The organism is Gilliamella sp. B2969 (assembly GCF_026536195.1).
Taxonomy (GTDB): Bacteria; Pseudomonadota; Gammaproteobacteria; order Enterobacterales; family Orbaceae; genus Gilliamella.
Genome location: NZ_JAFNOP010000005.1, coordinates 115,343 through 173,013, shown reverse-complemented (window position 1 = coordinate 173,013; position 57,671 = coordinate 115,343). Strand labels below are relative to the sequence as shown.

Here is a 57,671-nt window from a genome sequence, read left to right as displayed (position 1 = left end):
CGATAACGAAGTTTTCACCTTACAACAATTCCACTTTCATGCGCCAAGTGAAAATGAAATTAAGGGCAAACAGTTCCCAATGGAAGCACATTTTGTCTATAAAAATAAGAATGGTGAGTTAGCTGTGGTTGCACTGATGTTTAATAAAGGAAAAACGAATCCAGAATTAGCAAAAGCCTGGCAACAAATACCAACCGAAGTTGAAGCGACGGCAACGCTTACTCAGCCTGTTGATATAAAAGCTCTATTACCAAATAGGTTAGATTTTTATCGCTTTAGTGGTTCATTGACAACTCCTCCATGTACAGAAGGGGTAAGATGGATTGTGTTAGAACAAGAAAGCAGTGCATCGGCTGAGCAAATCGAAAAGTTCCACTCAATTATGCATCATGATAACAATCGACCAGTCCAACCATTAAATGGAAGGGTAATTGTTGATTAATGTCCAAATGGCTCTATCAAATGTATTTAGATAGAGCCTATTTTAACAAATTTTTTTCGATTCTATTATAAATAAACTTGTTAATTTTTTTCATAATCGAAATTAAAAAACCAGAAATTACTTATAAATGCTTTGCAACCTCTCGGGCAACATCTAAAGCAATCTGATCCCAAGCATATTCTACCACAGAAGTCATATTTGCATCTTTTACACCACTATCATTTTGCTTGGTTGAAAACTCTTTAGTCCACGTTTTACCTGATAATTCAAATGTGAGATTTAAATATACACTAGCATTATCAATATTCGTCATGCCATAAGTAAATTTAGTTTTGGCATGATTAACAATTATTGTCAGTTTCTTCCCTCCAGAATTTATGTCAGCGTATGTACTAATTGCCTCTTCAATTCTAGTAGAAAGCCCTATACCGGTTGGGATTCGGGTACGACTACCACCACCAATAAATCCTGAAGAACCTTGTATGTCAATACGTGTAGTAAAACTATCAGGAACCCATACAATATTTAAGTTTTGTTTTTGAGGTAAATGGATTTCTGATTTTATTTGTTTTAATGATTGATAAGACAAACGATCATTAAATTGGAGATGAACACTACAACCAGATAAAATAAATCCAAGACAAGTTAATAAAATTATTTTTTTCATACCATTATCCTTAATAAAATTTTCAGTAATATTATGTAATTAGAACAATTAAATTAATAATTACTTACAATTCATAATTAGATAATTTTTCGGTTTATAAACTCGAAGGTAACAAGGATACTTCGATTTGAAATTAAATAAACCAAACATTTTAATTGTGTGAATTAATAGTCAATGGTATTCAGTTAATCGTTGATTATTAATAATAAAATCTAATCTAATCTATGGCTTTATTGGATAACAATAGTGTTTTTTCTATTTAAATGTTTGAATAAGGGTAAAAGGTAGTATTTTCTCCAAATAAAACCATATTAATAACATAGATCTTTATCTCACAGAGGTATTTATAATGAATACTAAGCGCGTCAGCGAGTGATATATGCGGATAAATTTCTAATCCAAGAATAGTTCTTTTTCAAGAATAGGAACATTGATTCTGAATACGTTATAATTTTTATCCGAGGGTTTAATTAAAAGATTAATAATCATTATGATAGATTTATTATTTTTCATTATTAGCTTGAGTTTTCTTAATTAAGTATTTAGCAACAACGTTGCTGTTCTCCTTGAATATCTCTTTATGGCATACCTAACAATTCTTATACAAAAATACAATTTATATCAGATATGATGATTTGGTTAAACTTCTTTGGATTAATTTAGAAAAATTAGAAACAAAAAATAAATAATTCATTAATTTTTTCAATAAATTACGAACTTTAATAAGCTGGAGGGAGTTAAATTATTTTATAATAAATTGATTAATTGAATAAAAATAGTTTAATTTTTTGTAGACCAATTTAAGTGCTGATTAGGTTAATATTCGTAATATCTTTATTTTTATACACAATGAAAAAAAACACGAAATCGTTTATTCTATAAAAAATGATGAGATTGATTAGGAAATAATGATGCAAATTTTTACAAATAAAAGTCAAAAATTGACTATCTTAAAAGAAAAACCATTCAAACTAGAAAAAGAGATCCAGTCATTATTTGAACATAATTTAGATATTATTGGTAATTTAACCTTTGTAAAATCTGAATTCAAAATTAAAGATTACCGCATTGATACTTTAGCTTATGATACTGAAGCGAATGCATTTGTTATTATTGAATATAAACGTGAACGTAATTTTAGTGTTATTGATCAGGGCGTGACCTACTTAAATCTTATGCTGGATTATCAGGCTGATTTTATTGTCGAGTATAATGAATCTTGCCAAGCGAATTTAAAACGTCATCAAATTGATTGGTCGCAAAGTAAAATTATTTTTGTTTCCCCTGCGTTTACTGACTATCAAAAACAATCGACTAACTTCAAAGATTTAGCCATAGAACTATGGGAAATTAAACGGTTTGATAATGACTTAATTTCGATTAACCCTATCAAACGTTCTAAGTCGGCACCAAGTATTAAACAAGTACAACATACGAAAGATTCGGCATTAGATAAAGTAACCAAAGAGTTAGTTGTATATGATGAAGACTACCATTTAGAGGATAAATCAGATGACGTTCTAGAGCTTTATGAAAGCTTTAAGAATGCTATTTTAGCGTTATCGACAGATCTAGAAATTTCACCTAAAAAATTTTATATTGCTTTTAAACAGGGTAAAAATAATATTGTTGATATTCATATTCAAAGTAAATCGTTGAAGATATGGATTAACGCCAAAAAAGATGAACTGGATGATCCAAAAAAACTCACTAAAAACGTTTCGAATGTTGGTCATTGGGGAAATGGGGATTATGAGTTGACGGTAACTGATACTAAGAATTTAGAATATATTATGAGTTTGGTAAAGCAGGTGTTGTAAGAAGCTACGCTCTTTATGAGGAATAATAAATAGTATGTGGAACAAAATGAGTGATTATTTAAATAGAAATGGGTTTTTGAACATGTCACTAAACCTATTTTGGTGTTTTGTAATACTTTATCTAATAGCAAATCAATATTATGTTATTGCTGGAATCATCTTTTATATTCCCACTATTATTTATATTGTTACTCATTATCAACAATTATTATCTCGCCTAAAAAAATGGTGGAAACTTCTACTTAGTTTTGGTTTTTTATTCTTTTTTGCTCGCATTTATGCCGAAAAGTCATTAAGCTATATTTATGATATCAACCCTGAGTATTTAAATTACTCGGTTAGTATATATGCCACGTTAGTAGCATTGTGCATTGGTGTCATCTTAATTTTTCTATTTTATTTTATTCGTTATCAAATAAAATCTTCATGGTGGGGATTTCTTAATTTTTTGACTACAAAGCATAGAGAAAAGACACAATCAATTGAGTTTTGCTTGGCACCATTTGTGATGATAGGAATGTTTAGTATAATTTTTCCATTATCTTATGTTGCCGATGAATTGAGGGATTATTATATTATCGCTGATGCTTATCCTATTTCTGACTGTGGTGAGAAACATAAAGATATTGTTTATATCAGAAAAAACAATGCTGAATGTTATTCAATTAAGTTAACGATTCCACCTGTATTTAATACCATAGAAATAAAGAAATAAACTTAACTATAAATAATATTCTTTATTGATATTTATGGGTTGTAAGTGGAATCTTCATTATCAATTACATAATTTTTATTAATTTTTTAAATTTTAATCCTGTTTTCTAAATCTATTTTATGCCATGTTCCAGGTGAGGGATAGACAGGTTTTCACGTAATTAGTTATGGACATAATTTATTTGCTAATCAATAAACTTAGAATGTTTTATCCTTGTATCTAACTATCTCTTGTATCGACTTTCAATTTTCTGAAATGTATTTTCAAACGCAGCTTCCCGTTCTCTTTGATAAGTTTCTACTTGATCTGATTTTATATGTAAAAATTCTCTTTATCAGCATATTCGATCAATTTATCTTTAAAATTGTCTATAATTGATAAAATAATATCTCTAATTTTTTTATTTCTTCTAGTTCCGAAAAGGAATCTTCATCTTCCTTTTCTAAATACTTACCGCCATGCAATTGAATTTCTATTTTTTAAAAAGTGAACATTAATATAGTTTTCATTCAATTTTAACGGTGGTTTATATTTTAGACTGATGATAGTGTGAATATTCTTTAATTTTTTAGGTGTGAGATTTCCAGCTGTATCAATAATGGAAGAACCATGGTCATTATCAACATCAATATCAACGTTAAAGTTAACGTTTTCTAATTTATTGATAATACTTATTTCATTTTGGATAGTCAGGTACTCAGTATTTTCATTACACTACGCAACAATTTTTTTAATGAAACAGCTTTGAAGTTTTGAGTTAATTCGTTAATTCTTTTTTTTGATTCAGTAATATATGTGATATAAATTTTACTGCTTTGGTGTTAACTCTTTACTAGTTAGTCCTTCTACTTTCGGTGATTTCCAATCTGTAAGCATGCCGTAAACCGTGCATTTTATTGAACCTGACTTTTTAGTATTGTCTGTAATAGATTTTAGATGGTTCTATTCACATTTTTTAATTCGCAATACCCGAATTTTCTTTCTATAACGAGAGGGCCAAATTCGTTTAGCCTCTATACCCAATGCATTGGCAATAATCAGTTCGCCTTTTGTCCATGGGCGAAGAAGTGCGTTAGAAAGCGTTGAAGGTGCATAGCCAGATTGTCTAGATAACGCAGATAGCGTTGTTCCTTTCTTTTTCAATGCTCCAATAATATCGGCAGGATGCCAGTCTTTTTTGCTATTCATAACACCTCCTAAAATCATCAATTACATGAATTATTAATGTAAAACTTTAATTATGATTAAATTAAAATCAAAATTCAAGTTATACATGATTTATTAAGGCATTCCATTACGAAATTCAAATCGAAGAAGTGGATAATTATTAATCAAAACTATATAAGATGAGTAGCAATAATCATGATTGGTAAGCGATTAAAAATAGCTAGAATTAATGCAGATCTGACACAAACTGAACTTGGAGTGAAAGCAGGATTAGACGAAGAATCAGCAAGTTCCCGCATTAGTTCTTATGAAAATGAAGTTCATTCACCTGATTTTACTCTTGTAAAACGTCTCGCAAAAGTTCTTGATGTACCTAGCGCTTATTTTTATGCTGAAGATGATGAATTAGCCGATTTTATTCTTCAATATAACAAGCTAAAAAAACAAAAGCCTAATGCGTTTGTGAGTTTAACGGCTTCATAATTGTGATGACATCCGTTTATTTAGAACAAATAGTCGCCACAACTGAATGGCATAGAATTGTCTATGATTCTTATCATGAATTAAAGGAAATTGAGTTTCAATCAACTACCATCTATAATCGGTAGTTATTGTCAAATAAGACAAAATGCTGATATGTTAATTAAAATAGAAAGTTTTTATGGTGATTCATTGCTTTCTGGTAAAGTGTCTTCTATTGGTCAATTAAAATATCGAGTGATGACAGTAGTAGCCGATTGCGATATACAAGATTTTATATCTGTTTTTTGTGCTCGTTATAGCTATGATATTTATCCATATGATGAAAGTATTCAGGTAGATTATGTGGTGGATCTCGATATTTATAAGGTATATAAACCAATTTATTAAAATATGAGAGGTTTATATTATTTTTCTTATTGTTAGACCGAACGCCCCTAATAGATATTTGCGCCAGTTCGTTAGGGTTCGAATGTTCGGGGGATCAGCCTAGACGCAAATAATACTTTAACATACAATTATGTACATTATAGTACTGTTTTTTTATACTTTTAATTATTTTATACTTAGCAAGTACTTTTTTTGATTGTTAATGACTCTTTTAAAATTATTTTGAAATCCAAACATTATTTGAGATAAGGAGTGATTAAAAAATAGAACATCATTTTTTGAGAAATCATTACTTTTTTTATAATAAGAAACAACATCAGGAGCATCTGAATATAATAACATTGCCTCATAATGAAGAACGCTATGCTTAATTGAATTAAAAAGGTTGTTAATGGTTTTTAAAAACTCAGTATTATCTTCATAATAATCAATACCATTACCAATAATAATTTGTTTACAAAGCGGGTAAATGCTATCTTTTTTAGTTGAAAATAGGTCTCCTATACAATCCACTTCAATTTTGTTTCTTGCCTTGAAAAGACTTTTATAACAAGTAACATATGTCAATTGAACCAGCTCATCAAATAAGCTTCTAATGGAAAGTATTAATCCTTCTGTTTTTAACCTATAAAGAATAAATGGATTTTGTTCTTGTTGAATTAGTTGATATGGATTTTGTAAATTTTTCATATTTTCTTCATGAAATTTTACAATATCTATAAATTCGTGCTGAATTAATAAATGCTTATTAACAATCATTAAAGACTGCAATTCTGGATTGGTAAATCTCTCTATTTCTTCATATTTTGGCATTTGAAGAAAACTATATGATTCAATTTGAAATTGTTTTATCGAACATTCCTTATCGTAAATATAATTTTCTTCAATCAAATTAGTTCTGGGGAATATATCCTCTTTTACAATCCATTGATGATTTTCAAAAACATATATCTGTCCTTTTGGTAATTCTTGGCTTGGTAATTCTATATCAGTTGAGTTTGCAGGAAGTCCAATTCCTTTTTGTTGATAGTAATTATCTTCTTTATGTGTAAAAAATTTATCCCATTTATTATAGTGAAAAATGGTTACATATCGATCATACTCATAAAATTCTTTGCGCATAAGTATAGCTCCAATAAAGTATAACAATTTATTTCTTAACCAATTTCAGGATAGTAATATACTTATTACATAATCATACACTTTCAATATACATTAATTTATCTTGATATTTGTCAGTAAAAATAATTTTAGTTTGCTACACGGATAAATGTATAGTTATCTTCATTATGAAGATAACTGACTTTTATAATCAAGGAATGATTTACTTAAGCAATGACTTCCACTAGTATCCATTATTTTAAAGCCTTTTTACTCGATACTTGAGTGGATACCTATTTTTATTGTGAATAGTAGTTTTGAAAAACAAACCCCATGCAATCAAAGTAATAATATTGTTTCTAACGTGTCGAAAAACTCTTCAAGCCAAGTAGTGAGCGGGTGGTAAATTTCAGCAACTCTAATCTTTCTATACCTCTCACCCTCATTTTTATGTAAAACCGCGAATTGAAATAATTTTTTTAGATTTTATTTATTCATTATCACTATATTAATAGGTGTTTAATAATATTGATATAAATCAGATTGATAACCATAGGTTCAAGATTATATTGAAATGTGAATACCAGTGAACACTTTTAATAAAAACTTTAAAATATTGGAAGGTAAGTATAAAAAAACAGTTTAATAACTGGTATATGTTAAAGGTGATATTTGAAAAAGCACCCCTCACATCTGAGGAGTGGATCTGATTAATAATTGAAAGCGTAACCCAAATATGGAGCACGATATAGTTAATGATTAACTAACTTTAAATTGCGGTTACCTGATAGAGAGACATTTCCTTGGCTTGCTTGCTCTACAAAGTTACCCCACCAATCAAGCATAATGCGCCGTTGTTCTAGATAAGTAGCGCGGTTATAGGCTCGTCTGACGCTATTAGTATCGACGTCGGCAAGTGCCGCTCCAATAATATTAGGGTCAAAGCCTTGTTCATTTAATGCTGTACTTGCTAAAGCCCTTAATCCATGTGCGACTAACTTGTCTTTGTATCCCATTCGTTTTATTACCATGTTAGCGGTTTGGCTATTCATTGGGGTGCTATAGGTGGTTTCATACTTGGGAATATATTCTCTCTATACCCACTTATAGGCTTCATAATTGATAATATCGCCATAGCTTGTTTATTGAGCGTGATAGTATGTTCTCGTCTCATTTTCATTTTTTCAGCAGGAATAATCCATAAGCAATTATCAAAATCAATTTCCTGCCATTTAGCCCCTATTGCTTCATTTGGACGCGTCATAGTTAATAATTGCCATTCAATAACACAGCGCGTCTGTAATTCGATTCTAGCCATAGCAAGAGATTGCATAAATTCGGGTAAATCCTGTGCGTTAATTGTTGGCATCTGCCCTTTTATGGCATTTTCAAAGGCATCTTTTATTTTTACTGCTGGGTTAGCATCAATTAAGCCTATATTTACTGCATAAAATATAATTTCATTAATACGCTGACAAAGTCTTTTGATTGTTTCTAACTTACCGTTAGCTCACAATGGCTCTATTGCTTTGATAAAGTCTTTTGCTTTTAATTTAAAAATGGATTTATCACCAATATAAGGAAATAAATGTAACTCTAATGAGTTCCAAGTTCCTTTTAAAGTTTTTTCACTTAGACCTTTACCACTTTTGACCTTAAACCACTCCGAAGCAATCTTCTTAAATGTACTGGTGATTTCTTCATGCTTACGCTGTTCTTCTTCTGCTTTATACTCTTGGGAATCTATGCCTTGCTTAATTAATTCTCGTGCTTGCTGTAGTGAAACTTCGGAATAACTACCAAAACTGATTAATGAACGGATTTTATTTATAGGAGGAAATAGTTAAACCGCCATATTTTAGAGCCGTTAGATTTAATTAAAAGATATAATCCGTTACCGTCAGATAAAAGAGTAATCCTTATTCTGTGGCTTGGCTGTTTTTATTTGAGTGTCCGTTAATGGAGAAGTTATACGATTTTTAGTTATATGTTATTCGTATAACTAATCATATAACTAAAAAATGTGGCTGTAAATGTATCTTACTGATGCTTACAGGGTAAGGAAATAGGCTTAAAGGCTTATTAATACTGGATTTGGTGTATTTTAGTGGGTTTAAAAGAATCTTACGAAATAGTGAATTGGTGGAGCTGGCGGGAGTTGAACCCGCGTCCGAAATCTCTACATCCTTGGTACTACATGCGTAGTTTGTCTTTAAATTTCGCCTACCTGCTGCGGACAAACACGCTACCGATAGACTAGCTTGATTAAGTTTAATGCTTCCGCCCCAAGCAAGGCTTCCACACGATCTCGTTTGGGTTTGACTCCTCTTTATCCCCGTCCTACGAGCGGAGGCTAGGGAGAGAAGGCTCTATGCAGGTTATTAAGCTGCTAGTGCGTAGTTTTCGTCGTTTGCGACTATTTTTTTGCGGTTTATTTACGAGGCCTACCGCACCTCGGCATGCACCTTGGGTTTCGCAAATCCCGTCGAATCCAGAATCAGCCCCAATTGTGAATTGTTAATGTAAACAATATCGGGGCATTATAGGTCAATTCAATAGGGAATACAAGTTAACCAACTTCGGGGTTTACCCAGTTTTCGGTTGGTTTTTCATCTTTTAATGCGGCAATAATATTATCGACTGCACATTTTGCCATTGCGTAGCGAGTTTCAACTGTTGCTGATCCTACATGTGGTGATAATAAAACATTATCAAGCTGCATGAGTGGTGAAGTTGTTGGTAGGGGTTCGACTTCAAATACATCAAGGCCAGCAGCTTTGATCGTTTTATTTTTTAATGCTTCAATTAATGCTTGCTCATCTACAATTGCTCCTCTCGCACCATTAATTAATATGGCTGATGGTTTCATTAAAGCTAATTTTTGTTTAGTAATGAGTCGTTTGGTTTGGTCGGTTAATGGCAGAATAATCACCACAAAATCTGCTTGGCTAAGCACGTCATCAAGTTCTAGGCGCTTAGCTTGATAAGCTTGTTCTACATCGGGATGGGCTGAGCGGTTATAGTAAATGACATTCATATCAAAGCCACAGTGTGCGCGTTTAGCAATCGCTTTACCAATTCGACCCATCCCTAAAATACCAATGGTTTTACCATAAATATCTGTGCCAAAATATTCAGGTGTAATGCTCTTGGTCCATTTTCCATCATGAATTAGATTGGATAACTCTACCGTTCGGCGTGCGGTCGCCATTAATAGTGTAAAAATAAGGTCAGCGGTGCTTTCGGTCAATACTTTCGGGGTATTCATTAATCGAACACCATGCTTTTTTAAAGCACTAAGATCATAGTTATCGTAACCAACCGAAATTGTTGCTGCTGCTTTTAATTTTGGCGTTTGGGTTAAAAATTCATCATCAATGCGTGTTGGCATATTAGAACCTATCATACCGTCGGCACTTGCTAATGCTTGAATAAAGGCTTTTGTATCGGTATTAGGATTACGTTCAAATAGCGTGAGATTAAAAGCTTGCTCTAATCTAGCTTGTTGATCAGCAGGAATTTTACTAAATAATACAACATTCTTTTTCATAAACTCTCCTTACGTGCTGCTTGAATTGTTTTAGCCAGTATATCGCTAGTCACTTTTATTGTGCAATTGATTGACTTAAAAAGTTAATTTGTAAAGAATTTTAATCTTAGAGATGTGTTTAAGCAAAAAAATGGTTTTGCACTCACATTTTATTTTGAATAATAACCGAATGCAGCTTGATTAAAAAAAGATGAGGTATAGTAATTATATCGAAATATTAATAAGTAACAGGCAAGCAAAGCCGTTAAATAGTTAATACAAGAATAAGTAATCGATAATCGTTCAAAAAATAAAATAAATAACATTAAGAATTTATATTGCCAGCCACTATGAAAATAATCTGATTGATTTGCTACTGATCATAATAACGCTGTAAAGTTATTGTTGATAAAAAAGTAAGATTATTTGACTTATTTTTGTACTAACACAAAAATTTTTTTTTAAAAAATTAAAAAAATATTTATTATAAATCAATTAGATATTAATTTATTTCATAAAAAACTAAAATTATTTGAAATTAAATTGAACTTTTTGTTGTTTAGCTTGTCTATATCTACAGATTACATTTTTTCATTTTTTGCCCTCCACTCGAGTTTTCGGGTGGATTTTTTTTATCTGTTGTTTTTTGTCAAACGATCTTTTCAAATTTTAGCTTCTCATTGATTGTTACTATCAAATTACAGTAAAAAAATTGCGCTTCACTCGGTAGGAAGATAATATTCATTATCGGCTATTGAAATGGTATTGTTTTTTCTGCTATCAAGTCCTGCCCACTAATACTTAATTATAAAGTGACCAAACTTAAGATAATCATGTACACTTTGATAGCTTTTTATTGATATAAGTAGAGAGATTTTTATGTTCGTTACCAAAAAAACACAAGGACACCTAATTGCCTTGATGACAATCTTTATTTGGGGAAGTACGTTTATTGCAACAAAAGTATTATTGGTCAATTTTAAACCCATTGAGATTTTGTTTTATCGATTTTGTCTTGGCTATGTCATGCTTTGGGTTTTAGCCCCGCGTTTGTTAGTTTGGCAGGGTATTAAGCGAGAATTAATGTTTTTATGTGCTGGATTTTGCGGAGTAACATGTTACTTTCTATGTGAAAATATAGCGTTAACTTATACCAATGCCTCGAATGTTGGGGTTATCACGACCTTAGCTCCCGTATTTACAGCGTTTTTATCGATATTCTTTTTAAAAACAGAAAGGCCACCTCGACGTTTTTATATTGGTTGTTTGTTTGCTATTTTTGGGGTTGCATTGATTAGCTTTAATGGTAAATATGTGCTTTCTCTTAATCCTTTAGGTGATATTCTTGCTGTTGCAGCTTGTTTATTTTGGGCTTGCTATTCTATTTTAACCAAAAAAAGCAGTAATTATGGTTACAATACCATTTTATTGACTAGGCGTTTTTTCTTTTATGGCTTACTACTGATGATACCGGCTTTATCTATTTTTGACTTTAAGTTTGGGTTAGAACGGTTTAGCCAAATGACTAATTTACTTAATATACTATTTTTGGGTGTTGGCGCATCAGCAATTTGTTTTGTATCTTGGAATTATGCAGTGAAATTAGTTGGCGCTGTTAAAATTAGTATTTATCTGTATTTATTGCCAATTTTGACCATTCTTGCTGCGGTTATGATTTTACATGAACCGTTTACTTTAATTGCTGCATTCGGCACCTTACTGACACTTATTGGTGTGTTATTGTCTGAAGGTAGAATAAAAATTAAAAAGCGATGACTTAACTCTATGAGTTATATTCAAAAGGGGCTATTGCCCCTTTATTGTTAATTATTGTACTCGCTTATCAATAGCATCCATAATGATTTGACCAAGATGTTCATAATTTTCATCAAAATGATGCCCACCAGGCAATTGAAATGCTTCACCTTTCATTTCAGGCTGTAGACAGCCGGTATCCTCTTTTTCTTCCTCTCCATAGATGCAAAATAGTTTATTGGCTGGAATCTGTGCAACTTCTGGTGCGGTTTTCATTTCGTCACCCGATTGTCCTAGCCATCCACTGACTTCAATTTCAAAATTAGCATCTTTTGAAAAAGCTATCATAACTAGCGCTTGGACACTTTTTTGATCTTGCGGTGATAGTCGGTTATAGAGTGCAGGTAAAATATCCCCACCAAAAGAGTAACCAGCTAAAACGAATTGAGTTGTTCCCCATTTGTCTCGATATTGTTGCATTAAATAGCTCAAATCTTTCGCGCTACGTTCAACTGAACGATGCTGCCAAAACAGTTTTAATGCATCGACGCCAACTACCGCATACCCATGCAAAGCCATATATTCAGCCGAAACTTTATCAAGATCACGCCAACCACCATCACCAGAATAATAAAGTGTAATGGTTTTAGGGTGGATCTCTTTGCTTCTGGCGGGTAATTCTATAACAGGTAATTGTTCATGCTCACCAAATAAAATAGATGATAAGTGTAAACTCAGTAGTTCAGTTGGCGAAGCTTGGTATTCACCGATTGACGTTGTAACATGAATATTTTTTTGTTCCCGAGGAAAAACAGCAACATCATCATCCGGTGGATTATTCCAAATCACTTGCCAACTACCATGGCTGGCTTGTGCCGGTAATGGTGCATCGCAATCTTTGTGATCTAAGGTAAATTCAATTGATAATGCTTTGGCGTCATCACTTTGTTGTTCTGTTAACCATCTATAAGCAAAGGCTGCACCTTCTTCCATGCCTGCGACAGCAAAATTCTTTTCTTTGAGAATTTTTTTAGCTTGTTTAAAACGTGCTTGCTGCTCACTACAACTGGCAGAGGGCTTTAATTCAAACTGGACAAGTTTAGCGCCCATTTTTTCTGACAAGTCTAACAATTGTTGTTCAGTAAAATGATTTTTGGGTGTAGCAACAATAATTGCGGCTGCTTCAGCTGAGCGTTTTGGGGCTGCTGATAGAATGGAATACTCATTATTGATTGTTACGGTCTTAACTGATGCACTTTCTTGATTTTTTATAAAATACCAGCCGAGTATAATCAGTATTAATAGCGTAATAAATAATAAAGCATAGCGTATAAATTTTTTCATATTAATTATTTTTATTCTTTTTTAAACCTGTAATACCACCAGAAATAAGCATAGTAGTATCAATTAAAGCAACTAATGGATCAAGCCCAGCGGGAACGGCCATATAACGCGGCTCCCAATGCGTTGCAAACTTTTCTTTAAAGCGACGTAAACCTTGAAAGTTATAAAAACGTCCACCTCGTCTAAACACGAGTGCACCTAGCCTTTGAATTAATGGGGCGCCGCGTCGCCTTTGCATACCAGCCAAGGGTACCATACCTAGACTAAAGTACTTAAACCCTCTTTCTTGATAATGCAAAATTAAGCCCACCATTAAAAATTCCATCGTTAATTTGGGAATATCTTGTATGACCCGCATTAAATCGATACTGGCCGAATAGTGTTGATCGGTCTCGAGTAAATTAACAAAAGCAATGATGCGTCCTTGGTATTCAATGACTGCTATCGTAAAATTATCCAGATATTGCTTAGAAAAAGACCCTAATGAAAATCTTTTTTCCTTTGAATGTTTATTTTTAAGCCAAGCATCCGAAACCGCTTTTAGTTCATCAAGCGGCGCTGTTCCTGGTGGATAAAATTTGAGTGATAGTCCATCACGTTGCCCTCGATTCCAAGTATAACGAAGATCTTTATAACCTTTTGATGTTAAATCAAAGATTTTTAAATTGACTAATGCTTCTTCACCAAGTTTTACTGTACGTAAACCAATATCCATATAAAAAGGTAAATTAGCTGCTTTGACTTGATAAAAAACAGGGCGAAGATGGTGTTCATCACACAGATCACGAAATGACCAAATTAAGTCAGCTCTATCAGCAATATCACCAATCGGGTCAAATAAGGCAACCATACTTCGGCCGCGTCTTGCATACATAATAAAGGCGGTTTGTTCTTGGTTGAACAAGAGTGATTTATCTCCACTCATTGCTAAGCCGCCTTCAGGCTGTTTTGAATTTAAAATGATTTGATAAGCTTTATTAAGTTGTTCTGTTTCTGGTTTAGTTAAAATTGGTAACGCTGGTCTGAATAACCAAATTAACATAATCGAACTTAACAAAATAAAACTGCCTAAGGCTGCACGTAATGCTCGTGGTACTCGGCTATCTAATTCAAACTGCCACCATAGATCTTGGCTATAGGGTACATCTTGATAAATAAATAAAATAAGCCAAACAAAAAGCGCAATCAGACAAAAACAGATGGCAAAAGATTTGAAAGAAAAGGGGATAACACTAAGTCGGCTTTTTCGATAAAAAGCATGCCTAAAATTAATGAGTAATATTGCAATAACTAATAACGTTATGGCTTCTATCCAATGTAGGCCTCTTAACACCGAGCAGAGGCTACCAATCAAGAGTAAAACAACGGTAATTGCCCACGCTGAATAAAGACGTCGGCGTAAACCCATTGCAAGTAATAAACATAAAACGCCAATCAAACTCGCACTTAGATGAGCTATATTGATAATTTTATTCGGAATAAATTCATCAACAAAACGATGATTAAAACCAGGAATGATGCTAGAAAACATCATCACTACACCGGCAAAAAATACCGCAGCAGCCATGATAGAAGCCGCAATTCCCGTTTCAGTTTGCTTGACTTGTGATGAAGTTAAATAATGCTTTCCTTCATTGATTAACAGCAAAATACCAGCAGGGATAAGCGGGATTAAAATATAAATAATACGATAAATGACTAATGCGACAGTTAAAGATGCTGCACCAATTTGAGATGAAAATGCAGCGAGCATAATTGCTTCAAATACGCCTACCCCTCCTGGTACATGACTTAATACACCAGCAACTAATGCTAAAATGTAAATCATAATAAAGGTAATAAAATTTGGATGAGAAGGTAATAGAAAGTAAAGGATAGCCCCTGCTAAGACAGCATCAAAGAAGGTAATAATAAATTGGCTTGAAGCCAAACGTAAGTTTGGTAAACGAATAGACCATCTTGCAATTTTAAATAAGCGAGTATCTTTATTAGGCCTGTCCGATAAACGATTGCAGTATAAGAAAATAAATAATCCAACATAAAAACAAAATAGCATGCTTGCTATCAATATCACGCCATTTTCAGATAAGTGCAAAGCAACCATAGCATTATGTGGATGAATTAATGCCGCCGCTGCTGCCAGTAATGGTAGCGTAAAGCCTAAAGAGAGTGTAACAAAAATCGACATTCTTGCCACATCAATCGTTGTTAGTCCATATTTGAAGTATAAACGACAACGAACTGCGCCCCCTGATAACGCCGATAAACCTATTGCATTACCAATAGCTGAAGCACAAATTCCACCTAAAACAATAATAGAAGGCTTTAGATTTACGCCTGCATAACGCGCGGCTGACCATTCATAGCAAATTAACATTAAATAGCTACCAATAGCCGATAAACAAGCAAATAAAATAGCTTGCGGTGAGAGTTGGTGAACGGCTAATTTTAAATCATCAAGATTAATTTCTTTTAATAGATGCCAGCAAACAATCAAAGCAATAAAAAAGATGGATAATCCAAATAATAAAGCTAGGAATTGGCGATAGCGAGTGAAGTATTCTATCAATTGCCAAGGCAAAACTTTACGCGCTGATATTTTCACGTGAGCAACTCCGATATTTGCTTTATAAATTTTTGATTTGCGCATTCTACCTTTCAAGTTTGTTGAAAACAATCATCCCAAAATAAAAAAAATATAAAAAAAACATTAATTATTACTGAGCAACTTGTTTAATTGATTATTTTTATTTAGTTGATATGAGTTTTTAACAAAAATCATTATGGGTTAATAAATATTACTTTTGGGATAATATGTATTGCTTTATAGTTAGTTTACTTTTAACCTTAGTTGCAAATTAGCTAAAGTAATTTAAGCGTTATCACTGATAGTTTATTCGTAAAAAGGCATTTAGTTGTTGTTTTGTTGTTATCAATAATTATTTAATAAGTTGTTTTATTATGAAAACAGAGATAGGTAATTTAAATAGACTTCGATCGCCAAGCTGGCAACGTTTTGCTAAAAAAAAATATTGTGGTTTGTTCATTCCTATCATTTTTTATTTATTGCGAACAATAAGGACTCGATTTTATTTAATTCGACTATCCATAGTGCTGTTTTTTTGGGGTTTATTCAGTTTTAATGTTTTTAGTGCATTACCCGTAGTTCAAGCTGTTAAGACTGTAAATACCATACAAGGTTCGGCTCCCTATCTTACTTTTGATGGTGGTAAAAGCCGTGCTTATACCACTTATGATTTATTCGTCATTACTTTACCTGACGGCAGAGAATTTAATTACTCAAATAACGTTTCCTCCACCACTAATCCGATTCAATTAACCGGTGCACCAACAAAAGTTAAAGATATTAAAACGATCATCCCTTACAATCAAACAGCAGATAGCTCAGATCAAAACAGGGATATCACTGCTCAACAAAGCATGACCGATGTGCTCAACTCTGGTCCTTATTGGTTTGATGTCGATGGTGATGGTGAAATAACGGCGACCGGTCATTTTCAATTGATTGTAAAAAATGCTAATAACCAAGTGCTTAGTTTGGATGATGAATTAAACGATTGTGAAGCGCCTTATAGCTTTAGGCTAATGCATGATGGGAGTGATGTCACCACTAAATATGGCGATCCTAACCATTTTTCATTGAACTACACTGATATGATTTACTACCTGAATCCGGCACCGGGTGCTTGCTCTTTATCGGCAAAACCCAATTTATTCGTCAGCGATACCCATAAAACTTGGTCAGGTTCGAATTATTCAGGACCGCAAGGCATGTGGGATGATGCCAAAGGATTCAGACAACAATCTTTTGATAATCCAGAATTGAACTTTCCAACTATGGCCGCTAATGGGCTATTGTTTACCATGGATTTAGCTGATTCAGCCAGTAATATGAGCTTTACTAAAATACCTGCCGATTCCGGCATTGACTTAGAGATTACCAGCAAAGGTAATCAAGCAAAAATCACTTTAACCGGTCCGGCTGACGGCGCCAGTTTGCAAGATGCAAGTAAAGCAGCAGTTGCCACCACCTTTATTCTTTATGCCGATAAGGCGAAAACCCAAAAGCTATATAGTTTTACCATTAAAAAATGGTTTATTGCTAAAAAAACTCGTCCGGAAAATTTTGATGAAGCAGCAAAACAGTATTGTCGTGATTTAGGTTATCAATTACCGACAGTATCACAATTGACCAATGCCAATTCAAAAGATTCTTCGAGTTATTGGGATGGTGGTTTGGCCGGGCAAGGCAATAATTATCAACGCCGTATTGGTGGTGGATTGTTTGCTGAGTGGGGCGAAATTCATCTAAATTCTTATCCGCAAGCTGACATTTACCCTAATGAAATTTACTTGACCAGCAATGATTTGCAAGTTTATTCAAATATGGGACAAATTCAAAAAAGGGGATATGGTAGTCTGGTTTGTATCAGTCCTAATTAACGTATTGCGACAATTAGTGATGAAACCATATGTATTGTTTAAAATAACTCGGTTGATTGAAATGCGTGACTTAGCAGCGATAAAATCAAGTTTAGCTTTATTGATATCAAAAATGATAATAGCTTGTCTTGGCATTGTTTGTTACAGTGTGAATGCGGGTTTACCTTATGTTGAAGCGGTCGAAACAACAAATACCATACAAGGTTCGGCTCCTTATATCTCTTTCGATGGGGGTAAGACGCGCTCATTTTATACCGATAATCTTTTATCTATCACTTTACCTGATGGGCGAAAATTTACAAAAGCAACCAACACTTCATCAAAGCAAGTACCCATACAATTAAATGGGGAATCGATCAGCGCCAAAGATTTTAAAACCTTAATTCCTGAAAACCAAACATCCGTTTCTTTAACTGAGGTATTTGCGACTAACGGTTTTTGGTTTGATCAAGATGGTGATGGTGATATCACAGCAACAGGGGATCTTATGTTATCCATTCAAGATGCTAACGGTAAGTCTGTTGCTTTGGATAATGAGTTAACTGATTGTTATGCTCCTTATAGTTTTACGTTGAATCATATGAATGGCACATTATCTACTAAATATGGTCAGCCAAATACGGTTGCATTTGACGCAAATAGTACCACTTACTATTTTTCTCCGCCTAATGGTGCCTGTACTTATTCAGCGGAGCCAAATTTATCAGTCAATGACAGCAAAGGCAACAGTTGGGGCGGAACGGACTATTCAGGACCAGAAAATGAGTGGGATGATGCTAAAGGTTTTAAACGGCAATCTTTAACGCATCCAGAATTAAATTTTCCAACTATGGGTGAGAATGGTTTGTTTTTTTATCTGAATTTACTTGATAGTTCAGCACCAGATATGAGCTTTGATAAAATACCCGCAGATTCAGCAATTAATTTAACCATCACTGGTAATGGTTCTAAAGCCAAAATTCAATTAACTGGACCGACAAGTAGCGCTGATGCAGCACAAGCAGCTAAAGCTGCTGTTGCTACGACCTTTATCTTATATAAAGATAAAGCTAAAACCAATAAAATTTATGCTTTTACTATACAAAAATGGTTTATTGTTCAGGCTGAAAATACCAGTATGCTTTTTGACCAAGCAAAACAATATTGTGATAATTTGGGTTATCAAATACCGACTTTACTGCAATTAACTAATGCAAATTATAATACAATTTGGACGGGGGGATTACCCGGGTTAGGTCGTCACTATCAACGCCGGATCGATGGAGGACTGTTTTCTCAATGGGGCGAGACAAACAACTATTATTATCCTGAAAGCCATTTTATTTCCGGCGCTGTTTATTGGAGCGCAAATAGCTTCCAAGAGGGTGGTAAAACTTATTATTTGCAAGTGCACTCTAACATAGGGATGATTGATTATTGGACAGATAAAGCTAAAGTTGCTTGTATTAGTCCTAATTAAGCAAAATAAAAAAAGGTTTAAATGATGAAAGATTCACCGCTAACTAAACATCAACAACGTGCTATGCAAGCCGTAAAAATTTTTGTAGAACAAAAGCTTGCCCATGATTTTTCAGGTCATGATATGGCACATATTGAACGCGTAGTTAAATTGGCACAAAAAATCTTACTCAATGAACCCAATGCTAATTATTTTATTGTTGTTTTAAGTGCTTATTTACATGATGTAATTGATGAAAAAGTAGTGTCTAATGTAGAATTAGCGGTTGATGAATTACGTGCTTTTTTAGCATTGCAGGATTTGACAGAACATGAAATTACCTCTATTTTTTCTATTATCGAAAATATGTCCTATCGGAAAAACCTGAGTGATAAAAAACCATTATCCCTCGAAGGTAAGATTGTACAAGATGCCGATCGACTTGATGCCATTGGCGCAATAGGAATAGGGCGTACATTCTATTATGGTGGTAATAAACATAACATCATGCATGATCCTACGATTTTGCCAAGAATGTCGATGACTGAAGAGAGTTATAAGCAACCTAATACGGTAATTAATCATTTTTATGAGAAACTTCTTTTACTCAAAGGAATGATGAATACACAAACGGCAAAAAAGATCGCAAAGCAACGACATCAATTTTTAGTACAATTTATTAATCAGTTTGAAAAAGAGTGGAGTGGTGATGACTAACTGTACCGCTGTTTAATGTGTTAAATAGTATGGAAGGGGTTTGTGATGACAATAACTATCGATAATAAAATTACTTTAAGTAACAATATAGTAATGCCACAACTTGGTCTTGGTACTTTTAAATTAACTGAATTTGAACAAATATCTCAAGCAATTAAAACCGCTATTAAAGTAGGCTATCGCTCTTTTGATACCGCGCAACTTTACCAAAACGAAAAACAAATCGGTCAGGCGATTAAACAATGTGGTATCGATCGCAGTGAATTATTTATGACTTCAAAAGTGAGCAATGCCAATCAAGGTTACAAAAAAACGTTAGCAAGTTTTGAACAATCGCTAAAAGATTTACAACTTGATTATCTTGATCTGTTTTTAGTGCATTGGCCGCTTCATCATACTTTTTTTGAAACGTGGCGAGCAATTGAAAAGCTCTATGAAGAAAAACGTGTTCGAGCCATTGGTGTGTGTAATTTTCATATCTCACATTTAGAACTACTGGCTAGCCAAGCAAATATTCAGCCTATGATTAATCAAATAGAAATTCATCCCTACTTAACACAAATAGACTTAGTGCGCTACTTACGTAAGCAAAATATTGCAATTGAAGCATGGTCGCCACTTGCTCACAGTAAAATACTCAATGAACCGGTATTAGTTGCAATAGGCGATCGTTATAATAAGTCTTTATCACAAGTTGCCTTACGTTGGCACTTACAAAATGGTTATATTGTGATCCCAAAATCAGCGCATCCGGATCGAATTGCTGAAAATATTAATATTTTTGATTTTGAACTTACCTCTGACGAGATGAGAAAAATCAATTGCTTAAATCAAAAATTACGCACGGGACCTAATCCTGATGATGTGTATAACAATAATGGCTTTTAATTTATCCAGATATGCTCTTTTTAAAAGTAAAAAACTATTTGTTAAAAAGGTACGGGTGCGCCTACTAGCCATAATACAGTCGGTAATGTGATTAAACTTAATAATGTACTGACTAGGGTCGCACTCGAAACTAACTCAGGATGCGTATCAAACTGGACTGACATTAAAGTGGTATTAGCTGCACTTGGCATTGCGGCTAACACAATCAGTACTTGTTTATAAACCGGTGAAATAGGCATAAAGTAGACCAAACAACAAGCGACAAGTGGTGAAATAACCATACGGGTTAATAGCGAAAATGAGAGTTTAGGGTAATCGAGTTGCTTAATCCGAATTTTAGCTAATTGCATACCTAAAATTATCATAATAATCACAATTGATGAATCACCAATCATGCCAATGGATGTCATAATGGATTTTGATAAAGGAATGTGGCACAACTGGAAAATAATACCCAAAAAAGCACCATAAGCTACAGGCATGCGAATGACTTTATTGATGACATCTTTTTGACTGACAATATCGCTACGAGCACTGCCTTTTGCTGCATAGTAGATACCAACGGTACTCATTACAAATTGTTGTAATACCATCATAATAACACCAAGATCAAAGCCTATTGTTCCAAAAAAAACCAGTAGTACCGGCGTACCATAATTACCATTATTCATAAAACAAGAACTAAGAATCATGGCGCAACGTTCTTTGACTGAATAACGCATGATCAACGACCAAATTGAGACAACACTAACTAATAAAAAACATAAGCCAAAAATATAGACAATATAAAATAGATAGTCTGTTGTTAAGGTGTGAGTATAAAACGTTTTAAATGATAAAAAAGGAGAAAGCACATAAAGCGACATTTTTGATAAATTGGCTACATCAAATTTTAGTGCTTTTTGTGCAATAAATCCTACAACAAAAATACAGAAGATTGGAAATAAAATAATAAAAAATTGCATAAACGATATCTTCAAATTGGTTAATTAATTCATCGAATCAATAGTATTTACTATCGAATTTCGTAATATATTACAAGTATTATCATCAAGTGCATTGTTGTGTTTATCTTTCAAAATAAATAAATCTTCAATATGCTCACCGATAGTTGCGATTTTTGCGCTACTTAATGATAACTCTAGTTTTGCAAATACTTCACCGACACAGGCAAGTAACCCCGGCCTATCTAATGCAATTAGCTCCATATAAGTCTGGCTTTCATTAAAGGCAGATAAAAAATTGACTTGTGTGGGCACTGAAAATGAACGCAATCGCTGCTTAGGCGGTTTTATTGTCACCCCTTTATAAACCGGTTGTTGTAAAGCTTTTTCAAGTGATTTTATAATACTGTAATGCCTGTCTGGTTGTAATGTTTGCCCATTTGGTTCTAATACAATAAATGTATCGAGGGCAAAACCTTTCTTATTGGTAATAATTAATGCATCATGAATGCTCAGGTTATGATTATTTAAAATATTGCAAACAGTGGCAAATAGGTAAGGTCTATCCGGTGAATAAATAATTATCTCGCTGCCACCGTGATACGGATCTGGGTTGATTGCTACAAATGTTTGAGTTAAATCATGCTGTAATAGCATTTGCGCATGCCAAACAATCTGTTCAGTTGTATAGCGCAGAAAATAGTCAACACGGTAATCTTGCCACAAATCTTTGATTTTTTGTTCATCGTAATGTTGTTTAAGCAAGGTTTCGAATGCTTCATGTTTGTGTTGGCGAGCAATACTTCGTTGTTCAGGGATATGATGAGCACCTGAGTCGAATGATCGTTTTGCGGTTAAATATAGTTCACGCATTAAACTTTGCTTCCAACTGTTCCAGAGTGTTTCGTTAGTTGCGCACACATCAGCAACGGTTAAACATAATAAATATTGTAAACGGCGCTCACTTTTAACAATTTGAATAAATTCATTAATAACGGCAGGATCTTGTAGATCACGACTTTGGGCTGTGACTGACATAAGTAAATGATAGCGAACTAGCCACACAATTAAGTCGGTATCTTTTGGATCAAGTTTATGTAGTTGGCAAAATTTTTCAACCAGTTTTGCCCCTATTTCAGAATGATCACCATGGTGACCTTTACCGATATCATGAAATAATCCAGTAATGACTAATAATTCAGGTTTTGATAGTTTGGCGAAAACGTTTGAACTGTTCGGGTGTTTTTCTTTACTGGCTTGAGTTTTAAAACTATCAAGTTCAAGTAGCAAGCGAATAGTATGTTCATCAACTGTATAGGCATGGAATAGATCAAATTGCATCATACCTGCAATGTGTTTCCAACCGGGAATATAGACCGTTAAAATACCATATTGATGCATCAGTAATATAGCCTTTTTAATTGCATCTGGGTGTTTAATTATTTCTAAAAATAATGATCTTGCTTTTTCATCTTCACATAGCAAAGTGGTTAACTGTCGCCGTGCTGAACGTAATTGCCTAATTGTGTTTGAGTATAGCCCTGTGATTTGGGGATTAAGCAAGATGGTGTAAAAAAGCTGTATAATCATGACAGGATCTTGTTTGAACAAATTATTGTCTTTTACATCAATCAAGTCATCTCTTGCCTGAAAATATTCATCAATACTATAGGTTTTACTTTGAGCATTAAGTTCAAGTATCGATTCATCAAACAGTTGTAATAACATTTGATTAAGTTCGGTAATATTATGTGCGACACGATAATAATCATGCATCATTTTTTCAACAGGTGTATTACCTTGACCTTGGTAGCCAAGCATATTAGCAATACTGAGCTGGCGATCAAACAGCAAGCGATTGTCATAACGATTAATCACGCTATGAAGAGCAAAACGCATACGCCAAAGGAACTTGCGACAGGTTTTAAACTCTTCAATATCTTCTGGCGTTAAATAATCAAAATCAGCTATTTTTTTTAAAAACTCACCACCAAAATGACGAATAGCAATCCATTGAATAATTTGCATATCGCGTAAACCGCCTGGGCTATTTTTTAAATCCGGTTCTAGATTATAGCTGGTACTATGATATTGCCGATGTCGTTCTTGTTGCTCTTTAACTTTAGCCTGATAGAAAGCCGCTGAAGGCCAAATTTTATGACTAAAAATCTGTTTTTGCAGCTCTTTTAATAATGAAGCGTTACCACATATTAATCTCGATTCAATTAAATTGGTCATAATGGTGATATCGTTTTTAGCTTCTTGCAAACATGTTTTTAACGTTCTAACACTATGACCAATATCCAAATGTAAATCCCATAGCAAGCGAACTAAATCACCAATTCGTTTTTCAAGATCTTTTGTCAGTGATCTATCACTTAATATTAAAATATCGATATCCGATAAAGGATGAAGTTCTGCACGACCATATCCACCTACGGCAATTAAGGCTAGACGGTTTTGCTTAAACAGTGAAGACACTTGCTCGGGAATTTGGTAGTACTGCCAGAGTCTTTTGAGCAAATCATCAATAAATTGACTCCGTAAATGCACTAATATATCAATGTCAACATGTTGTTTAAATTGGCAAACAGACCAGTTTTGAAATTCTTCAAGTTGCTGTTTTATATAGTGAGTATTTATTTGCTCATCGTTAAAATTAAGCGGTGAGATAGGATAACAAAGATTTGCTTCAGCCATAGCGATTATATCAAATCAAAACAATGTAATGCTAATATCCTTACCCGATTTTAGATAACTGTCAAGCAACGGTTGATCGATATAATGATTGACATTGTTAATGTATAAAAAAAGGAACAAGCGCTTGTTCCTTTGGTGAATAGAAAATGCGGATTGACGCGTTTGATTATAATGAGAAATCACTTAAATCATCTTCATTAATTTCTGAGTCAATTTGTCCCACTAGGTAAGAACTCATTTCCGCTTCTTGTGGAGCAACTTGGACATTGTCAGACACTAACCAGTTATTTATCCAAGGAATCGGATTGGATTTAACTTCGTACGGTAATTTTAGGCCAACAGCTTGCATACGAATATTGGTAATATATTCAACATATTGGCATAAAATGTCTTTATTTAATCCAATCATGGATCCACCTTCAAATAGGTATTCGGCCCACTCTTTTTCTTGATTGGCAGCTTGCAAGAATAAATCATAACAATCTTGTTCGCACTCTTTAGCAATTTCTGCCATTTCGGGGTCATCTTCGCCGCTACGTAATGTATTTATCATGAATTGAGTACCGGTTAAGTGAAGCGCTTCATCACGTGCAATAAGTTTGATTATTTTTGCATTACCTTCCATCAATTCGCGTTCAGCAAAGGCAAATGAACACGCGAAGCTAACATAAAAGCGAATGGCTTCAAGCGCATTAACACTCATTAAACATAAGTAGAGTCGTCTTTTGAGTTCGCGCAGATCGATGGTTATGGTTCGATCGTTAACGTTATGCTTGCCTTCACCCAATAAATTATAGTAGCTAGCATAGCTGATAAGATCATCATAATAACCAGCAATATCGCCTGCTCGTTTTTGAATTTCTTTATTGGTGACAATATCATCAAATACGACAGAGGGATCGTTAACAATATTACGAATAATGTGTGTGTATGAACGTGAATGTATCGTTTCAGAAAATGACCAAGTTTCAACCCAAGTTTCGAGTTCCGGAATAGAAATAAGAGGCAGTAAAGCAACGTTAGGGCTACGTCCTTGGATTGAATCGAGTAAAGTTTGATATTTCAAATTACTGATAAAAATATGCTTTTCGTGTTCAGGTAATGCTGCATAATCGATACGATCTTGTGAAATATCGACTTCCTCAGGACGCCAGAAGAAAGACAGTTGTTTTTCGATCAGTTTTTCAAACATTTCATATTTTTGCTGATCATAACGGGCAACGTTAACAGGTTGGCCGAGAAACATTGGCTCTTTAAGTTGGTCATTATGTACATGCGAAAAGGTACTGTAATTCATACTCATAAAAGAACTCCTAACGGGTTTTTGTTGCTTTTACCGCGACCTTTCGCGACTGCAAAAGACGAGGAAGAATTTTTAGAGAAAGGTTTAAGTTTCTCTAAAACTATTTTTTAGATATTACTGCGTAACATCGAATGTTGCTTAAATTTTGCAAGCTCCGCCTTCACAACCATCATCACTTGCTGTTAGCGCTATATCACCTTGAATATCTTCGGCACCATCACGTGTATTATGATAATAAAGTGTTTTTACCCCAAATTTATAGGCTGTCAATAAATCTGCTAATAGCTGTTTCATTGGAACTTTATCATTAGGGAATTTAGTCGGATCGTAATTAGTATTAGCTGAAATAGACTGATCAATAAATTTCTGCATGATACCAACTAAGTGTAAATAACCCGTATTATTTGGTATTTGCCAAAGTAATTCGTAAAAGTTTTTTAAGTCGTTATAATCCGGTACCACTTGCTTTAAAATGCCATCCTTTGACGCTTTAACACTAATATAGCCGCGAGGAGGTTCAATACCATTGGTGGCATTAGAAATTTGTGACGACGTTTCAGAGGGCATTAATGCTGATAATGTGGAGTTGCGTAATCCATAAGTTTTGATCGATTCTCGCAAGGATTCCCAGTCATAATGTAAGGGTTCTTTCGTAATGCTATCCAAATCTTTTTTATAGGTATCGATTGGCAAAATCCCTTGAGAATAAGTTGTTTCATTAAATAATGGGCATGCACCTTTTTCTTTGGCTAAATTATTAGATGCCTTAAGCAGATAGTATTGCATGGCTTCGAAAGTGCGATGAGTTAAATTATTGGCGCTGCCGTCGGAATATTTAACGCCATGTTTTGCTAAATAATAAGCATAATTGATGACACCAATACCTAATGTCCGACGGTTGATTGATGAATTTCGAGCGGCAGGTACAGGGTAATCTTGATAATCAAGCAGAGAATCAAGCGCGCGAACGGTAAGATCTGCTAATTCTTCAAAGTCATCGAGTGATTCTATTTTACCTAAATTAAATGCAGATAAAGTACAAAGTGCAATTTCACCCTTTTCATCATTAATATTATAAAGAGGCTTGGTTGGTAACGCGATTTCCATACATAAATTGGATTGATGCACGGGGGCAAGCTCAGGGTTAAATGGGCTGTGCGTATTACAATGATCGACATTTTGGATATAAATACGACCAGTAGATGCGCGTTCTTGCATCAAAAGTGAAAATAACTCGACAGCTTTCACGATACGTTTGCGAATATTTACATCTTGTTCATATTGCTGATAAAGAGACTCAAATTTATCTTGATCAGCAAAAAAAGCATCGTAGAGCCCAGGCACATCTGATGGGCTAAATAGTGTTATATTTTCATTTTTAATAAGGCGTTGATACATTAATTTATTAATTTGTACACCATAATCTAAATGACGAACCCGGTTTTCCTCAACTCCTCGGTTGTTACGTAATACAAGTAAACTTTCAACTTCTAGATGCCAAATTGGATAAAATACCGTAGCTGCACCGCCTCGTACGCCACCTTGGGAACAAGATTTAACCGCTGTTTGGAAATATTTATAAAATGGAATACAACCCGTATGGAATGCTTCACCACCGCGAATTGAACTACCTAATGCACGAATACGGCCCGCATTGACACCAATACCTGCTCGCTGAGAAACATATTTAACAATGGCACTTGCCGTTGCATTGATTGAATCTAAACTGTCATCACATTCAATTAAAACACAAGAACTAAATTGTCGCGTAGGAGTACGAACACCAGCCATAATTGGCGTTGGCAGTGAAATCTTGAACGTTGACACTGCATCATAAAAGCGTTTGATGTAATTTAGACGTGTATCTTTAGGGTAATTGGCAAAAAGACAAGCGGCAACTAAGATATATAAAAATTGTGCGCTTTCATATATTTCACCTGTTACACGATTTTGTACTAAGTATTTACCTTCGAGTTGTTTTACCGCTGCATAAGAAAAATTCATATCGCGCCAATGATCGATTATTTTATCCATTGCTTCGAACTCTTCTTGCGTATAATCTTCAAGTAAGTGTTTGTCGTAGCGTTTAGTGTCGACTAACTTTTTGACATGTTCATAAAGTGGCGGTGGTGTAAACTGATTATAAGCTTTCTTACGTAAATGAAAAATGGCTAAACGAGCGGCTAAATATTGATAGTCAGGGGTTTCTTGCGAAATAAGATCGGCAGCAGCCCTTATGATTGTTTCGTGAATATCGGACGTGCGAATGCCGTCATAGAATTGAATATGTGAGCGCAATTCAACTTGTGATACTGAAACATTTTCTAATCCTTCGGCTGCCCAAGTGATGACTTTGTGAATTTTATCTAGATTTATGGGTTCTTGTTTACCATTTCGTTTTGTTACGAGTATTGATTTATTCATTTTTTTATCCAGTTTATCCCGTATTTCAGTGGGAGTTATGATAATTGATATTTATCAAAATATACAATATATAGTACCTATTAATCATTTTATTACTATATGTAGTGTATTTATTAAGCGATAATTAAAATTTTTTAGTTAAAATCAACTATAATTATGTTCAAAAGGGTGGGGCAGTTAAAAAAATGAAATCAGCGAAAAAGGGAGGTGAGAGCATAAAAACATGCAATTATAGGAATGATAAGATCTACCTATGGATAAGTAGATCTAGTTTAAGGGTAAGTATACTTTTACCATTCTTGACCTGGCGGTATAGAAACACATACACCATTTTTATCTTCATTTTCGTTTGCACGGCAATGATATTTAGCATTATAAGTGTGCATATCACAAAATGTACCCGGTTGATGTGTTTGAGCATCAATGGCTTCTGGATCCCATACATACCAGCGACTAAAAATATTAGATTGATTTTTAGCCGGTCCATATGAACCCGGATATTTATCCTGACTAGGGTCGCCCCATTCACCAAATAAAGAACCAATTTCACGCGTATAGTCAGAAGAACCAGCTCTATTACCATAAGGCGCATTACTTAATTCTTTGGGTTCAGTTATGCGATAGTTACCTGGCTTATCTCTACATTCGGCAGCTACCGCTTCGGCAGTGTCTCTGACGCCAATGATATTGCCTTTGCTATCTAGAGCTTGTTTCCAAGCTTCATACCATTTTTTTATTTTGAATCCATATCTAATAGATTTATGAGTGTTTTTATTTTTCCCCTCTATAATAATTGTAAATCCATCAGAATTCATAGCTTCGACATATTGCCAAGCTTGTTTTGAATCTCTAGCTATTGGTGTATTTAAATATACCGTAACTGTATCACTATTATTGGTAATCGTTGCAAGTTCACTCCCTTGTTTTACCGACCAATCATAGTTATTAGCAAGCCCATTTTGGGCCAAAAGTAAGTCAAACTTAGCGCCATAAAATCCCGTAGTTGGAAAGTTTTTGTCTAAATCTGTATTTGATTGAATTAAAAAACCAAAATTTTTATTCCATTGGTTTTTAGCACTATTAGCGGCTGTAGATGGTGTTAGTTCTGGTTTTGCGTAACAAAATCCAGTATCTTCTAAAACAGTATACATTTTCGATGGTTGCGTAATAAAGGTCTCGTTAGGATATTCATTATCATCGGGTATACCAAATTTTGAGAAAAGAAGTAAGTCTGCTGTCAGTTTTACTTTATAAGGACTGTACATTCCTTTTTGTGATAAGGAACAAAAAGTATCTGTTGCTGTAGGTATAAATTCAACTAATTGATTTTTAGCATTGGTATAATACCAAGTCATAGTAATTTTATCTTTAGCACTTAAAAAATCGAGTTGATCCCCATCGTTATCATAATATTGGTTTTCGTTAGGTTGTTTTATTGGGGCTATTTTAAATTTATCTTTAAATGGATAACTTGTTTGCAGGGGAATAGTATCGACTTCGCTACCGTAGTAATTGAGATCATCAACAGTTAAACCGAAAAGCTCAAGATCATCGATATTATTTTCTATTTCGGTAGACAAAGATGGACGCATACCATGAATGATTTGCACTGTTTGTGACGTTAAATAAGCATAACCTATTGGTGAAAATTGTAATAACAGTAATAATTTACAAATTATTTTTGCTAGTTTTTTAACATTTAATTGATTCACTTTTATATCCCTTTCCATCACTAATTATCTTTACTTAAAATTAATTCATTGTTATTTATGATGTTATTTTTGTAATTTTATTAATAATGCTAATAAATTTTTATCATGTTCAATAAATCAGCCGGGATAATTATAATTCAAATAATAGGTTTAGTCGATCAATAAGATCGTAATGATCGTTAATTCCTTAAATTGATACGTTATTATTCAAAAATATGTTAAAAAATAGTTATATAATTAATAATTTAGTGTAATTAAGAAAAAAGCCCCACGACATAAAAATATGCTATTGGGGGGGTATTGATATAAAAAGTTATTTGTTTAGCGGTAAAAAGAAAGGAGGGTCTTGATACGAATATCAATTTGTATCACTTTCAGCAACAGCCGTACATATCCCCGCTTTTCTATCTGTTTCAGCGGAACAGTGATATATGGCGTTGTAGGTATGTAAGTCACAATAAGCTTTTTTATTCGGGTCGTACAACCAAATTCTTTTGTATAACGTTGATTGCGTAGCTGCTGGGGCCCAAGAGTTTGGGTAAGCGGTTTGTGATGGATCGCCCCATTCACCAAGTAATGTCCCAATTTCTCGAGTAAACACGACTCTAGTACCAACGACATTAGATGTGGCATTACTGACTTCATCAGGGTAGCTAATACGATAATGTCCATTTAAAGTTTTACATGCTTTGGCTATATTCGGTGCGGTATCTATTGTCGCTTTCGGCATACCAATATTGGCTTTATTATAGCCTGAAAACCATTTAGTTAACGTAAACATATAGTTAAGGTTATAGTTTGTCGTCTTATTGTGACCTTGAATAAGCACTTTATAACCCGTACCTGATCCGATAACATATTGCCAAGCTTTACCTGTATCTTTAGCTTCATCAGTATCAAATGCAACGGTAATCTTATTTGAAGTTGGATTTACCTTCACAGTTGCAAGCTCACTACCTTGGATAATTTTCCAATCATAATTGCTGGCAAGTTCCTGTTGATTAAGTAACAAATCAAATTGAGCGCCATAAAAACCCGTTGTGGGAAAGTTTTTGTCAAATTCGCTAACGGACTGAGTCAAAAATCCATTTTTTTTATCCCATTGATTGGCAGCACTAGCGGTTGCTGCTGTAGGTAATAATACGGGTTTTGCATAACACACACCTGCTTCTTTCAATATTGAATAAGTTTTAGCAGGATGAGCAGAAATAAGTTCGTTGGGGTATTCGTTAGCATCGGGATCACCAAATTTTGAAAATAGAAGCAAATCAGCCGCTAATTTAACTTTATAGGGACCCACGATTTTACTTTGTGCTAATGAACAAAAAGTATCGGTCGTTTTGGGTGTGAATTGCACTAATTTATTTTGCGCATTGGTATAGTACCAAGTCATTGTAATATCATGAACAGCGCTTAAAAAATCCAGCTGATCACCATCTAGATCGACATATTGGTTGCTGTCAGGTTGTTTAATATTTGCAACTTTAAATTTATTGATAAATGGGTAACTTGGCACCAGGGGTATGTTATCGACTTCTTCATTGCCATAATAATCTAATCCCTCAAAGTTTAAGCCAAATAGTGCTAAATCATCGATATGTTGTTCGATGTCTGAAGATAAAGATGGATGGCTGCCATGAATGGTTTTAACTGTTTGTGCGATTAAAAATGCATAGGTTAGTGGGGGAAAGGGTAATAAAAGAACGAAAAAGAAAATTACTTTGAACTGCTGTTTATTCATTAAACTGGTCACTGCTATATTCCTTATATTACTTTTATTATATCTATTGCTGTAAAAATATATTGGTAAATCGAAAATAACGAGCGGCGCGGATTATATCTAAAGCAATAAAATTTGTCTATTAATAAATTGAAATTAATAAATAATACCTTTTTTATGGGGTGGATTTTAGGGTGCAAGGTAAGAATAGTTTGACTAAAAATAGCGAAACTCGATTAAAAAGATTATTTTTTTTGAGTTTTATAACGTTGATTTGGGCTAGCTTGATTTTGTGCATCTAACCAGGCAAGTTTATCAGCATAATTTTTTTCAGCACCACGTTCAGTAGGATAATAGTATTTGCTATTAGCCATTTCTGGTGGAAAATAATTTTCGCCAGCAGCAAAGGCATTGGGTTCGTCATGCGCATAACGATATTGTGCACCATAACCTAACTTTTTCATTAAATTCGTTGGCGCATTGCGTAGGTGTTCAGGAACGTCATAATCGGGTTTTGATGTTGCATCTTTCATCGCTTGGTTAAATGCAGAATAAACAGCATTACTTTTTGGTGCGCAAGCAAGGTAAACAATAGCTTGTGCAATTGCGCGTTCTCCTTCTGCCGGACCAACTCGCGTAAAACAATCCCACGCGGCGAGTGCCACTTGCATGGCTCTTGGATCGGCATTACCAACATCTTCCGAGGCAATAGCTAATAATCGACGAGCAACATAAAGCGGATCGCCACCGGCGGTAATAATTCTTGCATACCAATAAAGCGCTGCATCGGGTGATGAGCCTCGAATCGATTTATGCACGGCCGAAATAAGATCATAATAGCGATCACCTTGATTATCGAATCTGGCACTTCTTTCACCTATCACTTCTTTAAGTAATTCTGGCGTTAGTGCCTGACCATCAGACATATCGACTAATAATTCAAGTGTATTCAGTGCGCGCCTAGCATCGCCACCTACAAATTCGGCAATCTGTTTTTTAGTTTCGTCCGGTAAAATAATATTTCGATTACCATATCCGCGCTCAGGATCGTCCATGGCTTGTTGTAAAATCAGCTCTATATCATTATTGGTCAAGGATTTTAGCAAATAAACTCTTGCTCTTGATAGTAATGCGGAATTTAATTCAAATGAAGGATTTTCTGTTGTTGCACCAATAAAAGTGACGGTGCCATTTTCCACATAAGGTAAAAAAGCATCTTGCTGGCTTTTATTAAAACGATGCACTTCATCGACAAATAAAATTGTACGAATCCCTGCTTGCTGATTAATTTTAGCACGCTCAATCGCTTCTCGAATATCTTTAATACCTGACGTTACAGCAGATATTCTTTCAACTTTGGCATTGGCATGATGAGCAATAATTTCGGCTAATGTTGTCTTTCCCGTGCCTGGTGGACCCCACAATATCATGGAGTGTAAATTGCCTGCTTTGATAGCTTTAGGTAATGGTTTATCTTCGCCAAGTAACTGAGATTGCCCGATATACTCCGATAAATCCCGCGGGCGCATCCTAGCCGCTAACGGTTTAAATTCATCAGTGCTAAACTCAAAAGATAGGCTAGGCATAGTAAATATTTATCCAAATTTATAAAATTGGAGCTATTATATACTGCTTATTGGTTAAGTGAAAAATAAAAGAAAATATCTTTCTTAGCTAATTGAAAAACGTTAATATTTTAAATTAATTTTGATCTCACAATTAATTTAAATATTGCCAAATAAAAATAAAAGGATTAGGCATGAAAAAGATTTTAGTGTTAATAGGGTTGTTGGTTAGTGTATCGGCATGGGCAGGCGATAAAGAAGTACTGCAACAACGTTTAGACAAAATAGATGGCTTTTATGCGCGGTTTTCTCAAGATGTGAAAACCGCTGATAATCAAGTAGTACAACAAGGTAAAGGGGATTTGTGGGTAACAAGACCTTATTACTTTAATTGGACAATGAATGAACCAGATGAAACATCTATTATTTCAGATGGAAAAAATATGTGGGTCTATACGCCAGCGGTTCAGCAAGTAAGTGTGATGGATTTAAAAAAGGCTGTCGATAACCGATTAATGTTACTTATTACAGATAGCCATAATCCTATTTGGAATGCGTATAATGTCACACGAAAGCAAGACTCATTTACATTAAAACCAACAGATGGGACCAATCAAGACTTTGTTATCTCGGTGTTACCAACAGGCATGATTTCTAGTTTTACGATTATTGAAGAAGATGGACAGCGCAGTTTTTATGATTTGTCGCGTCAAACACTTGGCAAGGTTTCATTAGAAAAGTTTCAGTTTACTCCACCTGCTGGTGTCACCATTGATGACCAACGATAATTATCTAGAGTAATAAAACATAATAACAGATAACAAGCTGGCGAAAGGCACCCGCTTGTTACTATATATATTTGATTGAATTGACATTAATAATTATTTTGAACATTAATGAAGAAGATTATTCATAATCTTCTTCATTAATACTCACAACAGGATTATCGGAAAATAAATAGTGGTCACGTTTAGTTTCAAAATCCTCACTTGCCGCGTCAAATAGCATCTTTTTCGTGTTTTCTAAATGTTGCCACATAGCTAATTTAGCCGCTTTAGGATCGCGATTGATTAACGCTTCTAGAATTTTATCGTGCTCTTCCCACCAACTTTCAATGTCCTGTTGTTTGACATGTTCGTGAAGCTTTTTCCATAAAGGATTTAAAGTTCTTTGTTGCCATGCCTCTTGCACAATGGTTATCAGTGCCGTGTTACGCGTTATCATGGCAATTTGGGTATGGAATTTTAAATCCCAATTAGAATCACGATAATGATCTTCTTTTTTAGCATTATGCTGAATTTCTAATAAATTGACGATATCATCTTTGGTGATCTGTGTGGCAGCAAATTCTGCAATATTGCTTTCAATAAGTTGACGCGCTTGCAGTAATTCAAATGGTCCTGTTGTTGCAAAATTTAAACCCACAGGAGAATCAATAGGATTAGATTGCATACTGTTAGCTATAACATGAATACCTGACCCTTTTCGAGCATCAACAAACCCTTCAACTTCCAGCATTATAATAGCTTCTCTAACTACTGAACGGCTCACTTTTAGCTCTTCACAAATTAATCTTTCCGAAGGTAATTTGCTACCTACTGGGTAAATACCTTTAATTATGCGGTTTTTTAATTCGGTTGCGATAATTTGGTAAAGCCTTTGATATTCGTTTTGTTCTTGGGCCATGATGACTTTGATATAGCTCCTTAATTAATCATCGCCTTAAAATAACATCTAATTGCTTGGAGTTAAATAAGATTGTTTCATTTTTTTCACATAGAACATCAATCATCAATGTTGGCAGACAAATAAAAATCCTATCAGATATTTTTATGTTTAAATTATGTGATATATGTCAACTTTTTAAGTTATCAGACATGTTATTATGCCGTGCATTATTATATTGGGCGTGGTGAAAAGTATAAAACAATAACAATCTGCGTTGATATGTGATCACTTTAATAACGATAAGAATAATACTTGGTCATCTAACACGTAATTTGATAGCTGTTGGCATACCTGTTTTAAAAGCAGTGATGGATATGACAACGCAACACTATTGTTATGTTGTTGCTGTGTATTGGGCTTATTAAATCATTATCCAACCGTGAACGGATTTACCAATATAGCAGTTTGGCTTCATGCTAGTACTATTTTTGCTTTAATTGTTGGTGCGCTAGCCAATAACATTGGCTTTATTAAGCCATTAGTTATTTTAAGTTAACTTTATTTTTTAGCCACTGTTGCAGTTTGGACAAATTTTAAAGGCACTATCAACAAATATAACGAATAAATTGATCTGATTACACACGATTTAATGTCATCAGATACTTAATTATTATTGGGAGAATAAAATGAGTTTTTTAACTGAAAATTTTTTACTAGATACCGAGTTTTCTCGTCAGCTTTATCATGACTATGCAGCTGATCAACCCATTTTTGACTATCACTGCCATTTACCACCGGAACAAATTGCAAAAGATTATCAGTTTAAAAACTTATATGACATCTGGCTTAAAGGTGATCATTATAAATGGCGCGCTATGCGTACTAATGGTGTTGCTGAAAAATTCTGTACAGGAACAGATGTCAGTGATTTCGAAAAATTCAAAGCATGGGCTGAAACTGTGCCCCATACTATTGGTAATCCTTTATATCATTGGACTCACTTAGAATTACGCCGACCATTTGGAATAGATAATATTTTATTGTCGCCATCAACGGCTGAAACTATTTGGAACAAATGCAATGTAATGCTCGAAACTAAAGCGTTTTCTGCACGTAGCATTATGAAAAAAATGAATGTCAAAATGGTAGGGACAACCGATGATCCTATTGATGATTTAATCCACCATAAAACCATTGCCCAAGATAGTTCATTTGATATTAAAGTGTTACCAAGTTGGCGCCCAGATAAAGCATTTAATATTGATTCAGAGTTTTTTGTAGCTTATATCGAAAAATTATCTGCTGTCGCTGATGTGGCTATTACTAATTTCCAACAACTTTGCCAAGCATTATCAAAACGTATGGATTATTTTGCTGCGCATGGATGTAAAGTTTCGGATCATGCATTAGATGTAGTTGTTTATGAAGAAGCGAGTGAAAAAGAGTTAGATGCCATCTTAGCTAAACGATTAACAGGTGCAATGTTAAGTACCAAAGAAACAGCACAATTCAAAACTGCAGTCATAATCTTTTTAGGTAGTGAGTATAACAAACGTGAATGGGTGCAACAGTACCACATTGGTGCGTTACGGAATAACAACTCAAAAATGTTTAAGTTAATGGGGCCAGATGTCGGTTTTGATTCTATTAATGATTCACCTATAGCGCAACCGCTTTCTCGATTATTAGATGCGCAAGCTAAGCAAAATGCACTACCTAAAACAATACTCTATTGTTTAAACCCGTCTGATAACGAAATTGTAGGCACCATGATAGGTAATTTCCAAGGTGAAGGTGTTCGCGGCAAAATGCAATTTGGTTCAGGCTGGTGGTTCAATGATCAAAAAGACGGCATGATTCGCCAAATGACACAACTTGCTCAGCTCGGCTTATTAAGCCGTTTTGTGGGTATGTTAACCGATAGTCGTAGCTTCCTTTCGTATACTCGTCATGAATATTTTAGACGTATTTTATGCCGAATGGTGGGGCGTTGGGTAGAAGATGGTGAAGCACCACGCGACATCGAATTATTAGGTCAAATGGTTAAAAATATCAGTTTTGACAATGCGAAAAACTATTTTGGTATTGAACTAAGCTAAAAAGCATTAAGTCGTTGTAATTAGATTAATTAAAGAAGAGTTAGAGTAATGAAAACATTAAACAGAAATGATTTTCCAGGTGCAAAATATACGACACGTGTTGTTCAATTTGGCGAAGGTAATTTTTTACGTGCTTTTTTAGATTGGCAATTAGATATCTTAAATGAAAAAACAGATCTTGATGCGGGCGTAGTCATTGTTCGTCCACTAAATACTGATTTTCCACCTTCATTAAGTATTCAAGATGGCTTATACACCACATTGATTCGTGGCTTAAACGAAAAAAACGAAGCAGTAAAAGAGTTTAGAATGATTCGCTCAGTGAATAATGAGATAAATGTCTATACTCAATACGATGAATATCTTGAATTAGCAAAAGATCCCAATATCCAATTTATTTTTTCGAATACAACAGAAGCCGGCATTAGTTACGTTGAGGGGGATAAATTAACCGATCGCCCTGCGGCTAGCTATCCAGCTAAATTAACCGCTTTTTTATATGAAAGATTTACTCACTTTGCGGGCAGTAAAGCGAGTGGTTTAATTATTATTCCGTGTGAACTGATTGATTACAATGGTGATGCGCTTAAAAAACTTGTATTAAAGTATGCTAAACAATGGAACCTGTCTGACAAGTTTATTGCATGGATCGAAAATGACAATGTATTCTGTTCTACACTTGTCGATAGAATTGTACCGGGTTACCCAAAAGCACAAATTGCTGAGCTTGAAGCTGAACTAGGTTATAAAGACAATTTTATCGATTCTGCTGAATATTTCTATCTTTTTGTTATTCAAGGACCGCAATGGTTAGCTCAAAAATTATGCCTTGATAAATGCAATATGAATATCAAAATTGTGGATGATATTAAGCCGTATAAAGAGCGAAAAGTCGCTATTTTAAATGGTGCCCATACAGCTTTAGTGCCAGTTGCTTATCTATCTGGGATTGATACAGTTGGTGAAGCAATGAATGATCCACAAATCTTATCTTATATTAAAGAGACTATTTTTGATGAAATTATCCCTGTTTTAGATTTACCACATCAAGAATTAGTGGATTTTGCCCAGTCTGTGATTAGCCGTTTTAAAAACCCATTTATTGAACATCAATTAATGTCGATAGCTTTAAATAGCATGACTAAATTTAAAACGCGTATTCTTCCACAATTAATCGCTTATCAAAAAGAAAAAGGTGTTTTACCAACCCATTTAGTTTTCGCATTTGCCGCATTGATGGCTTTTTATCGTGGGGTGAGAAACAACCAAACCTATCCATTACAAGATGATGCTACTTGGTTGGCGCGTTTTCACAACGGTTGGGCAAATGTAGCCGAAGGTAAACAAACTATAGATCAACTTGTACACACGATATTAAGCGATAAAGCCCATTGGGAACACGATTTATTAACTATTCCGCAATTAGCACAAACCATAACGCAATATTTAACGGTCATTACCCAAGATGGTATGCGTCAAGCAATTGAAAAATGCGTTGTGAGTAGCAAATAAAATGAGCGATGTAATGATTAAATTTATAAAAATAAATAATAAAGATAATGTTGCGGTGGCGTTATCTGATTTAGAAGCACATGAAGAAAATGTTATTGTTGATGGTCATACCATTGATTTAAAACAACCAGTCAAACAAGGGCATAAATTTGCCCTTCAAGATATAGCACAAGGTGACAATATCATTAAATATGGTTTGCCGATAGGCCATGCAACTTGTGCAATTAAAGCCGGTGAGCATATTCATTCACACAATTTAAAAACTAATTTAAGTGATATTGATGATTATAAATATCATCCTCAGATAGCAAATAATGACTCTTTACATGCCATACCAGATAAAGAAATCAATATTTATCGTCGTAAAAATGGTGAGGTTGGTATTCGTAATGAATTATGGATTATTCCGACTGTAACTTGTATTAATGGTATTGCTCAGCAAATTGTTAAACAATTTTGTGCAGAATTAAATAATCAATTAGAAATTGATGGGATTACCGTTCTTGAACATCCTTATGGGTGTTCGCAACTCGGGCAAGACCATAAAAATACTAAAATTATTTTACAAGATTTAGTCAAACATCCTAATGCAGGTGCTGTACTGGTTATTGGATTAGGTTGTGAAAATAATCAGATTTCGGCGTTCAAAGCCGATTTGGGTGACTATGATGCGTCACGAGTACGGTTTCTTATTGCTCAGCAAGAAGAAGATGAAATCGAAGCCGCATTGGTTCATTTAAGAGAACTTTACGCTGTCATGAAAAACGATAAGCGTGAAGCCGGTCGTTTGAGTGAATTAAAATTTGGGTTAGAGTGCGGTGGATCGGATGGTTTTTCAGGTATTACCGCAAACCCGATGCTAGGTCTTTTTTCTGATTATGTGATTGAACATGGTGGGACTAGTGTGCTCACTGAGGTGCCAGAAATGTTTGGTGCTGAAAATATTTTAATGTCGCATTGCATTGATGAATCGACTTTCGATAAAACAGTTCAGATGATTAATGATTTTAAACAATATTTTATTTCGAATAATCAACCTATCTACGAAAACCCTTCGCCAGGGAATAAAGCCGGTGGCATTACCACGTTAGAAGAAAAATCACTGGGTTGTACCCAAAAAGCAGGGGGCAGTAAAGTGATTGATGTGCTTAAGTATGGACAAATGTTAACTAAGCATGGTTTGAATTTACTCAGTGCTCCAGGGAACGATGCTGTTGCCACTGGCGCTTTATCCGCAGCTGGTTGTCACATGGTGTTATTTACCACTGGTCGAGGAACGCCTTATGGTGGCATTGTGCCAACCGTCAAAATTGCAACCAATACACAATTGGCAGAGAAGAAGGTGAATTGGATTGATTTTAATGCCGGAAAATTAATTCAAGGCATTTCAATGAAAACAGTGTTAACAGAATTTATTGATTACATAGTGCAGGTAGCTAATGGACAACAAACTTGTAATGAAAAAAATAATTTCAAAAATTTAGCCATCCTTAAAAGTGGCGTAACCCTCTAAGACTAAATTTTTATTCAAAAATAAATCATGTCGTTAAGTCCTTGCGGACTTAATGCTAGGGGCCCGTTTTTTTTATAAATTATATAGGTATCATTCATGACGAATAAAAAAGAGAGAAAAATCACATGGTTAGTAAGATTCTCGTATGGAAGTGGTAATTTAATTGGCAGTGGCGCTTTAGCAATTAGTGGGGCTTGGCTGCTTTATTTTTATACCACTTTTTGTGGCTTAAGTGTCGTTCAAGCAGCATTAATTTTTTCTATTGCAACTTACTTGGATGTCATTCTTAATCCATTAATGGGGTTTATTACTGACAACTTTTACCAAACAAAAATAGGACAACGTTTTGGGCGCCGCCGATTCTTTATTTTAATTGGCATACCTTTAATGCTCATCTATCCAATGTTATGGATTGATGGTATGGGGTTTTGGTATTACTTAATAACTTACATCTTATTTGAAATCATCTATACCAGCATTATGATCCCATTTAATACCTTACCAGTTGAAATGACATCTAACTTTTCACAGCGTACTTATTTGACTGGTTCAAAAGCAATGTTTGGTAAAGTAGCTAACTTTTTAGGTGCTGCCATACCTGGCATCTATTTTTACTATTATAGTAAAGATTCAGCAACGCCTTTCTTATTAACGGGGATCACTTACGCAGCGATTATGATCGTCGCGTTGATTTTACTGTATTGTAATAGTTGGGAAAAACCTAAAGAAGAAGTAAAAGATGAATCTGTACATAGCTTTTTTGAAGCTATTAAAAAGCTTATTATCGACATCTTATCAACATTTCGTATTAAAACGTTTAGAACGCATTTAGGCATGTATCTATTTGGGTTTGGTGCTGAATGGTTATTTACCGCCGTATTTACCTATTTCATTGTGTTTAGTTTAGGTGAACCTCGCTCATTTGTCGCTTCAATGAACTCGTTAAGCAGTATTTGCCAGCTAGTTTCGACAGCCTTTTTTATGATGTATTGTGCTAAAAAAGGCTTTAAAAAACCGTTTATTATTGCATTACTCATTGTAATTTCATCGATGATTGGTTATGTCGGTATTTATTATCTTAACTTGCCAAATATCACTTGGATTGTTGTGGGTATTACCATTTGGTTTGGTCTAGGTACGGGGGGCGTATATTACATTCCCTGGAGTGTCTACGTATTTTTGGCTGATGTTGATGAAGTGGTAACTAATCGACGTCGTGAAGGGGTTTATGCTGGTGCAATGACTATGGCGGGTAAATTAGTTCGCGCTTCAATTGTATTTGTACTTGGTATTATTTTAAGTGCATATGGTTTTGAATCAAAATCTCATGTTCAGCCACAAAGTGCAATTGATGCTATTAATGGCATTATTTTATATGGTGTTGTTGGAATGGCACTTATTGGTGCTTTCTTCGCTTGGAGAATGAAGCTTGATCATGCAACGCATTCAATCATTATTAATGAAGTTGCTCGTATTCGCGAAGGGGGAAAAATGGCTGATGTTACGCCAGAAACTAAAAAAGTTGTTGAAGAATTATCAGGGATTGCTTATGAAAATTGCTTTGGCAATAACAACATTGGTTTTAAATCAAAAAATACCCAAGCAAAATAACATTCATTGAATAAATGGCTAGGATTAGCCAGTAATGCGAGTCCTGATTTTAGCCATATATCGTGAACTGTCCGCTACACGATTAGTGGATAGTTCACAAAGTAACACGTAAAGGATAAAAAATGACGACTGTTTCAGTTAAAGATTTTGGTGCAATTGGTGATGGTACTACAATAAATACCTTAGCTTTTGCAAAGTCGATACAACATATTGAACAACGAGGTGGAGGAACTTTAATTGTTCCAGTTGGCACCTATTTTACCGGAGCTATTAAACTTTGTAGTAATCTAACATTAGAGATTGAACAAGGTGCAACGTTATTGTTTTCCGATGATGCTAAAGATTATCCCGTGGTCAATTCACGTTGGGAAGGGGTAAAACAAGATGTATATATGCCATGTATATATGGTCATAATATTGAGAACGTAACAATCACCGGCGGTGGAAAAATCGATGGTAATGGCAAAAAATGGTGGCATACTTTTCGCAACGATCGCAGTAATCTTAAATACCCTAGACCTTATTTGATCGGATTTGATTTTTGCGAGCGTATCACGATTGAAAAACTATTTTTAACACAATCACCAAGTTGGACCGTTCACCCAATGGAGTCAAACAATGTGGTCGTTGATAATATTTCGATTCTTAATCCAGCTGATTCACCAAATACGGATGGTATCAATCCTGAATCTTGCCGTAATGTGAGAATTTCAAATTGTTATATTGATGTTGGTGATGATTGTATTGCAATTAAAGCAGGTACAGAAGAAACGGTTGATAAAAGCGCTTGTGAAAACATATTAATTACTAACTGTAATATGATTCATGGGCATGGTGCAGTGGTATTAGGGAGTGAAATGAGTGGGTGTATTCGTAATGTGACCATTACTAACTGCGTATTTCAAAAAACCGACCGTGGTGTTAGGTTTAAAACCCGTCGTGGTCGAGGTGGTACTATTTCGGATATCACCTTTAGTAATATCATTATGGACGAAGTATTATCGGCATTTGTGATGAACTATTATTACTATTGCGGCCCTAAAGGTAATGATCCCATCGTCTGGAATAAAAAAGCATTACCGGTTAATGAACAAACACCTGCATGTCATAATATTAGTTTTTCTAATATTATTGCTAAAAATGTACGTGCTTATGCTGGATTTTTATATGGTATACCTGAATCGCCAATAGCCAATATTTCGTTTGATAATATTCGAGTATCGATGCAAATTAATGCGCAAGCAGGTGAAGTTGACATGTTTAAAGATGTCAAACCCGAAGCGGGTAAGGGCTTTTTTATTGAAAATGCCGACACCATTTTATTTAACAATGTTATTGTTGATAATGTCATTAGCGAGCCACTCAGTATCAAAAACAGTACAGGTGTACATGTTAATCAATCATTTATTAAACAAGACGGTAAATTATTGCCGCTTAATGCTTAATGGTTTTTCATCAAAATAACCGCGAGAATGCGGTTATTTTTAATTATTTTTTATGTTATTACGGGTTTGAATCTGTCGATTTTATCAAACGTTTTATCACTATTTAGAGATATTATTGCTAATAATAGAACAAAAACAAATCTGGGTAATTTTATTAAAAGGCTGTTGTTTATTATCAATCTTAAATAAAAACAACATATAATGTTGATAAATATTGCAGAATGATGCTGTTAATTGGCTAATCAGTCTTACCTTCAAACTAATCTTTTTTTGTGCAAACAATCAATGGCTAGGTTTAAGGTAAATATTGTACTTTTAAGGCTACTTCACTTGTCACTTGTTAGTGTTACCATTAAATAGACCTAGTCACTATTATTTATATCCATCAAAGCGAACTTTAAAGGCTGAGAATGCGTTATTTTTGTTTTAAATCCTTTACAACTATCACATCCCGAAAAAGCATGCTTAATCCTATTTTGTAAAATAGTTTTAGGTTATTTAACAATCCGTTGCAAATGACGAGCTTTTATCAAAATGCGCAACGAAATCAATATACTAAAAATATGTCACGTTACTGGCTATATCGTTAGATTGTCATTGGCATAATATTTTTAGTGTTTCATTTGTCATCCTTTTAATTTTTATCTCTGATTTATTTCATTTTGTTTGTGGCAACAAAATAACTTTGATGTTGATCACATTTATCTAATAAACCTTTTAAAGCTAAATTTTTAGCTATTCATACTCAATTTCAGTTGTTCACTTTTTAAAGGATAAATTATGACAAATACCTTCTATCAAAAGCCAACTTATTGGTTCGCTTCATGTTATAGCTTTATGTACTATGCAGCAGGGAGTTTTGTTTTTTCTTTTTATGCAATATGGCTAAGTAAGGAGATTGGTTTAACGGCTAAACAAACCGGAATTATTTATTCGTTTAATTACTTTATCTCGTTAATTATTATGATTATTTATGGTGTTTATCAAGATAAATTAGTATTAAAAAAGCATTTAATTTGGTTTCAAAGCATCATTATTACTTGCGCTGCGCCCGCGTTAATTTATGTCTATGAACCGCTATTACGGCATAGTTTTTATATTGGTGTCGTTTTTGGTAGCTTCTTTTTAGGTTTTGGTTGGGTTGCTGGTATGGGGTTGATTGATTCCTATTGTGAAAAAATCAGCCGTGCTTTTGATTTTGAATTTGGACAATGCCGTACTTGGGGTTGTATTGCTTACGCTGTAGGAACATTTATTGCTGGCATCTTAATTAGTATTAATCCTCATCTCAATTTTTGGGCGGCATCAGTAGTGGGTGTTTGCTTTATGATATTAAATCTGAATTTTAAACCGGATTTAAGTAAATCATCGGCAGCAGTCTTTCAAAAGAAAGATAAGTTAAGTTTTAATGAGATTATTTCAGTGTTTGCGCTTAAAAAGTTTTGGATATTTGTGATTTATGTGCTTGGTACTTATAGCCTTTATAATATTTACGATCAACAGTTGTTTCCGGTTTACTTTACCCAGCAATTTACTGATGTGAATGATGGTTATCGGTTATACGGCATATTAAATTCATTCCAAGTATTTTTAGAAGCAGCCGTGATGTTTTGTGTGCCATTTGTGGTTAACCGTGTTGGTGCGAAAAACGCCTTAATTTTTGCCGCTTTTATTTCAGCATCTCGAATCTTTTTAACCGGTCATGTCGAGAGCATTGCCATTATTTCAGTGATTAAACTGATGCACTGTTTAGAAATTTCAACCATTTTAGTGTCAGTATTTAAATATATTGATAACAACTTTAATGCGCGCTTGTCGGCAACGGTATTTTTAATTGGTTATCAGGTCGCAGGCTCGGTTGGGGTGATATTGTTTTCTACCTATGTTGGGCAAGTTTATGATACTGCTGGCGCTGCAACCACCTTTAATAATTTAGGGCTAGTCGTGTTAGGTTTTATGATTTTTGCCATGCTTTTCTTAAGCCGTGACAAAAAGCTCAAATCATCAGAAAAGTAAGCTAGTTAAGATTCATAACACGTTTTTAATTCGGCTAAACAAATTATATTTAATAAAACATATTAAGGATTCAAAATGAATATATTCAATTCAGTTACGCAGTTTCACTTTGAACAAACCAGAACCATTTCGCCCGAAAATATGACAGGTGAAAAAGGCAAATCATGTATGAAGGCCAGTGCTTTAGGACCGAGTCGAAAAGGGCAAGGCTGTATCTCAATCCCTGCTGGTAAAAAGGTGACCATAGCCGAAATAACGGGTCCTGCTGAAATTCGTCATATGTGGTTTACTTTAACTGATAGAACACATCGCGGAAGCTTTGTACTCCGCGATGTGGTGATACGCATTTATTGGGATGATGAAGCCGTACCATCAGTTGAAAGCCCAATTGGTGACTTTTTCTGTAATGGTTTTGGTGCAAGATGTGACATCAACTCAATGCCAATTGTCGTTAATCCAACAGGTGGCTTTAATTGTTATTTTAGAATGCCATTTAATAAAAAAGCCCGCATTGAAATTGAAAATGAGCATGAGGCTGATTTGCAACATTTCTTTTTTACTGTGAACTATGCGTTAATGCCAAAACCATTTGAAGCGCCGCTTTATTTTCATGCGCAATGGCGCCGACAACGCATTACTCAATACGCCCAAGATTATGTCATTTTGGATAATGTGCAAGGACAGGGTTATTATGTAGGGACTTACTTAGCCTTAACGGCGCTAGAGCGTTATTGGTGGGGAGAAGGGGAGTTTAAATTCTATCTTGATGATGATAGCGACTATCCAACACAACATTCAACGGGTTCTGAAGACTATTTTGGTGGCGCTTGGGCATTTCATAATCGCGACAGCCAAGGACGCCCAAAAGCGAAGTGTTTTCAAACACTGTTTATGGGTTACCCTTACCAAACCAATCGTGATGCAACACGTGATTTTTTCCAGACAGGCGATGCAAATCCTGTACATGGCTTTGGCGATGATGGTTTGCCGATGCATGGCTTATATCGTTGGCATTTACCAGATCCGGTGGCATTTCACAAAAATATCAAGTTAGCCTTTCAACAGATTGGTAACGATGATATAAGATTGTATGAACGTTGTGATGATATCGCAAGTGTGGCTTATTGGTATCAAAATCCATCGGCAAATCACAATCCTGCGTTCCCTAATAAACAACAGCGAACTCCGCGCTAAAAATAAGGTAATGTGGTTATGGCGAGTAATAAATTAAAGATCAATGATATTGCTCGTTTGGCTGGCGTGTCGGCAACGACCGTCAGTCATATTTTTAATAAACGAGATAAAAAGTATCGAATTTCGCCCTTAACTCGGCAACGAGTATTAGCGATTGCTCAGCAATACAGTGATCAATCTCATATTCGTCAATATTTAGTTAAAGCGAATAGCACTAATACTATTGGCGTTATTGTGCCGGATATGTCTAATTCATTTTTTTCGATGTTTTTACATCATCTAGAAGCCTCGTTCAGACAAAAAAATATTCAACTCTTAATCACTTGTAGTCATTATAATCCCGAGGTCGAAATTAAAGTGGCGCAAAATTTGGTCGAACGCTGCGTTGATGCCATGATTGTTGTAACATCTTTAGATAGTGATGATTTTTATGTAAGCATTAACCAAAAGACTCCCGTTTTGTTTTTCGATCGTTATTTGAAAGATACCAAACTTCCTTTTATCACCAGTGAATCTGTAAAGTCAGTTGCCGATTTGATAATTCCTTATGCTAAGCAACTAAAAGAGTTTTATTTTATTGGGTGTGATATACAACTAACCTCGATTCATGCAAGACTTGAAGGATTCAAGCAAGGGCTCAAAACTGCGGGATTAAAGTTCAAACACGATTGGTTAGTCAGTGATGACTATTGTCAAAATAAAGGGTATCAGTTAATTAAAGGTGTTCATCAAAAATTAGGGCGGTTACCTAAGGCTATTTTTACGCCTTCCTGCAATTTATTGCAAGAGGTACTGAGTTATTTGGTCGAAATCAAAATAGATCCTAATCAAATTTGTTTATGCTCTTATGATTATAATATCTATCTTGACTACTGTTATTACCCAACAGATGCCATTGCACAAGATTTTCAAACCATGGCACATACTTGTGTTGAGGTCATCGATCGGCTGATTAACTTTAAAGAACTAAAACATCATGCCTTTTTTATTGAGCCGAAAATTATTCGCCACCGTTAGCCTAGCAATTTTTTTATGAACTAGACTCTTAACGGTTGGCATTTTTCATAATTCGCGCTTTATCAACCTGCCATTGGCGTTCTTTAATGTCAGTACGTTTATCGTACTCTTTTTTACCTTTGGCTAAACCAATTTTTACTTTAGCCCAAGCATTTTTCCAATATAAAGATAGGGCAACAACGGTATAACCTTGACGGTTTATTTGACCGAACAGAGAGTTCAATTCACGCTGATTAAGCAGCAATTTACGTGTACGCATCGGATCGCATACTACATGCGATGATGCAACCGATAATGGCGTAATTGTTGCACCAAATAACCATGCTTCGCCATCTTTGAGTAAAACGTAACTATCACTAATGTTGGCTTTACCTGCGCGCAGGGATTTTACTTCCCAACCTTGTAGGGATAATCCCGCCTCAATTTCCTCTTCAATAAAGTACTCATGGCGTGCGCGTTTATTTAATGCAATCGTTGCCGAACCCGGCTTGTGTGATTTTTTCTTAGTCATAATGTGCGATATTATAGAGTTACGTGATACTATATGCCAATATTTTTATTTTTTTATTTTATTCTTATGGCACACGTTTTTCACGAAGTTATCGAGCCCTATTCAATTGAGCAAATGTTTGCGTTGGTTAATGATATTGCTCGTTATCCAGAATTTGTTCCTGATTGTATCGCAACTGGCATTATTAGCAAACAAGATAATAGGTTAACGGCTTTTATTGAGGTTGAAAAGTTAGGCTTCAAAAAATCTTTTACTACTGTCAATCAGATTAATGAGCCGCATTTAATTGAGATGAAGTTACTGCAAGGCCCTTTTAAACACCTGTCTGGTAAATGGCAATTTACGCCAGTGAATGATACTCACAGTAAAATTAGTTTTAGTTTAGATTTTGAGTTTAAAAATAAGCTACTTGATATTGCTTTTACCCCAGTGTTTAAAGAAGTTATGACTAACATGGTCAATGCATTTTCAACACGAGCAAGGCAGATTTATTAGTATGATAAATATTCAAGTTGTTTATGCTTTACCTAATAATGCAACCGTCATTGATTTAGACGTTGATGCACAAACTAATGTATTGCAAGCAATAACAAAATCCAATATCTTATCGCTATGTCAAATTGCATTAGATGAGCATCTAGTTGGTATTTACGGTAAGCGCTGTGATTTTAATACGTTAGTTAATGATGGTGATCGCATCGAAATTTATCGTCCATTAATTAATGATCCTAAAGAGATAAGACGAAAAAAAGCAGCACGTAATAAATAATAATCAAAAGTGAAGGGAAACCGAATGCACAATCTGCTAATTGAAAAGATTGAAATGTTATGCAAAAAACGCGGTATAAAACTGACAACACAGCGGCGTACCGTTTTACATATCATGTTAAAAGCAAATAAAGCGATGAGTGCATATGATTTGTTAGATCTGTTGAAAGTGAGTGAACCGCAAGCAAAACCACCGACAATTTATCGCGCACTTGAGTTTTTACTCGAACAAGGTTTTATTCACAAAGTTGAATCATCTAACAGTTACATTGTATGCCCGCATTTTCATGACCCCGAGCATATTTCAATTTTATTTATTTGTGATAAATGTAAACAAATTATAGAAAAGCATTCAGAAGATATTGAAACACAGCTCAAGCTATTAGCACTGCAAAGTCAGTTTTTAATAAAACATAGTGTGCTTGAAATACATGGAATTTGTCAGCCGTGTCAGCCTTAATTATTACACTTTGGTTAGTTAATCTATTTTGTGATACTGTTGGACAAATTGCATTTAAATATGCCGCCATAACGTCAAAACATCAACAAGGTTTACACTATTGGCAAAGATTGTTTGGTAATTTTTGGCTTTGGTTAGGTTTTGGTACCTATTTTGTTGGCTTTATTTTTTGGCTGGCGTTTTTAAGTGAAGTCCCTTTGTCGCAAGGTATTTTATTAGGATCGTTTAACATTATCACCGTTATGATTGCTGGACGAGTTTTATTTAAAGAGCATCTAACAGCCTTTCGTCTTATTGGTATATTTTTTATTACTTTTGGCGTTATTTTAGTAGGGCTAACCTAATGAAAAAATTTTATATCATTGGTTTTATTTTGTTATTATTTTTCGATACTTTTGGGCAAACCAGCTTTAAATTAACGGCATTAGCAGCACTCCCCTTTGAGGCTAATTTTCATTGGTTGATTCGTATTTTTAGTCATGGTTGGGCTTATTTAGTTATTTTAGGCTATACAGGTGCTTTTATGACATGGATGATATTATTAAAAAAAGCACCAGTTGGTCCGGCTTTTGCAGCTTCTCATTTACAAGTTGTAACGGTAATGCTTGTTTCGATCGTGGCTTTTAATGAGCAAATTACAACCACTCGTTTACTTGGCGCGTTATGTATTATTATTGGTATTGTTTTTTTGGCATTAGCCGAACAACGATTACAGTGTAAATAATCGATTTTGCTGTTTAATTTTAAAGGTCAAATGTAAATTATAAATAGTGAGTGATATTTTATCTTTAAATTGACCTGTAGTTTTGGACATCAACTGTCTTGAATCAAATAAAACTAAACTAACCAGTTGTAAGCTTAAGCTCAATTTCTATTGTTCATACAGTTTTTTTAAACTGTATGAATATTGGTTATTTATATGCGATCTTTTTCCATCACAATTAGATAGGCTTCGCGTTTCCAAAGTAGAAATAAGCGTCTCATATCTTTTTCCATTGTCACCACACGCCAACCTTGTCTTGCATTTTGATTTAAAAAATCAGAGAATTTTTCAGCATTAGAATTCGCTGCACCAAAAAGTAAAGAGGATAAAGCACCTTCTTGGTAAATAACGACTTTATATTCTTTCATTGTATTCATTTCCTTTTTTTATATTTTAAAAATAGTGTCCTTATTGATAAGTAATATCAATAAGGACAGCAGTATATTATAAGTTATGCTTTGAAACAAAGTTAAAACAGCAATATTTGAGTTAATATTATGTTTTTTATGCGGATAGGGGAAGGTATACGCTTGAAAACCAAACGAATAAAAAGGTATTCTTAAAAAGAATATGCTAAATTTGTTTATCTAAATTTTTTAGCATTTCGATGATAGGTCGATTAGCATCGGGAAATTCATCCGCATTGAGATCTTCTTGATCAATCCAACGACTCGGTTGCCCTTCTTTGGCAAAAGGTACGCCATCCCACTCTTCAACTAAATAAGCATGGATAGTAATATCGCGATCATCGTAACTATGCTGGACTGTTTTTAAGAATTGCGCATGATGAATATGGATGTCGACTTCTTCAGCGATCTCGCGTTGTAAAGTTTGAAAAGGTGTTTCAGCAACTTCGACTTTTCCACCTGGAAACTCCCAAAAACCAGCAAGATGCGAGTCTTCACCTCGTTGAGTGATAAAGATTTGACAATCTTGTGAACGTATAATACCTACAGCAATTTCAGTATGTTTTTTCATAATCCTGTCTGTCTATCTATGAGTCAACTTGGGGAAAGTGATCCTTTCCCACTTTTTGAATGCCGACTGTTATCGGCAATTTATTTGATAATATTTTGATGATACTAAATTTTTACCTTAGTGAACAGCACCATGACAGTGTTTATATTTTTTTCCTGAGCCACATGGACAAGGATCATTACGCCCAACTTTCGCTTGCGCGCGGACTACTGGTTGCGTCGATGAGTTTTCAGGTTCATCTCCATCAATACTAGTAACAGATTCATGGCTCGTTTTCTGTTTTTCCATGAGCTTTTCCATTTCAGCTAAGCGTTGTCGTTCGGCTTCATCAACTTCCTCTTGTGATCGGATTTGAACACGACTCAGTACGCCAATAACATCATATTTTAACGATTCTAACATGCTTGCAAACATATTAAATGATTCACGCTTATATTCTTGTTTAGGATCTTTTTGTGCGTAACCACGTAAATGTATACCTTGGCGTAAATAATCCATTGCGGCTAAATGTTCTTTCCATAAAGTGTCAAGTGTTTGTAACATTACACTTTTTTCAAAGTGTCTAAATGCTTCAGAGCCAGCACTATTTTCTTTTTCAAGATAGGTCTCTTTTGCAATTTGTAAAATGCGTTCACGTAATGTTTCTTCATGCAGATTTGCTTCTTCATCTAACCATTTGGCAATCGGTAAATCTAAAGCAAAATCGGTTTTTAAAGCTGATTCTAGTCCAGGCACATCCCACATCTCTTCAATTGATTGAGGTGGAATATATTGATCGATTAACGCATTAAATACGTCATCACGAATAGAATCAATGGTATCTTTAATATCGCTATTATCGAGTAGTTCATTTCGTTGACGATAAATTGCTTTACGTTGATCGTTGGCAACATCATCAAATTCAAGTAGTTGTTTACGTATATCAAAGTTACGGCTTTCAACTTTCTTTTGCGCATTTGCAATAGCTTTAGTAACCCAAGGATGTTCAATGGCTTCGCCTTCTTTCATACCCAGTTTACGCATCATGTTACCAACACGCTCTGAAGCAAAAATTCGCATTAATGGGTCTTCAAGTGATAGATAAAAGCGTGAAGCACCAGGGTCACCTTGACGACCAGCACGACCTCGTAATTGGTTATCAATACGACGAGATTCGTGACGCTCTGTCCCTAAAATGTAAAGACCACCAAGTGCTATTACCTCTTCGTGCTTGGTTTGCCATGCTTGTTTAGCTTTTTCGATATCTTCAGGGGTTGGATTTTCAAGTTTAGCGACTTCATTTTGCCAGTTACCACCAAGCATAATGTCAGTACCACGGCCAGCCATATTGGTGGCAATTGTCACGGCACCTTTACTACCTGCTTCAGCGATAATCTCGGCCTCTTGTGCATGGAATTTAGCATTTAATACATTATGTTTGATACCCGCTTTTTTAAATGCTTGAGAGACAAGTTCTGATTTCTCGATGGAAGCCGTACCGACTAACACCGGCTGCCCACGTTTTACACATTCTTGTACATCAGAAACGATCGCATCGATTTTTTCTTTTTCGGTCATATAGACTAAATCGGATTGATCTTTACGGACCATTGGACGATTCGTTGGAATAACAATAGTATCGAGACCATAAATTTGATTAAATTCGAATGCTTCGGTATCCGCTGTTCCTGTCATCCCTGCTAATTTTTCATATAGTCGGAAATAGTTTTGGAAAGTGATAGATGCCAAAGTTTGGTTTTCATTTTGAATTTTAACATGTTCTTTGGCTTCTACCGCCTGATGTAATCCATCAGACCAACGGCGTCCATCCATGGTACGACCGGTATGTTCATCGACAATAATGATTTCGTTATCGCGAACAATATAATCCACATCTTTATGGAATAGGTGATGGGCTCGAAGCGCTGCATTGACATGGTGCATTAACACAATATTGCTTGGGGCATACAGTGACTCGTCACTTTTCATAATGCCTTGTTTAATTAGTAACTCTTCAACTTTAATTAAACCGCGTTCAGTAAGGTTGACTTGACGTGTTTTTTCGTCAATAGAAAAGTCACCATCACCTTGAAATTGATCAGAATCTTCTTTTTCTTGGCGAACTAAATACGGAATAATTTTATCGATACTGACATATCTATCAGAGCTGTCTTCGGCTTGTCCAGATATGATTAATGGTGTTCTTGCTTCATCAATCAAAATCGAGTCTACTTCGTCGACTAAGGCATAATGTAGTGGGCGTTGTACTCGCGATTCTTTTGTAAACACCATATTATCGCGAAGGTAATCAAAGCCATACTCGTTATTTGTGCCATAAGTGATGTCGGCGTTATAAGCATCGCGTTTCATTTGCGGTGGCATGTTAGGGAGATTAATACCGACAGTTAGACCTAGAAATTCAAATAGTGGGCGATTGTTTTCAGCATCACGTTGGGCTAAGTAATCATTAACCGTGACGACATGAACCCCTTTGCCGGTTAACGCATTTAAATAGGCGGGTAAAGTTGCGGTTAAGGTTTTACCTTCACCGGTACGCATTTCAGCAATACAGCGTTCATTTAATACCATGCCCCCAATTAGCTGTACATCAAAATGACGCATTCCAAAAACGCGTTTACTCGCTTCACGAACGACCGCAAAAGCTTCTTCTAAAATATCATCTAATTTGGTGCCATCAGCAATTTTTTGTTTGAATTCTGCTGTTTTTGCTTTTAGCTCATCATCGGTTAATGCTTCCATTTGTGGTTCTAACGCATTGATTCTTTCTACGCGTTTGCGCATTGTTTTTAGTACGCGTTCATTACGGCTACCGAATACTTTGGTTAATAATTTTAATAACATGATCTTTCTCTTATTTTTTCAATAGGATTAATAAGGTTTATACCTAAATATGGCCAATTTATTTTATTACGTTATCAATGGTTTAAACGGTAGCTTTAGGGCCTGCTCTAATGCCGTTATAAGGGGTTAACCGGATGACAATATTGGGACTGACATCATAATGATTTAATGAAATGGTTTGTTTATCATCATGTTGCTTTTGCACCAATAACAGTGATTGTATATGCGCTTTTATTGGCGTTTGATGATCTTGTACTATCGCTGTAATGGCAATAATACCGACTTGAGAAACCGTTGGCTGAGCAGGTAATGCATTTTCTTGATATAGACCAAATCCAGCAGCAATCACACCTAATAATAAGTGCGATAAAGCAGTTTTGATAATAAAGCGTTTGTGGAGTTGTTTACAATAGCTAATCACAGTCATAGTGGCAACATTCTAGCATTTTTTCCCAAAATTAAAACAATTATTGCAGCCGTGTCATTAGCTATTCTTGATGTTAAATGAAAAATGGATAAATGTCTGCTGTCTTATTTTGACTTGGTTAGATGTTGCGGCAGTAAAATGCTTAAAATGAGTGATCGATAACATCCACTTGCCAATTTATACTAGCAAGAGGGTGGGGCAGCTTTTGAGCTTTTGTGCCGATTATGAGATTTTTACTGATTTATTGCCTATTGCTAACACGCTTATTTCATCACAAAACCAAATTGTTTTATTTGGCGGTGAACTGCGTGATAAAAGCTCATCGGTTTTTGGTGGTTGAGCCGTGTCAAAGATCAATGAAATTCAGGTAGATGCTTGTTGTTTAGATATTGATGGCTTGAGTAATTTAAGCGGTCCTTCTTGTTCATCTTCTTTTGATGCTTATGTTGATAAAGCGATCATTGCTCACTTGGATAAAAATATATGTTAAGTGATTACACTAAATTCAGTCGCAAAAGTTTATATAAAATTTGCGAATGGCAAGCTATTACCGCATTGATGACTAATGATATGGCTGATCCTTTGCTAGTTGCAAAATTAGAGAAGCAAACACAAGTCATTTTAGGTGAGTAACCGTCAACGTTAATTAGTCTATTATTTACTCGATATTGTCTATTTTGTTACCGTAATTGTTGAAACTATTTTTTCTATTTGAGGGGGATTATTTGCTATAGATTGTTGATTTATCTTAATCGAAATAAAATCCCCTCTTAATCTTAATAGTCTGTATTTAGACAATTAAGAAAAGAGGGAGAACAAATCGATTATTTCACCATCAATTGCCCCATCATACCCAATGTTTCGTGTTCGATGATATGGCAATGATACATGCGTAATCCCGGCATGTTTTGTTGTATTTTCACAACAAGTGTTTCGTGCGGACGTAAATTGGTGGTATCTTTTAACGCAACAAATTCAGGCGTTGTTTTAGTACCATTTAATTCACGAGACTGTACAATAAATTGCGCACCATGTATATGGAAATTGTGATCCATATGTGAGTTGTTAACAATTGTCCACTCCTCAACATCGTGCAGTTTACTTTCTAAGTCAATTCGTGACATATCATGCCGTTTGCCATTAATTAAAAACAACATACCACCTCGAGGCTCACTTTTATCCATTACTTCGGTATATTCCAGTGATTTTTTAGCGACAGCCTCGCCTAAAGTTGGTACTTGTTTTAGATGAGTGGGTAAAACTACACTGGCCGTTTGAGTTAGCTGGAGTTGTGAAAGAATGATATTTTGCTCCGGCGGTACATTACCCATTTTGCCCCGATCGTATCCGATATTTTCCAAGTAAAGGCTGGCTGTTTTCTTCGGAACAATGACCACTTCAGCGCGTTCAGCTGGGGTAAGTAGTAGGGGGGTATTAAGTTGGTGAGGCGCAGCAATTAGGCCACCGTCCGTACCCACTAAATAAACATCACAATCGGGTACCGAAAGGTTTAAGTATCGACCTGAACACGCATTCCAGATTCTGACTCGGGTTGCACCTTCTACTTTTATATTTGGGCGGTAAGCGCCATTGATTAACACAAATTGTCCTTCTCGACCATTCATCCAGTCTGTCATCGAGTTTTCAGCAATTTCCCCTTTTTCTGTTAATTTTAAGTCGGAAAAGAACCAATGTTGCTCAGGTAGTGAAGCTAATGGATCGTTTTTACTGCGGACAATAAATGTACCGGCTAAACCACGGTAGACTTGTTCAGCAACGGTGTCGTGCCCATGGGGGTGATACCAATAGGTTCCAGCGGTGCCTTCAGGGATGGTAAATTCATAAATTCGACTACCGCCTGCTGGAATGGCATCTTGTGGATTACCGTCTTGATCTGACGGAATAAGCAAACCATGCCAGTGTACGGTTGTGGGTTGTGAAAGATCATTTTTCACTGTTATTTTGACCTGATCACCTTCAAATACTTCAATTTTTGGACCGGGAACCATGCCATTATATGCCCAAAATTCTGTCGTGATATCGGGTGTTAAAGCTATTTTTACTGGTTTTAAATGTAACGTTGCTTCAAAGACACCAGCTTGGTTACTGGTATTTTTTAAATTGGTGAGCTCAGGTAAATTTTTACCCTGTTTCAGTGCTGAAGTCGATAACAGTTTTTGTGGCATTGTGTTATTCATATTCATATTCATATTCATATTCATGTTCATATGATCGTGCATATTCCCCTCCGTATTACAGTTATCAGAATTAACTTCACAAACGTTTTCAGACATTGATGCGTGATTCATTTTGGCGATAGCTTTAGTGGCAAACAATCCACCTAAGGCGGCGGTAAAACTGATGATAAAATTTCGACGTTTCATAATATTCCTTTAAAATATAGTTAGTTAAATAAAATAACCATTTATTCAAAACAATGTGATAAAAAGCCTCACATAAGGTGCTTTTTATTGCGTTATTGACTGTGAATTACTTACTTCTTGTGTTTGATAAATACTATTAAGCAATTTTTGGTGGTTTTAACTCAGGAATACTTTCTTTATATACAGGTATAAATGTTATTGGTCGGTACTGTTTACTTTTAATGGCATAATCAAAGGAAAAAAAATAGTTAGTAACAAGTGAGCTACATGTTGGGCAGTGGTTTAGTTGTTGATATTTGTTTGGAATTGATGAGTTGGGATTAGATTGAGTCGTATTATGGTGACGCTTGCTCTCTTTTAGGTTAAATGCCGTTTGATGTGCCAAGTTACAACGCGTAGAAGATTGGAAATAATTTTTAGACAAATGCCATGTAGAAACACTCAGCAAAAATACAAGTATTGCGGATAATGCAATAATAGTATAAGCCTTATTGTTGATTCTTAATGACATATTCTATCTCACTATTCATCTAACAAACTATCTGTTTATTCTACCGGAAAAAGGAGTAAATTTATACTTTTTTACAGATACTAATAACGGTTGTTACTTAAACAAAAATAAACAGCACCTCAACATTTTAAGTTAACGACCTAAATAGCCACATATTTTTTCCTAACTTTGAATCTAACTTGATATTTTAGATAGTATTTTTTATTCATCGTCAAAAGCACTTTCTCTGATTCTGATACTATCGGTAATATCACGCCAAATCACCATTAATTGGTCTTCGTCGTAGGTGGGAATACTATCATCGGTGGGTATCTTATAATACATATTGAAATTAAATTGCGGTTTTTTATAATTGGCATCAAATTGATTGATTGCTAAGTAAAAAATATATCCTTCTTGCATTTGGGGATAATATTCATTGTTATCGGGAAAAAATGGGCCTTTTACTATCCACTCTTCCATAATCAAATTATTGGTTTCCCGTTTGCCTTTATAAACCGTGTGTCCTGGTTTCGGCATCACAATTTCATTGGGTGCATCAAGTAGTGATAAATTATCGGAAAGGTCTTCAATATGTATTCGAATGTAAAATCCTCTATTACTGTTGTAGCGATAGTTAAAATGCAAATCTTTATAGGCTTTTACGCCACCGTGCATAAAGCCATTAG

General features: G+C 34.9%; 49 protein-coding genes, 1 other RNA gene and 1 pseudogene (2 of these 51 running past the window's edge). 27 read left to right on the top strand and 24 right to left on the bottom strand.

Annotated elements, in window-relative coordinates; translation table 11 throughout:
• Nucleotides 1-442: the 3' portion of a carbonic anhydrase gene (locus tag J3U66_RS06180; RefSeq protein WP_267333784.1), read on the top strand. 296 nt of this gene lie to the left of the window's left edge; 442 of the gene's 738 nt are visible here — the last part of the coding sequence; its start codon lies off the left edge, out of view; it ends in the stop codon at nt 440-442.
• Between the two features lie 121 nt (nt 443-563).
• On the opposite strand, the gene J3U66_RS06175 is transcribed toward J3U66_RS06180, so the two are convergent.
• Nucleotides 564-1,109 carry a hypothetical protein gene (locus J3U66_RS06175; protein ID WP_267348404.1) on the bottom strand — a complete coding sequence of 182 codons (546 nt, stop codon included), beginning with the start codon at nt 1,107-1,109 and terminating at the stop codon, nt 564-566.
• Between the two features lie 911 nt (nt 1,110-2,020).
• On the opposite strand from J3U66_RS06175, the gene J3U66_RS06170 reads away from it, so the two are divergent.
• Nucleotides 2,021-2,929 (top strand): DUF5655 domain-containing protein, encoded by a 909-nt coding sequence (locus J3U66_RS06170; RefSeq protein WP_267348402.1) that lies wholly within the window; start codon nt 2,021-2,023, stop codon nt 2,927-2,929.
• A gap of 46 nt (nt 2,930-2,975) precedes the next feature.
• Nucleotides 2,976-3,644, top strand: a complete 669-nt coding sequence (locus tag J3U66_RS06165) for a hypothetical protein (RefSeq protein ID WP_267348400.1) — start codon at nt 2,976-2,978, stop codon at nt 3,642-3,644.
• A 942-nt stretch (nt 3,645-4,586) separates the two neighbouring features.
• Here J3U66_RS06165 and J3U66_RS06160 read toward each other — a convergent pair.
• Nucleotides 4,587-4,832, bottom strand: a complete 246-nt coding sequence (locus J3U66_RS06160; protein ID WP_267348398.1) for a helix-turn-helix domain-containing protein — start codon at nt 4,830-4,832, stop codon at nt 4,587-4,589.
• Nucleotides 4,833-5,006: 174 nt separating this feature from the next.
• On the opposite strand from J3U66_RS06160, the gene J3U66_RS06155 reads away from it, so the two are divergent.
• Together J3U66_RS06155 and J3U66_RS06150 are read left to right on the top strand one after the other, a co-directional pair.
• A complete protein-coding gene (locus J3U66_RS06155; protein ID WP_267348396.1) occupies nt 5,007-5,294 on the top strand; it encodes a helix-turn-helix domain-containing protein in 288 nt (95 codons plus the stop codon).
• A gap of 90 nt (nt 5,295-5,384) precedes the next feature.
• The gene (locus J3U66_RS06150) at nt 5,385-5,681 is read left to right on the top strand and encodes a hypothetical protein (RefSeq protein ID WP_267348394.1); all 297 of its coding nucleotides are present in this window, start codon (nt 5,385-5,387) and stop codon (nt 5,679-5,681) included.
• A gap of 165 nt (nt 5,682-5,846) precedes the next feature.
• On the opposite strand, the gene J3U66_RS06145 is transcribed toward J3U66_RS06150, so the two are convergent.
• From J3U66_RS06145 to J3U66_RS06120, 4 genes and pseudogenes are all read right to left on the bottom strand, one after another.
• Nucleotides 5,847-6,803, bottom strand: coding sequence for a hypothetical protein (locus J3U66_RS06145; RefSeq protein WP_267348392.1), 957 nt, complete (start codon nt 6,801-6,803; stop codon nt 5,847-5,849).
• Nucleotides 6,804-7,534: 731 nt separating this feature from the next.
• Nucleotides 7,535-8,769 (bottom strand): annotated as a pseudogene (locus tag J3U66_RS12900) (integrase domain-containing protein).
• A gap of 153 nt (nt 8,770-8,922) precedes the next feature.
• Nucleotides 8,923-9,287, bottom strand: a transfer-messenger RNA (tmRNA) gene (gene ssrA / locus J3U66_RS06125).
• A 64-nt stretch (nt 9,288-9,351) separates the two neighbouring features.
• Complete coding sequence (locus J3U66_RS06120; protein ID WP_267348386.1) at nt 9,352-10,332, bottom strand: 2-hydroxyacid dehydrogenase; 981 nt, start codon at nt 10,330-10,332, stop codon at nt 9,352-9,354.
• Nucleotides 10,333-11,190: 858 nt separating this feature from the next.
• Between J3U66_RS06120 and J3U66_RS06115 the strand changes: the two genes are divergently transcribed.
• A complete protein-coding gene (locus J3U66_RS06115) occupies nt 11,191-12,087 on the top strand; it encodes a DMT family transporter (protein WP_267333774.1) in 897 nt (298 codons plus the stop codon).
• 51 nt (nt 12,088-12,138) lie between these two features.
• Here J3U66_RS06115 and J3U66_RS06110 read toward each other — a convergent pair whose 3' ends face one another.
• Complete coding sequence (locus J3U66_RS06110; RefSeq protein WP_267348384.1) at nt 12,139-13,410, bottom strand: virulence factor family protein; 1,272 nt, start codon at nt 13,408-13,410, stop codon at nt 12,139-12,141.
• A 1-nt stretch (nt 13,411) separates the two neighbouring features.
• Nucleotides 13,412-16,060: a bifunctional lysylphosphatidylglycerol flippase/synthetase MprF gene (gene mprF / locus J3U66_RS06105; RefSeq protein WP_416379726.1), complete on the bottom strand. Its 2,649-nt coding sequence runs from the start codon at nt 16,058-16,060 to the stop codon at nt 13,412-13,414.
• A gap of 311 nt (nt 16,061-16,371) precedes the next feature.
• Between mprF and J3U66_RS06100 the strand changes: the two genes are divergently transcribed.
• The 4 genes from J3U66_RS06100 to J3U66_RS06085 all read left to right on the top strand — a co-directional run bounded on the left by J3U66_RS06100 (nt 16,372) and on the right by J3U66_RS06085 (nt 20,917).
• Entirely contained in the window at nt 16,372-17,874 is a 1,503-nt protein-coding gene (locus tag J3U66_RS06100; RefSeq protein ID WP_267348380.1) for a hypothetical protein, read from the top strand.
• A 61-nt stretch (nt 17,875-17,935) separates the two neighbouring features.
• Nucleotides 17,936-19,333, top strand: coding sequence for a hypothetical protein (locus J3U66_RS06095; protein ID WP_267348378.1), 1,398 nt, complete (start codon nt 17,936-17,938; stop codon nt 19,331-19,333).
• Between the two features lie 21 nt (nt 19,334-19,354).
• Nucleotides 19,355-20,029 carry an HD domain-containing protein gene (locus tag J3U66_RS06090; protein WP_267348376.1) on the top strand — a complete coding sequence of 225 codons (675 nt, stop codon included), beginning with the start codon at nt 19,355-19,357 and terminating at the stop codon, nt 20,027-20,029.
• Between the two features lie 45 nt (nt 20,030-20,074).
• Nucleotides 20,075-20,917, top strand: coding sequence for an aldo/keto reductase (locus tag J3U66_RS06085; RefSeq protein WP_267333768.1), 843 nt, complete (start codon nt 20,075-20,077; stop codon nt 20,915-20,917).
• 41 nt (nt 20,918-20,958) lie between these two features.
• On the opposite strand, the gene J3U66_RS06080 is transcribed toward J3U66_RS06085, so the two are convergent.
• The 7 genes from J3U66_RS06080 to J3U66_RS06050 form a co-directional block, all read right to left on the bottom strand.
• Nucleotides 20,959-21,882 (bottom strand): AEC family transporter, encoded by a 924-nt coding sequence (locus J3U66_RS06080; RefSeq protein WP_267333767.1) that lies wholly within the window; start codon nt 21,880-21,882, stop codon nt 20,959-20,961.
• 24 nt (nt 21,883-21,906) lie between these two features.
• A complete protein-coding gene (glnD, locus tag J3U66_RS06075) occupies nt 21,907-24,561 on the bottom strand; it encodes a bifunctional uridylyltransferase/uridylyl-removing protein GlnD (protein ID WP_267348374.1) in 2,655 nt (884 codons plus the stop codon).
• 166 nt (nt 24,562-24,727) lie between these two features.
• Entirely contained in the window at nt 24,728-25,858 is a 1,131-nt protein-coding gene (nrdB, locus tag J3U66_RS06070; RefSeq protein WP_416379594.1) for a class Ia ribonucleoside-diphosphate reductase subunit beta, read from the bottom strand.
• Nucleotides 25,859-26,002: 144 nt separating this feature from the next.
• On the bottom strand, nt 26,003-28,288 hold the full coding sequence (gene nrdA / locus J3U66_RS06065; protein ID WP_267348372.1) for a class 1a ribonucleoside-diphosphate reductase subunit alpha: 2,286 nt from the start codon (nt 28,286-28,288) through the stop codon (nt 26,003-26,005).
• Between the two features lie 290 nt (nt 28,289-28,578).
• Nucleotides 28,579-30,000, bottom strand: coding sequence for a hypothetical protein (locus J3U66_RS06060; RefSeq protein WP_267348370.1), 1,422 nt, complete (start codon nt 29,998-30,000; stop codon nt 28,579-28,581).
• A 358-nt stretch (nt 30,001-30,358) separates the two neighbouring features.
• Nucleotides 30,359-31,753, bottom strand: a complete 1,395-nt coding sequence (locus J3U66_RS06055; RefSeq protein WP_267343663.1) for a hypothetical protein — start codon at nt 31,751-31,753, stop codon at nt 30,359-30,361.
• 212 nt (nt 31,754-31,965) lie between these two features.
• Entirely contained in the window at nt 31,966-33,306 is a 1,341-nt protein-coding gene (locus J3U66_RS06050) for a replication-associated recombination protein A (RefSeq protein ID WP_267333761.1), read from the bottom strand.
• 173 nt (nt 33,307-33,479) lie between these two features.
• On the opposite strand from J3U66_RS06050, the gene lolA reads away from it, so the two are divergent.
• On the top strand, nt 33,480-34,073 hold the full coding sequence (gene lolA / locus J3U66_RS06045) for an outer membrane lipoprotein chaperone LolA (RefSeq protein ID WP_065633124.1): 594 nt from the start codon (nt 33,480-33,482) through the stop codon (nt 34,071-34,073).
• 118 nt (nt 34,074-34,191) lie between these two features.
• On the opposite strand, the gene exuR is transcribed toward lolA, so the two are convergent.
• Nucleotides 34,192-34,971 (bottom strand): transcriptional regulator ExuR, encoded by a 780-nt coding sequence (exuR, locus tag J3U66_RS06040; RefSeq protein WP_267348368.1) that lies wholly within the window; start codon nt 34,969-34,971, stop codon nt 34,192-34,194.
• 668 nt (nt 34,972-35,639) lie between these two features.
• On the opposite strand from exuR, the gene uxaC reads away from it, so the two are divergent.
• From uxaC to J3U66_RS06000, 8 genes are all read left to right on the top strand, one after another.
• The gene (uxaC, locus tag J3U66_RS06035) at nt 35,640-37,052 is read left to right on the top strand and encodes a glucuronate isomerase (RefSeq protein ID WP_267333759.1); all 1,413 of its coding nucleotides are present in this window, start codon (nt 35,640-35,642) and stop codon (nt 37,050-37,052) included.
• Between the two features lie 48 nt (nt 37,053-37,100).
• Nucleotides 37,101-38,564 carry a tagaturonate reductase gene (locus tag J3U66_RS06030; protein ID WP_267348366.1) on the top strand — a complete coding sequence of 488 codons (1,464 nt, stop codon included), beginning with the start codon at nt 37,101-37,103 and terminating at the stop codon, nt 38,562-38,564.
• A 16-nt stretch (nt 38,565-38,580) separates the two neighbouring features.
• Nucleotides 38,581-40,077 carry an altronate dehydratase family protein gene (locus J3U66_RS06025; RefSeq protein ID WP_267348447.1) on the top strand — a complete coding sequence of 499 codons (1,497 nt, stop codon included), beginning with the start codon at nt 38,581-38,583 and terminating at the stop codon, nt 40,075-40,077.
• A gap of 96 nt (nt 40,078-40,173) precedes the next feature.
• A complete protein-coding gene (locus tag J3U66_RS06020; protein ID WP_267333757.1) occupies nt 40,174-41,688 on the top strand; it encodes an MFS transporter in 1,515 nt (504 codons plus the stop codon).
• Nucleotides 41,689-41,810: 122 nt separating this feature from the next.
• Nucleotides 41,811-43,133 (top strand): glycoside hydrolase family 28 protein, encoded by a 1,323-nt coding sequence (locus J3U66_RS06015; RefSeq protein WP_267348364.1) that lies wholly within the window; start codon nt 41,811-41,813, stop codon nt 43,131-43,133.
• A 780-nt stretch (nt 43,134-43,913) separates the two neighbouring features.
• A complete protein-coding gene (locus J3U66_RS06010) occupies nt 43,914-45,149 on the top strand; it encodes an oligosaccharide MFS transporter (RefSeq protein WP_267333755.1) in 1,236 nt (411 codons plus the stop codon).
• A 75-nt stretch (nt 45,150-45,224) separates the two neighbouring features.
• Nucleotides 45,225-46,343: a glycoside hydrolase family 172 protein gene (locus J3U66_RS06005; RefSeq protein WP_267333754.1), complete on the top strand. Its 1,119-nt coding sequence runs from the start codon at nt 45,225-45,227 to the stop codon at nt 46,341-46,343.
• 18 nt (nt 46,344-46,361) lie between these two features.
• Nucleotides 46,362-47,360: a substrate-binding domain-containing protein gene (locus J3U66_RS06000; protein ID WP_267333753.1), complete on the top strand. Its 999-nt coding sequence runs from the start codon at nt 46,362-46,364 to the stop codon at nt 47,358-47,360.
• Between the two features lie 28 nt (nt 47,361-47,388).
• Here the strand turns inward: J3U66_RS06000 and smpB are convergent, their stop codons facing one another.
• Nucleotides 47,389-47,871: an SsrA-binding protein SmpB gene (smpB, locus tag J3U66_RS05995; protein ID WP_065798905.1), complete on the bottom strand. Its 483-nt coding sequence runs from the start codon at nt 47,869-47,871 to the stop codon at nt 47,389-47,391.
• A 33-nt stretch (nt 47,872-47,904) separates the two neighbouring features.
• Between smpB and J3U66_RS05990 the strand changes: the two genes are divergently transcribed.
• Genes J3U66_RS05990 through J3U66_RS05970 form a run of 5 tightly spaced genes read left to right on the top strand, consistent with a single transcriptional unit; the run spans nt 47,905 to nt 49,823 of the window.
• Nucleotides 47,905-48,366, top strand: a complete 462-nt coding sequence (locus tag J3U66_RS05990) for a type II toxin-antitoxin system RatA family toxin (RefSeq protein WP_267333752.1) — start codon at nt 47,905-47,907, stop codon at nt 48,364-48,366.
• Between the two features lies 1 nt (nt 48,367).
• Nucleotides 48,368-48,640: an RnfH family protein gene (locus tag J3U66_RS05985; protein WP_267333751.1), complete on the top strand. Its 273-nt coding sequence runs from the start codon at nt 48,368-48,370 to the stop codon at nt 48,638-48,640.
• Between the two features lie 24 nt (nt 48,641-48,664).
• Nucleotides 48,665-49,099 (top strand): zinc uptake transcriptional repressor Zur, encoded by a 435-nt coding sequence (gene zur / locus J3U66_RS05980; RefSeq protein ID WP_065633135.1) that lies wholly within the window; start codon nt 48,665-48,667, stop codon nt 49,097-49,099.
• On the top strand, nt 49,087-49,443 hold the full coding sequence (locus J3U66_RS05975) for an EamA family transporter (RefSeq protein ID WP_267333750.1): 357 nt from the start codon (nt 49,087-49,089) through the stop codon (nt 49,441-49,443). The genes zur and J3U66_RS05975 overlap by 13 nt, the downstream gene beginning before the upstream one ends.
• Nucleotides 49,443-49,823 carry a DMT family transporter gene (locus J3U66_RS05970; RefSeq protein ID WP_267343652.1) on the top strand — a complete coding sequence of 127 codons (381 nt, stop codon included), beginning with the start codon at nt 49,443-49,445 and terminating at the stop codon, nt 49,821-49,823. Before J3U66_RS05975 ends, J3U66_RS05970 begins: the two co-directional genes overlap by 1 nt.
• A gap of 191 nt (nt 49,824-50,014) precedes the next feature.
• Here the strand turns inward: J3U66_RS05970 and J3U66_RS05965 are convergent, their stop codons facing one another.
• From J3U66_RS05965 to J3U66_RS05950, 4 genes are all read right to left on the bottom strand, one after another.
• Nucleotides 50,015-50,230, bottom strand: a complete 216-nt coding sequence (locus J3U66_RS05965; protein WP_065633138.1) for a DUF4177 domain-containing protein — start codon at nt 50,228-50,230, stop codon at nt 50,015-50,017.
• Nucleotides 50,231-50,435: 205 nt separating this feature from the next.
• Nucleotides 50,436-50,840, bottom strand: a complete 405-nt coding sequence (mutT, locus tag J3U66_RS05960) for an 8-oxo-dGTP diphosphatase MutT (RefSeq protein ID WP_065633139.1) — start codon at nt 50,838-50,840, stop codon at nt 50,436-50,438.
• Between the two features lie 117 nt (nt 50,841-50,957).
• A complete protein-coding gene (gene secA, locus J3U66_RS05955) occupies nt 50,958-53,681 on the bottom strand; it encodes a preprotein translocase subunit SecA (RefSeq protein ID WP_267333748.1) in 2,724 nt (907 codons plus the stop codon).
• A gap of 82 nt (nt 53,682-53,763) precedes the next feature.
• Nucleotides 53,764-54,108, bottom strand: a complete 345-nt coding sequence (locus tag J3U66_RS05950; RefSeq protein ID WP_267348362.1) for a hypothetical protein — start codon at nt 54,106-54,108, stop codon at nt 53,764-53,766.
• 205 nt (nt 54,109-54,313) lie between these two features.
• Between J3U66_RS05950 and J3U66_RS05945 the strand changes: the two genes are divergently transcribed.
• Genes J3U66_RS05945 through J3U66_RS05935 form a run of 3 tightly spaced genes read left to right on the top strand, consistent with a single transcriptional unit; the run spans nt 54,314 to nt 54,741 of the window.
• Entirely contained in the window at nt 54,314-54,448 is a 135-nt protein-coding gene (locus J3U66_RS05945; RefSeq protein WP_267343649.1) for a hypothetical protein, read from the top strand.
• Nucleotides 54,449-54,451: 3 nt separating this feature from the next.
• Entirely contained in the window at nt 54,452-54,598 is a 147-nt protein-coding gene (locus tag J3U66_RS05940) for a hypothetical protein (protein WP_267343648.1), read from the top strand.
• Nucleotides 54,592-54,741 (top strand): hypothetical protein, encoded by a 150-nt coding sequence (locus tag J3U66_RS05935; RefSeq protein WP_267343647.1) that lies wholly within the window; start codon nt 54,592-54,594, stop codon nt 54,739-54,741. Before J3U66_RS05940 ends, J3U66_RS05935 begins: the two co-directional genes overlap by 7 nt.
• Before the next feature lie 191 nt (nt 54,742-54,932).
• Here J3U66_RS05935 and J3U66_RS05930 read toward each other — a convergent pair whose 3' ends face one another.
• The 3 genes from J3U66_RS05930 to J3U66_RS05920 form a co-directional block, all read right to left on the bottom strand.
• On the bottom strand, nt 54,933-56,492 hold the full coding sequence (locus J3U66_RS05930) for a multicopper oxidase family protein (RefSeq protein ID WP_267348361.1): 1,560 nt from the start codon (nt 56,490-56,492) through the stop codon (nt 54,933-54,935).
• A 136-nt stretch (nt 56,493-56,628) separates the two neighbouring features.
• Complete coding sequence (locus tag J3U66_RS05925; protein WP_267348359.1) at nt 56,629-57,003, bottom strand: hypothetical protein; 375 nt, start codon at nt 57,001-57,003, stop codon at nt 56,629-56,631.
• Nucleotides 57,004-57,204: 201 nt separating this feature from the next.
• A protein-coding gene (locus J3U66_RS05920; protein ID WP_267348357.1) for a T6SS immunity protein Tli4 family protein crosses the window boundary here: on the bottom strand, nt 57,205-57,671 show its 3' portion. Its footprint extends 577 nt past the window's final position; the window shows 467 of its 1,044 coding nt (coding positions 578-1,044); its start codon lies beyond the right edge, outside the window; it ends in the stop codon at nt 57,205-57,207.

Coding starts and splice junctions, on each gene's coding strand:
- J3U66_RS06175 (WP_267348404.1), bottom strand. CDS start 1,109: ATGAAAAAAATAATTTTATTAACTTGTCTTGGATTTATTTTATCTGGT.
- J3U66_RS06170 (WP_267348402.1), top strand. CDS start 2,021: ATGCAAATTTTTACAAATAAAAGTCAAAAATTGACTATCTTAAAAGAA.
- J3U66_RS06165 (WP_267348400.1), top strand. CDS start 2,976: ATGAGTGATTATTTAAATAGAAATGGGTTTTTGAACATGTCACTAAAC.
- J3U66_RS06160 (WP_267348398.1), bottom strand. CDS start 4,832: ATGAATAGCAAAAAAGACTGGCATCCTGCCGATATTATTGGAGCATTG.
- J3U66_RS06155 (WP_267348396.1), top strand. CDS start 5,007: ATGATTGGTAAGCGATTAAAAATAGCTAGAATTAATGCAGATCTGACA.
- J3U66_RS06145 (WP_267348392.1), bottom strand. CDS start 6,803: ATGCGCAAAGAATTTTATGAGTATGATCGATATGTAACCATTTTTCAC.
- J3U66_RS06120 (WP_267348386.1), bottom strand. CDS start 10,332: ATGAAAAAGAATGTTGTATTATTTAGTAAAATTCCTGCTGATCAACAA.
- J3U66_RS06115 (WP_267333774.1), top strand. CDS start 11,191: ATGTTCGTTACCAAAAAAACACAAGGACACCTAATTGCCTTGATGACA.
- J3U66_RS06110 (WP_267348384.1), bottom strand. CDS start 13,410: ATGAAAAAATTTATACGCTATGCTTTATTATTTATTACGCTATTAATA.
- mprF (WP_416379726.1), bottom strand. CDS start 16,060: ATGCGCAAATCAAAAATTTATAAAGCAAATATCGGAGTTGCTCACGTG.
- J3U66_RS06100 (WP_267348380.1), top strand. CDS start 16,372: ATGAAAACAGAGATAGGTAATTTAAATAGACTTCGATCGCCAAGCTGG.
- J3U66_RS06095 (WP_267348378.1), top strand. CDS start 17,936: ATGCGTGACTTAGCAGCGATAAAATCAAGTTTAGCTTTATTGATATCA.
- J3U66_RS06090 (WP_267348376.1), top strand. CDS start 19,355: ATGATGAAAGATTCACCGCTAACTAAACATCAACAACGTGCTATGCAA.
- J3U66_RS06085 (WP_267333768.1), top strand. CDS start 20,075: ATGACAATAACTATCGATAATAAAATTACTTTAAGTAACAATATAGTA.
- J3U66_RS06080 (WP_267333767.1), bottom strand. CDS start 21,882: ATGCAATTTTTTATTATTTTATTTCCAATCTTCTGTATTTTTGTTGTA.
- glnD (WP_267348374.1), bottom strand. CDS start 24,561: ATGGCTGAAGCAAATCTTTGTTATCCTATCTCACCGCTTAATTTTAAC.
- nrdB (WP_416379594.1), bottom strand. CDS start 25,858: ATGAATTACAGTACCTTTTCGCATGTACATAATGACCAACTTAAAGAG.
- nrdA (WP_267348372.1), bottom strand. CDS start 28,288: ATGAATAAATCAATACTCGTAACAAAACGAAATGGTAAACAAGAACCC.
- J3U66_RS06050 (WP_267333761.1), bottom strand. CDS start 33,306: ATGCCTAGCCTATCTTTTGAGTTTAGCACTGATGAATTTAAACCGTTA.
- lolA (WP_065633124.1), top strand. CDS start 33,480: ATGAAAAAGATTTTAGTGTTAATAGGGTTGTTGGTTAGTGTATCGGCA.
- exuR (WP_267348368.1), bottom strand. CDS start 34,971: ATGGCCCAAGAACAAAACGAATATCAAAGGCTTTACCAAATTATCGCA.
- uxaC (WP_267333759.1), top strand. CDS start 35,640: ATGAGTTTTTTAACTGAAAATTTTTTACTAGATACCGAGTTTTCTCGT.
- J3U66_RS06030 (WP_267348366.1), top strand. CDS start 37,101: ATGAAAACATTAAACAGAAATGATTTTCCAGGTGCAAAATATACGACA.
- J3U66_RS06020 (WP_267333757.1), top strand. CDS start 40,174: ATGACGAATAAAAAAGAGAGAAAAATCACATGGTTAGTAAGATTCTCG.
- J3U66_RS06015 (WP_267348364.1), top strand. CDS start 41,811: ATGACGACTGTTTCAGTTAAAGATTTTGGTGCAATTGGTGATGGTACT.
- J3U66_RS06010 (WP_267333755.1), top strand. CDS start 43,914: ATGACAAATACCTTCTATCAAAAGCCAACTTATTGGTTCGCTTCATGT.
- J3U66_RS06005 (WP_267333754.1), top strand. CDS start 45,225: ATGAATATATTCAATTCAGTTACGCAGTTTCACTTTGAACAAACCAGA.
- J3U66_RS06000 (WP_267333753.1), top strand. CDS start 46,362: ATGGCGAGTAATAAATTAAAGATCAATGATATTGCTCGTTTGGCTGGC.
- smpB (WP_065798905.1), bottom strand. CDS start 47,871: ATGACTAAGAAAAAATCACACAAGCCGGGTTCGGCAACGATTGCATTA.
- J3U66_RS05990 (WP_267333752.1), top strand. CDS start 47,905: ATGCCAATATTTTTATTTTTTTATTTTATTCTTATGGCACACGTTTTT.
- J3U66_RS05985 (WP_267333751.1), top strand. CDS start 48,368: ATGATAAATATTCAAGTTGTTTATGCTTTACCTAATAATGCAACCGTC.
- zur (WP_065633135.1), top strand. CDS start 48,665: ATGCACAATCTGCTAATTGAAAAGATTGAAATGTTATGCAAAAAACGC.
- J3U66_RS05970 (WP_267343652.1), top strand. CDS start 49,443: ATGAAAAAATTTTATATCATTGGTTTTATTTTGTTATTATTTTTCGAT.
- J3U66_RS05965 (WP_065633138.1), bottom strand. CDS start 50,230: ATGAAAGAATATAAAGTCGTTATTTACCAAGAAGGTGCTTTATCCTCT.
- mutT (WP_065633139.1), bottom strand. CDS start 50,840: ATGAAAAAACATACTGAAATTGCTGTAGGTATTATACGTTCACAAGAT.
- secA (WP_267333748.1), bottom strand. CDS start 53,681: ATGTTATTAAAATTATTAACCAAAGTATTCGGTAGCCGTAATGAACGC.
- J3U66_RS05950 (WP_267348362.1), bottom strand. CDS start 54,108: ATGACTGTGATTAGCTATTGTAAACAACTCCACAAACGCTTTATTATC.
- J3U66_RS05935 (WP_267343647.1), top strand. CDS start 54,592: ATGTTAAGTGATTACACTAAATTCAGTCGCAAAAGTTTATATAAAATT.
- J3U66_RS05930 (WP_267348361.1), bottom strand. CDS start 56,492: ATGAAACGTCGAAATTTTATCATCAGTTTTACCGCCGCCTTAGGTGGA.
- J3U66_RS05925 (WP_267348359.1), bottom strand. CDS start 57,003: ATGTCATTAAGAATCAACAATAAGGCTTATACTATTATTGCATTATCC.